The sequence below is a fragment of the Streptosporangium sp. NPDC050855 genome, from assembly GCF_044456585.1.
GTDB lineage: Bacteria > Actinomycetota > Actinomycetes > Streptosporangiales > Streptosporangiaceae > Streptosporangium > Streptosporangium longisporum.
Genome location: NZ_JBITFY010000001.1, coordinates 227,916 through 283,945 on the forward strand (window position 1 = coordinate 227,916; position 56,030 = coordinate 283,945).

53 protein-coding genes and 1 pseudogene (1 of these 54 only partly in view) are annotated in these 56,030 nt (G+C 71.8%); 34 read left to right on the forward strand and 20 right to left on the reverse strand.

All coding sequences use genetic code 11. From position 1 onward, the window contains the following. Positions 1-165 precede the first annotated feature (165 nt). From ACIBCT_RS01010 to ACIBCT_RS01050, 9 genes and pseudogenes are all read right to left on the reverse strand, one after another. Complete coding sequence (locus tag ACIBCT_RS01010; RefSeq protein ID WP_399185331.1) at positions 166-2,331, reverse strand: hypothetical protein; 2,166 nt, start codon at positions 2,329-2,331, stop codon at positions 166-168. A gap of 392 nt (positions 2,332-2,723) precedes the next feature. Next, positions 2,724-5,306 (reverse strand): ATP-dependent chaperone ClpB, encoded by a 2,583-nt coding sequence (gene clpB / locus ACIBCT_RS01015; RefSeq protein ID WP_399185332.1) that lies wholly within the window; start codon positions 5,304-5,306, stop codon positions 2,724-2,726. A 216-nt stretch (positions 5,307-5,522) separates the two neighbouring features. Beyond that, positions 5,523-5,775 (reverse strand): annotated as a pseudogene (locus ACIBCT_RS01020) (heat shock protein transcriptional repressor HspR); the annotation flags it as partial. A 2-nt stretch (positions 5,776-5,777) separates the two neighbouring features. Next, on the reverse strand, positions 5,778-6,980 hold the full coding sequence (gene dnaJ, locus ACIBCT_RS01025; RefSeq protein ID WP_399185333.1) for a molecular chaperone DnaJ: 1,203 nt from the start codon (positions 6,978-6,980) through the stop codon (positions 5,778-5,780). A gap of 34 nt (positions 6,981-7,014) precedes the next feature. Continuing rightward, entirely contained in the window at positions 7,015-7,626 is a 612-nt protein-coding gene (gene grpE / locus ACIBCT_RS01030) for a nucleotide exchange factor GrpE (RefSeq protein WP_399185334.1), read from the reverse strand. Between the two features lie 28 nt (positions 7,627-7,654). Then, positions 7,655-9,532 (reverse strand): molecular chaperone DnaK, encoded by a 1,878-nt coding sequence (gene dnaK / locus ACIBCT_RS01035; protein WP_399185335.1) that lies wholly within the window; start codon positions 9,530-9,532, stop codon positions 7,655-7,657. 462 nt (positions 9,533-9,994) lie between these two features. Further along, on the reverse strand, positions 9,995-10,483 hold the full coding sequence (locus ACIBCT_RS01040; RefSeq protein WP_399185336.1) for a hypothetical protein: 489 nt from the start codon (positions 10,481-10,483) through the stop codon (positions 9,995-9,997). A 37-nt stretch (positions 10,484-10,520) separates the two neighbouring features. Continuing rightward, positions 10,521-10,931, reverse strand: coding sequence for a PIN domain nuclease (locus tag ACIBCT_RS01045; protein WP_399185337.1), 411 nt, complete (start codon positions 10,929-10,931; stop codon positions 10,521-10,523). Continuing rightward, the gene (locus tag ACIBCT_RS01050; protein ID WP_399185338.1) at positions 10,928-11,161 is read right to left on the reverse strand and encodes a type II toxin-antitoxin system VapB family antitoxin; all 234 of its coding nucleotides are present in this window, start codon (positions 11,159-11,161) and stop codon (positions 10,928-10,930) included. Before ACIBCT_RS01050 ends, ACIBCT_RS01045 begins: the two co-directional genes overlap by 4 nt. Before the next feature lie 127 nt (positions 11,162-11,288). On the opposite strand from ACIBCT_RS01050, the gene proC reads away from it, so the two are divergent. The 8 genes from proC (at position 11,289) to ACIBCT_RS01090 (ending at position 18,600) form a co-directional block, all read left to right on the forward strand. Continuing rightward, positions 11,289-12,083, forward strand: a complete 795-nt coding sequence (gene proC, locus ACIBCT_RS01055; protein ID WP_399185339.1) for a pyrroline-5-carboxylate reductase — start codon at positions 11,289-11,291, stop codon at positions 12,081-12,083. Between the two features lie 227 nt (positions 12,084-12,310). Beyond that, positions 12,311-13,474: an acetoin utilization protein AcuC gene (locus ACIBCT_RS01060; RefSeq protein WP_399185340.1), complete on the forward strand. Its 1,164-nt coding sequence runs from the start codon at positions 12,311-12,313 to the stop codon at positions 13,472-13,474. 85 nt (positions 13,475-13,559) lie between these two features. Beyond that, positions 13,560-14,339, forward strand: coding sequence for a phosphatase (locus tag ACIBCT_RS01065; RefSeq protein WP_399185341.1), 780 nt, complete (start codon positions 13,560-13,562; stop codon positions 14,337-14,339). 322 nt (positions 14,340-14,661) lie between these two features. Continuing rightward, positions 14,662-14,865 carry a helix-turn-helix domain-containing protein gene (locus tag ACIBCT_RS01070; RefSeq protein ID WP_012887307.1) on the forward strand — a complete coding sequence of 68 codons (204 nt, stop codon included), beginning with the start codon at positions 14,662-14,664 and terminating at the stop codon, positions 14,863-14,865. A 302-nt stretch (positions 14,866-15,167) separates the two neighbouring features. Then, a complete protein-coding gene (locus ACIBCT_RS01075) occupies positions 15,168-15,266 on the forward strand; it encodes a 30S ribosomal protein bS22 (RefSeq protein ID WP_018654693.1) in 99 nt (32 codons plus the stop codon). 18 nt (positions 15,267-15,284) lie between these two features. Continuing rightward, complete coding sequence (locus tag ACIBCT_RS01080) at positions 15,285-16,400, forward strand: NAD-dependent epimerase/dehydratase family protein (protein ID WP_399185342.1); 1,116 nt, start codon at positions 15,285-15,287, stop codon at positions 16,398-16,400. Further along, complete coding sequence (locus tag ACIBCT_RS01085; protein WP_399185343.1) at positions 16,397-17,284, forward strand: lysophospholipid acyltransferase family protein; 888 nt, start codon at positions 16,397-16,399, stop codon at positions 17,282-17,284. Before ACIBCT_RS01080 ends, ACIBCT_RS01085 begins: the two co-directional genes overlap by 4 nt. Positions 17,285-17,412: 128 nt before the next feature. Then, entirely contained in the window at positions 17,413-18,600 is a 1,188-nt protein-coding gene (locus ACIBCT_RS01090; protein WP_399185344.1) for an alpha/beta fold hydrolase, read from the forward strand. 51 nt (positions 18,601-18,651) lie between these two features. Here ACIBCT_RS01090 and ACIBCT_RS01095 read toward each other — a convergent pair whose 3' ends face one another. The 3 genes from ACIBCT_RS01095 to ACIBCT_RS01105 all read right to left on the reverse strand — a co-directional run bounded on the left by ACIBCT_RS01095 (position 18,652) and on the right by ACIBCT_RS01105 (position 21,491). Further along, positions 18,652-19,554 carry an HAD family hydrolase gene (locus tag ACIBCT_RS01095; RefSeq protein ID WP_399185345.1) on the reverse strand — a complete coding sequence of 301 codons (903 nt, stop codon included), beginning with the start codon at positions 19,552-19,554 and terminating at the stop codon, positions 18,652-18,654. Positions 19,555-19,778: 224 nt separating this feature from the next. Continuing rightward, positions 19,779-20,459, reverse strand: coding sequence for a DUF5667 domain-containing protein (locus ACIBCT_RS01100; protein WP_399185346.1), 681 nt, complete (start codon positions 20,457-20,459; stop codon positions 19,779-19,781). 387 nt (positions 20,460-20,846) lie between these two features. Then, complete coding sequence (locus tag ACIBCT_RS01105) at positions 20,847-21,491, reverse strand: sigma-70 family RNA polymerase sigma factor (protein ID WP_399185347.1); 645 nt, start codon at positions 21,489-21,491, stop codon at positions 20,847-20,849. 204 nt (positions 21,492-21,695) lie between these two features. On the opposite strand from ACIBCT_RS01105, the gene ACIBCT_RS01110 reads away from it, so the two are divergent. Next, entirely contained in the window at positions 21,696-23,654 is a 1,959-nt protein-coding gene (locus tag ACIBCT_RS01110) for an antibiotic biosynthesis monooxygenase (protein ID WP_399185348.1), read from the forward strand. Between the two features lie 130 nt (positions 23,655-23,784). On the opposite strand, the gene ACIBCT_RS01115 is transcribed toward ACIBCT_RS01110, so the two are convergent. After that, positions 23,785-24,033: a glutaredoxin family protein gene (locus ACIBCT_RS01115; RefSeq protein ID WP_344891144.1), complete on the reverse strand. Its 249-nt coding sequence runs from the start codon at positions 24,031-24,033 to the stop codon at positions 23,785-23,787. A 271-nt stretch (positions 24,034-24,304) separates the two neighbouring features. Here ACIBCT_RS01115 and ACIBCT_RS01120 point away from each other — a divergent pair, with 271 nt between their 5' ends. From ACIBCT_RS01120 to ACIBCT_RS01145, 6 genes are all read left to right on the forward strand, one after another. Further along, positions 24,305-25,012 carry a redox-sensing transcriptional repressor Rex gene (locus ACIBCT_RS01120; RefSeq protein ID WP_399185349.1) on the forward strand — a complete coding sequence of 236 codons (708 nt, stop codon included), beginning with the start codon at positions 24,305-24,307 and terminating at the stop codon, positions 25,010-25,012. Positions 25,013-25,139: 127 nt separating this feature from the next. Beyond that, a complete protein-coding gene (locus tag ACIBCT_RS01125) occupies positions 25,140-26,474 on the forward strand; it encodes a glutamyl-tRNA reductase (RefSeq protein WP_399185350.1) in 1,335 nt (444 codons plus the stop codon). 44 nt (positions 26,475-26,518) lie between these two features. Further along, positions 26,519-27,391, forward strand: coding sequence for a hydroxymethylbilane synthase (hemC, locus tag ACIBCT_RS01130; RefSeq protein WP_399185351.1), 873 nt, complete (start codon positions 26,519-26,521; stop codon positions 27,389-27,391). Next, positions 27,388-28,971 (forward strand): uroporphyrinogen-III synthase, encoded by a 1,584-nt coding sequence (locus ACIBCT_RS01135; protein WP_399185352.1) that lies wholly within the window; start codon positions 27,388-27,390, stop codon positions 28,969-28,971. The genes hemC and ACIBCT_RS01135 overlap by 4 nt, the downstream gene beginning before the upstream one ends. A gap of 359 nt (positions 28,972-29,330) precedes the next feature. Continuing rightward, the gene (gene hemB, locus ACIBCT_RS01140) at positions 29,331-30,317 is read left to right on the forward strand and encodes a porphobilinogen synthase (protein ID WP_399185353.1); all 987 of its coding nucleotides are present in this window, start codon (positions 29,331-29,333) and stop codon (positions 30,315-30,317) included. 271 nt (positions 30,318-30,588) lie between these two features. Next, a complete protein-coding gene (locus ACIBCT_RS01145; RefSeq protein ID WP_399185354.1) occupies positions 30,589-31,230 on the forward strand; it encodes a bifunctional DNA primase/polymerase in 642 nt (213 codons plus the stop codon). Positions 31,231-31,263: 33 nt separating this feature from the next. Here ACIBCT_RS01145 and ACIBCT_RS01150 read toward each other — a convergent pair whose 3' ends face one another. The 3 genes from ACIBCT_RS01150 to ACIBCT_RS01160 form a co-directional block, all read right to left on the reverse strand. Further along, positions 31,264-31,905 (reverse strand): response regulator, encoded by a 642-nt coding sequence (locus ACIBCT_RS01150; protein WP_399185356.1) that lies wholly within the window; start codon positions 31,903-31,905, stop codon positions 31,264-31,266. Next, on the reverse strand, positions 31,902-33,944 hold the full coding sequence (locus tag ACIBCT_RS01155) for a sensor histidine kinase (RefSeq protein WP_399185357.1): 2,043 nt from the start codon (positions 33,942-33,944) through the stop codon (positions 31,902-31,904). The genes ACIBCT_RS01150 and ACIBCT_RS01155 overlap by 4 nt, the downstream gene beginning before the upstream one ends. Before the next feature lie 149 nt (positions 33,945-34,093). Then, positions 34,094-35,431, reverse strand: a complete 1,338-nt coding sequence (locus ACIBCT_RS01160) for a sensor histidine kinase (RefSeq protein WP_399185359.1) — start codon at positions 35,429-35,431, stop codon at positions 34,094-34,096. Between the two features lie 174 nt (positions 35,432-35,605). Between ACIBCT_RS01160 and hemL the strand changes: the two genes are divergently transcribed. Continuing rightward, entirely contained in the window at positions 35,606-36,901 is a 1,296-nt protein-coding gene (gene hemL, locus ACIBCT_RS01165) for a glutamate-1-semialdehyde 2,1-aminomutase (RefSeq protein WP_344891116.1), read from the forward strand. A 330-nt stretch (positions 36,902-37,231) separates the two neighbouring features. On the opposite strand, the gene ACIBCT_RS01170 is transcribed toward hemL, so the two are convergent. Continuing rightward, positions 37,232-38,164: an EamA family transporter gene (locus ACIBCT_RS01170; protein WP_399185361.1), complete on the reverse strand. Its 933-nt coding sequence runs from the start codon at positions 38,162-38,164 to the stop codon at positions 37,232-37,234. A gap of 74 nt (positions 38,165-38,238) precedes the next feature. Here ACIBCT_RS01170 and ACIBCT_RS01175 point away from each other — a divergent pair, with 74 nt between their 5' ends. From ACIBCT_RS01175 to ccsB, 6 genes are all read left to right on the forward strand, one after another. After that, a complete protein-coding gene (locus ACIBCT_RS01175) occupies positions 38,239-39,234 on the forward strand; it encodes a LysR substrate-binding domain-containing protein (protein WP_399185362.1) in 996 nt (331 codons plus the stop codon). Positions 39,235-39,392: 158 nt separating this feature from the next. Further along, a complete protein-coding gene (locus ACIBCT_RS01180; protein ID WP_399185363.1) occupies positions 39,393-40,031 on the forward strand; it encodes a histidine phosphatase family protein in 639 nt (212 codons plus the stop codon). A gap of 56 nt (positions 40,032-40,087) precedes the next feature. Continuing rightward, positions 40,088-40,657 (forward strand): TlpA family protein disulfide reductase, encoded by a 570-nt coding sequence (locus tag ACIBCT_RS01185; RefSeq protein ID WP_399185364.1) that lies wholly within the window; start codon positions 40,088-40,090, stop codon positions 40,655-40,657. A gap of 128 nt (positions 40,658-40,785) precedes the next feature. Then, positions 40,786-41,520 (forward strand): cytochrome c biogenesis protein CcdA, encoded by a 735-nt coding sequence (locus ACIBCT_RS01190; RefSeq protein WP_344891092.1) that lies wholly within the window; start codon positions 40,786-40,788, stop codon positions 41,518-41,520. Continuing rightward, positions 41,520-43,214, forward strand: a complete 1,695-nt coding sequence (locus ACIBCT_RS01195) for a cytochrome c biogenesis protein ResB (protein ID WP_399185366.1) — start codon at positions 41,520-41,522, stop codon at positions 43,212-43,214. Before ACIBCT_RS01190 ends, ACIBCT_RS01195 begins: the two co-directional genes overlap by 1 nt. Beyond that, positions 43,204-44,223, forward strand: coding sequence for a c-type cytochrome biogenesis protein CcsB (gene ccsB / locus ACIBCT_RS01200; RefSeq protein WP_399185368.1), 1,020 nt, complete (start codon positions 43,204-43,206; stop codon positions 44,221-44,223). Before ACIBCT_RS01195 ends, ccsB begins: the two co-directional genes overlap by 11 nt. Positions 44,224-44,282: 59 nt before the next feature. Here ccsB and ACIBCT_RS01205 read toward each other — a convergent pair whose 3' ends face one another. Further along, positions 44,283-44,582, reverse strand: coding sequence for a PLD nuclease N-terminal domain-containing protein (locus ACIBCT_RS01205; RefSeq protein ID WP_399185369.1), 300 nt, complete (start codon positions 44,580-44,582; stop codon positions 44,283-44,285). Between the two features lie 244 nt (positions 44,583-44,826). Here ACIBCT_RS01205 and ACIBCT_RS01210 point away from each other — a divergent pair, with 244 nt between their 5' ends. Further along, positions 44,827-45,531, forward strand: a complete 705-nt coding sequence (locus ACIBCT_RS01210; RefSeq protein WP_399185370.1) for a hypothetical protein — start codon at positions 44,827-44,829, stop codon at positions 45,529-45,531. 10 nt (positions 45,532-45,541) lie between these two features. After that, a complete protein-coding gene (locus tag ACIBCT_RS01215; protein WP_344891079.1) occupies positions 45,542-45,847 on the forward strand; it encodes a hypothetical protein in 306 nt (101 codons plus the stop codon). A gap of 180 nt (positions 45,848-46,027) precedes the next feature. Here the strand turns inward: ACIBCT_RS01215 and ACIBCT_RS01220 are convergent, their stop codons facing one another. Continuing rightward, positions 46,028-46,267: a BldC family transcriptional regulator gene (locus ACIBCT_RS01220; protein ID WP_012887349.1), complete on the reverse strand. Its 240-nt coding sequence runs from the start codon at positions 46,265-46,267 to the stop codon at positions 46,028-46,030. A gap of 264 nt (positions 46,268-46,531) precedes the next feature. Between ACIBCT_RS01220 and ACIBCT_RS01225 the strand changes: the two genes are divergently transcribed. Next, positions 46,532-46,729, forward strand: coding sequence for a DUF4229 domain-containing protein (locus tag ACIBCT_RS01225; protein WP_344891076.1), 198 nt, complete (start codon positions 46,532-46,534; stop codon positions 46,727-46,729). Here ACIBCT_RS01225 and ACIBCT_RS01230 read toward each other — a convergent pair. Then, positions 46,713-48,047: a hypothetical protein gene (locus tag ACIBCT_RS01230; protein ID WP_399185371.1), complete on the reverse strand. Its 1,335-nt coding sequence runs from the start codon at positions 48,045-48,047 to the stop codon at positions 46,713-46,715. The two genes, ACIBCT_RS01225 and ACIBCT_RS01230, sit on opposite strands and share 17 nt — an antisense overlap. A gap of 77 nt (positions 48,048-48,124) precedes the next feature. On the opposite strand from ACIBCT_RS01230, the gene ACIBCT_RS01235 reads away from it, so the two are divergent. From ACIBCT_RS01235 to ACIBCT_RS01275, 9 genes are all read left to right on the forward strand, one after another. Then, positions 48,125-48,862, forward strand: a complete 738-nt coding sequence (locus ACIBCT_RS01235; RefSeq protein ID WP_399185372.1) for a demethylmenaquinone methyltransferase — start codon at positions 48,125-48,127, stop codon at positions 48,860-48,862. A gap of 149 nt (positions 48,863-49,011) precedes the next feature. Next, positions 49,012-50,289, forward strand: coding sequence for a geranylgeranyl reductase family protein (locus tag ACIBCT_RS01240; RefSeq protein ID WP_399185373.1), 1,278 nt, complete (start codon positions 49,012-49,014; stop codon positions 50,287-50,289). A 127-nt stretch (positions 50,290-50,416) separates the two neighbouring features. Further along, positions 50,417-50,776 carry an NADH-quinone oxidoreductase subunit A gene (locus ACIBCT_RS01245; RefSeq protein ID WP_344891066.1) on the forward strand — a complete coding sequence of 120 codons (360 nt, stop codon included), beginning with the start codon at positions 50,417-50,419 and terminating at the stop codon, positions 50,774-50,776. Positions 50,777-50,778: 2 nt separating this feature from the next. Next, positions 50,779-51,330: an NADH-quinone oxidoreductase subunit B family protein gene (locus ACIBCT_RS01250; RefSeq protein WP_344891063.1), complete on the forward strand. Its 552-nt coding sequence runs from the start codon at positions 50,779-50,781 to the stop codon at positions 51,328-51,330. Continuing rightward, the gene (locus tag ACIBCT_RS01255; RefSeq protein WP_399185376.1) at positions 51,327-52,022 is read left to right on the forward strand and encodes an NADH-quinone oxidoreductase subunit C; all 696 of its coding nucleotides are present in this window, start codon (positions 51,327-51,329) and stop codon (positions 52,020-52,022) included. Before ACIBCT_RS01250 ends, ACIBCT_RS01255 begins: the two co-directional genes overlap by 4 nt. After that, positions 52,019-53,353 carry an NADH-quinone oxidoreductase subunit D gene (locus ACIBCT_RS01260; RefSeq protein WP_399185378.1) on the forward strand — a complete coding sequence of 445 codons (1,335 nt, stop codon included), beginning with the start codon at positions 52,019-52,021 and terminating at the stop codon, positions 53,351-53,353. The genes ACIBCT_RS01255 and ACIBCT_RS01260 overlap by 4 nt, the downstream gene beginning before the upstream one ends. Positions 53,354-53,445: 92 nt before the next feature. Further along, entirely contained in the window at positions 53,446-54,186 is a 741-nt protein-coding gene (gene nuoE, locus ACIBCT_RS01265) for an NADH-quinone oxidoreductase subunit NuoE (RefSeq protein WP_399186081.1), read from the forward strand. A 76-nt stretch (positions 54,187-54,262) separates the two neighbouring features. After that, entirely contained in the window at positions 54,263-55,549 is a 1,287-nt protein-coding gene (gene nuoF, locus ACIBCT_RS01270) for an NADH-quinone oxidoreductase subunit NuoF (protein WP_399185379.1), read from the forward strand. A 67-nt stretch (positions 55,550-55,616) separates the two neighbouring features. Further along, positions 55,617-56,030, forward strand: the beginning of a protein-coding gene (locus tag ACIBCT_RS01275) for an NADH-quinone oxidoreductase subunit G (RefSeq protein ID WP_399185380.1). The gene runs 2,220 nt beyond the window's last position; only the first 414 of its 2,634 coding nucleotides appear in the window; it begins with the start codon at positions 55,617-55,619; its stop codon lies beyond the right edge, outside the window.

Sequence of the window (56,030 nt, forward strand, 5' to 3'; positions counted from 1 at the left end):
AGCGGGTGCGTCCGCCGCCGCGGGGTGTGGGGCGCGGCCGGGGGGTGTGTCCGCCGCCCCCCCCCCCCCCCGGGGGGCGGGGCCCCCCCCCCCCCCCCCCCCCCCCCTCCTCGAGGGTGGATCAGAACCCGGCCGTCACTCGCCGTCGGGTTCCTGGAGCGTTCCCTACGCGGTGGCGGCCGAAGGGGCGGGAGCCTCTACGGCCTGCGCCGGGGCGACGGTGCCGGCCGCGGGGGCCTCCGGTGCCGCAGGGGCCGCGGGGGCCTCGGCGGTGGCGGGGGCCTCCGGAGCCGCCGGGGTTCCCTGAGCCTCGGGGGCGCTGGGAGCCTCCGGTGCTTCGGGAGCCGCCGGTGCCTCGGGGGCAGTGGCGGCCTCGGGGGCCTCCGGTGCCTCGGGAGCCTCAGGGGCGGTGGGCGCCTCCGGTGCCACGGGGGCCTCGGGAGCGCTGGGCGCCTCGGGGGCCACGGGAGCCGCAGGGGTTTCCGGCGTCATGGCGGTCTCCGGGGCGGCGGGGGCCGCAGGGGCCTCCGGTGCCTCGGGGGCCGTGGGAGCCGCTGCCTCGGGAGCCGTGGCAGCCGGTGCCTCAGGGGCCTCGGGGGTCTCCGGGTTCTCCGGGGTCTCCGAGGTTCCCGGGAGGACGATGACCAGCGGCATCTCCGCGGGCCTGTCCGTCACGGTCATCTCCATGGTGCCGGCCGCCGGAGCCGGGTCGGTCTCCGTGCCGGCCGGGGCCGGTGCGGTCTCCGCCTCAGCCTCGGCGCCGGCCGGGGCCGGTGCGGTCTCCGTACCGGCCGGGGCCGGGTCGGTCGCCGGGGTCGCCGGGGTGGCCGGGGTCGGGTCGACGGTCGTCGCGTCATTCTCGGGCGTGACGGTCGTCTCGGCGAGCTGGTCGGTCACCGGAGCCGGGGGCACCGGTGCACGAAGCCAGCTGATGCCGTTGCCGGGCATTCCGGAGAGGTCCGGCGCTCCGGTCAGGCTCACCCACGAGGTCGTCCGCTCGTTCTCGGGGAGAACGGAGAGACCGACGGTGCGAAGACGGTCCGCGGTCGCGGGCATCTCGGCCTCCGTGGCCGCCGCACTCTGGGCCGCCTCGGCATCGGCCGGGGCCTGGGGTCCGACCTGGGCGGTCGGAGCCTCGGCGTCGGCGGGAGCCGGAGCCTCGGCCGGAGTCTGAGCCTGAGCGTCGGCCGGAGCCGGGGCGGGCGCCTGAGCGGGCGCCGGTGCCTCGGCGGGAGCCTGGGCGTCGGCGGGAGCCGGGGCGGGGGCCTGGGCCGGTGCCTCGGCGGGGGCCTGAGCCTCGGCGGCGGCCGGGGCCTGAGCCGGGGCCTCGGGGGTGGTGGGAGCCGGGGCCTCGACGGCCGGGGCAGGGGTGTCGGTGGTCGGGGCGGGAGCCTCGGCCGGGGTGTCGGTGGTGGCGGCGGCCTGGGCGGCCTCCGCGATCACCGGGGTCTGGGCCGCCTCGGCACCGACCGGGGTCACGATCGGGGCCTGGGGCTGAGCCTGCGGCTGGTCGGTGACGACCGGTGCCTCGGCGGGAGCCTGGGCGTCGGCGGGAGCCGGGGCGGGCGCCTCGGCCGGAGCCTGAGCGTCGGCGGGAGCCGGAGCATCGGCCGGTGCCTCGGCGGGAGCCTGAGCGTCGGCCGGAGCCTGAGCGTCGGCGGGGACCGGAGCGTCGGCGGGAGCCGGGGCGGGGGCCTGGGCCGGTGCCTCGGTGGGGGTCTCGGCGTTGGCCGGGGCCTGAGCGTCGGCGGGAGCCGGAGCCTCGGTGGCCGGGGCCTGAGCCGGGGCCTCGGGGGTGGTGGGAGCCGGGGCCTCGACGGCCGGGGCAGGGGTGTCGGTGGTCGGGGCGGGAGCCTCGGCCGGGGTGTCGGTGGTGGCAGCGGCCTGGGCGGCCTCCGCGATCACCGGGGTCTGGGCCGCCTCGGCACCGGCGGGAACCGGAGCCTCGGCGGGAACCTCGGCACCGGCAGGGGCCTCAGCGGCCGGAGCCTCGGCAACCGGAGCCTCAGCGGCCGGAGCCTCGGCGGCCGGAGCCTCGGCCGGGGTCTCAGCAGCCGGGGCCTGGGCGGCCGGGGCCTCGGCGTTCGCCGGGGTCCCGATCTCACCGCTCGCCGGCGTCTCGGGTTCGTCAGTGGGCGGCGGAACCGCGGCACCGTTGGTGGCCGTCTCGTCGACGACCGTGGCCTCGGTGCTCGCGGCCTCTTCACAGGCGATCGAAGTGGTTCCGGGCGTCTGGGACGTCCCCACCGCGTCCGGGTCAGGGCAGGGCGCCATTCCCGCCGCGGCCGGAGAGACCATGGTCCATCCTGCACCGGCCGTGAGCACCGCCACCGCGAGAAATCCTCGGATGTTCCGTGATGCGTTCGACATGCACATCCCCCTGTTGCGTTCGGTAATCCGACGAATGCCGAACGTAACAGGGGGGTCTCGCTGGGTGGCCCGCTTGGTTCAAAGCTGGTCAAGCCCTTACCGGGCCTCACTCACCCGTGGTCGCTCTCTTACCGAAACGATCATCCGTGCCCGTGGATCGCGATCACCCGACTGCGATCACCCGACCGCGATCCACGCTCGTGGACCCCGCTCGTGATCCACGGTCCGGGTGACCCGCGGCTCATGACCCACGACTCATGAGCCGTGACCGTGATCCACCGCTCGTGGACCATGAGCATGGTCCACGGCTTGCGGTCCACGCTCATGAGCCCACGCTCGTGGCCCACCCACTGTCAGCCCTTCACCGGGCCGATCGACAGGGAGTCGCTCGCACCGTCGAGATCGACCAGCACCTCGTCGCCGTCCTGGACCTCGCCGGAGAGCACCTTCTTGGCCAGTGTGTCCCCGATCGCGGACTGCACGAGGCGGCGGAGCGGACGGGCGCCGTACAGCGGGTCGAAGCCCGTCAGCGCCAGCCAGTCGCGTGCCGCCGGGGTCACGGTCAGCGTGAGCCGCCGGTCCGCCAGGCGCCTGGCCAGGTGGTTCACCTGCAGGTCCACGATCTTCGACAGCTCCTCCGTGCCGAGCGCGTCGAACTGGATCACGTCGTCGAGCCGGTTGAGGAACTCCGGCTTGAAGGCGTTCCTGACCGCGGCCATCACGGCGGTCCGCTGGGCCTCCTTGGTCATGCCCGGGTCCACCAGGAACTGCGAGCCGATGTTCGAGGTGAGGATCAGGATGACGTTGCGGAAGTCCACCGTCCGGCCCTGCCCGTCGGTGAGCCGCCCGTCGTCGAGGACCTGGAGCAGGATGTCGAAGACCTCGGGGTGGGCCTTCTCGACCTCGTCCAGCAGCACCACGGTGTACGGGCGGCGCCGCACGGCCTCGGTGAGCTGGCCGCCCTCCTCGTAGCCGATGTAGCCGGGAGGGGCGCCCACGAGCCGCGAGACGCTGTGCTTCTCGCCGTACTCGCTCATGTCGATGCGGACCATCGCGCGCTCGTCGTCGAACAGGAAGTCCGCCAGCGCCTTGGCCAGCTCGGTCTTGCCGACGCCCGTCGGGCCCAGGAACAGGAAGCTGCCGGTGGGCCTGTCCGGGTCGGAGATGCCCGCCCGCGCCCGCCGTACGGCGTCGGAGACGGCCTCGACCGCCTGCCGCTGGCCGATCAGGCGCCTGCCGAGCTCCTCCTCCATGCGGAGCAGCTTGCTGGTCTCGCCCTCCAGCAGGCGGCCCGCGGGGATGCCGGTCCACGAGGAGATGACCTGCGCGATGTCGTCGGAGCCGACCTCCTCCTTGACCATGGCGTCCTCGGGCTGGGCGGTCTTGCTGGCCTCGGCCAGCTCGGCCTCCAGCTTCGGCACCTCGGCGTACATCAGCCGGGAGGCGTTCTCGAAGTCGCCGTCGCGCTGGGCCCGCTCGGCGGCGCTGCGCACCTCGTCGATCTGCTTCTTCAGGTCACCGACCCGGTTGAGCCCGGCCTTCTCCTGCTCCCACCGGGCGACCAGGGCGTTGAGCTCCTCCTGGCGGTCGGCGAGCTCCTTGCGGAGCCGCTCCAGCCGCTGCAGGCTGCCCTCGTCGGTCTCCTTGGCGAGCGCCAGCTCCTCCATCCTCATCCGGTCGACGTTGCGCTGGAGCTGGTCGATCTCCACCGGACGGGAGTCGATCTCCATGCGGAGCCGGGAGGCGGCCTCGTCGACGAGGTCGATCGCCTTGTCCGGCAGGAACCGGGAGGTGATGTAGCGGTCGGAGAGCGCGGCCGCGGCCACCAGCGCGCCGTCGGAGATCTGCACCTGGTGGTGCGCCTCGTAGCGTCCCTTGAGGCCGCGCAGGATGGCGATGGTGTCCTCGACGGTGGGCTCGCCCACGTAGACCTGCTGGAAGCGCCGCTCCAGCGCCGGGTCCTTCTCGATGCGTTCGCGGTACTCGTCCAGCGTGGTCGCGCCGATCATCCGCAGCTCGCCGCGGGCCAGCATGGGCTTGAGCATGTTGCCCGCGTCCATCGCGCCCTCGGCCGCGCCCGCGCCGACCATGGTGTGCAGCTCGTCGATGAAGGTGACGACCTGGCCGTTGCTCTCCTTGATCTCGCCGAGCACGGCCTTGAGGCGCTCCTCGAACTCGCCGCGGTACTTGGCCCCGGCGACCATGGCGCCCAGGTCGAGGGCGATCAGGCGCTTGTCCCGCAGGCTGGAGGGCACGTCTCCGGCCACGATCCGCTGGGCGAGCCCTTCCACCACCGCGGTCTTGCCGACGCCGGGCTCGCCGATGAGCACCGGGTTGTTCTTGGTACGGCGGCTGAGCACCTGGACGACCCGCCGGATCTCCGAGTCGCGGCCGATCACCGGGTCGAGCTTGCCCGCCCTGGCCTGCTCGGTCAGGTCGATCCCGTACTTCTCCAGCGCCTGGTAGGTGTCCTCGGGTGTCGCGCTGGTCACCTTGGCGTGCCCGCGTACCTTCTCGAAGGCGTCGAGCAGGGCGGCCGGGCTCGCGCCTGCGGAGGTGAGCAGCCGGGCGATCGGGCCGCCGTCGGTGGCGAGACCGACCAGCAGGTGCTCGGTCGAGACGTACTCGTCCTCCAGGCTGCGGGCCCGCTGGGCCGCGGTGTTCAGCACGGTGAGAAGCTGCCGCGAGCTCGACGGCGCGCCGACCGTGGAGCCCTGCGCCTTGGGCAGGGCCGCCAGCTGGGTCTCGGCCTCGGTCCGGAGCCTCTTCCAGTCGGCGCCCACCGCCTCCAGCAGGGGCACGGCGGTGCCGCCGGTCTGGGCGAGCAGCGAGGTGAACAGGTGGGCCGGGGCGACCTCGGGGTTGCCTTCCGCGGCCGCCCGCCGGATGGCGGAGGAGACCGCCTCCTGGCTCTTCTGAGTGAGCTTGTAATCCATGCTTACCAGGCCTTAGTGCTTGACGGCGGCGCCGCGCGCCGCGGATGGGACGCTGCTGTCCGGCCTCCGGCACCGCGGCGCGCCGCGGTGGCTCGCCGTGCGACGGGACGGGACGGGACTCTCAGGCGGGGGGCAGCTGGTACTGGATCAGGGCGCGGATCATGTTCATCTCCGCGCGGAGACGATGGTTCTCGTCGCGCAGCCGCAGGGCCTCGGTCTCGAGGGCCAGGATGCGCTTGATGCCCGCGAGGTTGATGCCCTCCTCCTGGGAGAGCCGCTGGACCTCGCGGAGCATCACGATGTCGCGGGTGGAGTACAGGCGCCCGCGTCCCGCCGTACGGCCTGGACTGACCAGGCCGAGACGGTCGTACTGGCGCAGGGTCTGCGGGTGCAGACCGGACAGCTGGGCGGCCACTGAGATCACGTAGACGGGTGTGTCGTCCGACAGATCGAAGTAGTTGGCTTCCATGGCTACTCGCTTCTGGCCTGTGCGATCAGGTCAGCCCGCGGGTCACCTCCCGAGGTGGCGTCGCGGAACTCCTCCAGAGCGCCTCTCGCCTTGTCCTCGAGCTTGCTGGGCACGAGGACCTCGACCGTGGCGAGCAGGTCGCCCTTGGTGCCGTCCTTGCGGGTCACGCCCCGGCCGCGCACCCGGAAGGTGCGGCCGTTCGGGGTGCCCTCGGGGATGCGCAGGGTGACCGGCATCCCCTTGAGGACCGGCACCTTGATCTCGGCGCCCAGTGCCGCCTCGGTGAAGGTGACCGGGACGGTGACCGTCAGGTTCTCACCCGTCCTGCCGAACACGGAGTGCGGCTTGACGTGGATCTGGACGTAGAGGTCGCCGGCCGGGCCGCCGTTCTCGCCGGGTGCGCCCTTGGCCTTGATCTTGATGCGCTGTCCGTCGGCGACACCGGCCGGGATGCGCGCCTGGATCGTGCGGGTGCTCTTGTCCCGCCCGCTGCCGTCGCACACCGGGCACGGGTCGTCCACGAGCAGGCCGCGGCCCTTACAGTCGCGGCACGGCTCGGAGAAGGCGAAGTTGCCCAGGTTGCGGCTGGCCGCCCCGGTGCCCTCACAGGTCGGGCAGACCCGCGGCGTGGTGCCGGCCTTGGCGCCGGTGCCCCCGCACGCGGTGCACGCCGAGGAACTGGTCAGGCGGAGCGAGACCGTGGTGCCCTCGACCGCCTCGGAGAAGTTGAGGGTCACCTCGGACTCGATGTCCTGGCCCCGGCGCGCCCTGGTCGTCGTCCCGCCGGGGCGGCCCGCGCCGCCCCGGTTGAACAGGCCGCCGAAGATGTCGCCGATGCGCTCCCCGGCGCCGCTCTGCTGCTGGTTGGCCCCCCCGAACAGGTCCCCCAGGTCGAACGGGAAACCTCCTCCGCCCGGACGGGGTGCCCCCGCGCCCGGCGGGTAGCCGCCGATCCCCGATCCGAACAGCGTCCGCGCCTCGTCGTACTCCTTGCGGCGCTTGGTGTCGGACAGGACGTCGTAGGCCTCGGAGACCTCCTTGAACTTCGCGGTGCTCGCGGAGGTCGCCGAGCTTCCGGGGTTGGCATCCGGGTGGTACTGCCTGGCCAGCTTCCGGTACGCCTTCTTGATCTCATCTGCCGTGGCGGACTTGGGCACACCAAGGACGGCGTAGTAGTCCTTCTCCAGGTAGTCCTTGGTGCTCATCCATCTTCCTTCTCAGAGATCAGACGTGGGGGTGTCAGTTGTCGTCCGCGGCGGGCGTCTCGGGCTCGGCCACCGCGACGCGCGCGGGGCGGAGCACTCGCTCGCCGATCCGGTAACCGGGCTGCAGGATCTCCACGCAGGTCGCTTCCGTGACCTCGGAGGAGTAGCTGTGCATCAGGGCCTCGTGCACCATCGGGTCGAACGCCTCGCCCTTGGTGCCGTAGGTGCTGAGCCCCAGCTTCCCGGTGGCCGCCTCCAGTGACTCGCTCACCTTGGCGAAACCGCCGGTCAGCTCCCCGTGGTCGCGGGCCCGGCCGATGTCGTCGAGGACCGGCAGCAGCTCCGACAGGACGCCGGCCACCGCCTGCTCCTTGACCGCGACCCGGTCCCGCTCGACCCGCTTGCGATAGTTGGAGTACTCGGCCTGAAGGCGCTGCAGGTCCGCGGTGCGCTCGGCGAGCTGGGTGGCCAGCTCGATCGAGGCCAGGTCGGACGCCAGGGAGGACGGCCCCTCGGCCTGCTCCCCGTCGCCCTGTCCGGTGGCCTCTGCCGGGTCCGCCTCGCGTGGCTGCCCCGTCTCCGGGTCGATCTTCCGGTTGTCGCGGATCACCGGCTCCTCTCCGGAACCGTTCTCGCGCGTGCTCACGCTGGTGCTCCCCTCGGCTTTCCGGCCGTCACTTGGTGCCGTCGTCGCGCTTCGGCTCGTCGTCCACGATCTCGGCCTCGACCACGTCGTCGTCGGCCTTCTGCTCGTTCGTGGTGCCCGCGTCCGCGTCCGGCGTGCCGGTCGGGTTCTCGGACCCCTGGGACTGAGCGTAGATCGCGGAGCCCATCTTCTGACTGACCGTGGCGAGCTTCTCGGCGGAGGCGCGGATCTCGGACGAGTCGGTGCCCTCCAGAGCCTTCTTCAGCTCCGCGACGGCCTCGTTGACCTCGGTCTTGATGTCGTCCGGGACCTTCTCGGCGTTCTCGCCGAGGAACTTCTCGGTCTGGTAGACGAGCGAGTCGGCGTTGTTGCGCGTCTCGGCCTCTTCGCGGCGCTTCTTGTCCTCCTCGGCGTAGGACTCGGCCTCGCGCATCATGCGCTCGATGTCGTCCTTCGGCAGCGCGGAGCCGCCGGTGATCGTCATCGTCTGCTCCTTGCCGGTGCCGAGGTCCTTGGCGGAGACGTTGACGATGCCGTTGGCGTCGATGTCGAAGGTGACCTCGATCTGCGGGATCCCGCGCGGCGCCGGGGCGATGCCGGTCAGCTCGAAGGTGGCCAGCTTCTTGTTGTACGCCGCGATCTCGCGCTCGCCCTGGTAGACCTGGATCTGCACCGACGGCTGGTTGTCCTCGGCCGTGGTGAAGACCTCGGAGCGCTTGGTCGGGATCGTGGTGTTGCGCTCGATGATCTTCGTGAAGATCCCGCCCTTGGTCTCGATGCCCAGGCTCAGCGGGGTCACGTCGAGCAGCAGGACGTCCTTGACCTCGCCCTTGAGCACACCGGCCTGCAGGGCGGCGCCGATGGCCACGACCTCGTCCGGGTTGACGCCCTTGTTGGGCTCCTTGCCGCCGGTCAGCTCCTTGACGAGCTCGGCCACGGCGGGCATACGGGTCGATCCGCCGACGAGCACCACGTGGGCGATGTCGGAGACCTTGATCCCGGCGTCCTTGACGACCTGGTTGAACGGGCCCTTGCACCGCTCGAGCAGGTCGGCGGTGATCCGCTGGAACTCGGCGCGGGTGAGCTTCTCCTCCAGGTGGAGGGGACCCTCGGCCGAGGCCGTGATGTACGGCAGGTTGATGGAGGTCTCCGACTGGCTGGAGAGCTCGATCTTGGCCTTCTCCGCGGCCTCGCGCAGACGCTGCAGGGCCATCTTGTCCTTGGTCAGGTCCACGCCGTGCGCGTTCTTGAACCGGTTGGCCAGCTCGTCCACGACGCGCTGGTCCCAGTCGTCACCACCGAGGTGGTTGTCGCCGCTGGTGGCCTTGACCTCGACGAAGCCGTGGCCGTCCTCCTGGCCGACGTCGAGCAGGGACACGTCGAAGGTGCCGCCGCCGAGGTCGAAGACGAGGATGGTCTCGTCCTTCTCCTTGTCGAGGCCGTACGCCAGCGCGGCGGCGGTGGGCTCGTTGATGATGCGCAGCACGTTCAGGCCGGCGATGGTGCCCGCTTCCTGGGTCGCCTGGCGCTGGGCGTCGTTGAAGTAGGCGGGAACGGTGATCACCGCGTCGGTGATCTTCTCGCCCAGGTAGGCCTCGGCGTCCTGCTTGAGCTTCTGCAGGACGAACGCGCTGATCTGCTGCGGGGAGAACTTCTTGCCGTCGATCTCGACGGACCAGGTGGTGCCCATCTCGCGCTTGACCGAGCGGATCGTCCGGTCGACGTTGGTGACGGCCTGCCGCTTGGCGACCTCGCCGACGAGGACCTCGCCGTTCTTCGCGAACGCGACCACGGACGGGGTGGTCCGCGAACCCTGAGCGTTGGCGATGACGGTGGGCTCACCGCCCTCAAGAATCGAGACGACGGAGTTGGTCGTCCCCAGGTCGATACCTACCGCACGTGCCATGAGTACGTCCTTGTAGTCAAAGTTGAGTCGATGAGACTCATGGTGGAACCTCGAACGAGGTTTGTCAAACGACTTGAGTCTACTGGGCTCAACCCTGGATCGCGCGAAAGCATTCCCGATCTTCAGGAAGCGGGCGAAGGGCGTCCTACCCCCTCTGACGTGGAAGCATCCTCGTTCGTTCCCGGAGAGGGCGACCGGGGAGCGTCAGGCCGCCGCGTCCGGGACGGGATGCGCTCACGGGTGCGCGCACGGGCGCGCACGGGCCCGGGAAGGACTCGCCCGCACCCGCGCGCCCCGGCACGCGGCGCCGGCGATCAGGACGCGGGCGGGGCGTGCGCGGGGCGGGCGACGACGACGTGCGGGGTTACCGTCTCGGCGGGTGCCGATCTCGGCGCCGGTCTCGACGGGCTTCGGGTCCGACGGGTTCCGGGTTCGGCGGACGCCGCCTCGGTGAGCGCCGTCTCAGCGGGCGCCGTCGACCACCTTGCGGTCGCCGAGGGGCTTCTTGAGCTTGACGGTCGTCACCTTCTGGATGGCGATCTCGATGCAGGCGACGTTCTGGACCTTGCTGCTCGGGCCCTCCCAGAGGGTGACGGTCACCCGCTTGGAGGTCTGGCGCACGGTGATCCGGTCGAGGACGTTGCACGGCTCGACGCCGGACCACCAGACGATCCGCAGGCTGCGGCCGTTCTTGGAGGGTGTGGCCTTCAGCCACCTGACCTTGCGGGGGTTGTCGGTGTGCCCTTCGGGCTTCGTGGGCTTCGGGGAGCCGTCCGTGGGCTCGGTCCGGGGGGCCACGGTGCCGGCCGCCGGCTCCGAGGGGACGACGGGGGCGGTCGTGTCGTGGCTCGCGGGCCGGGACGGGACGCCGTTGGAGACCGTGGCGCTGGGTTCGGTGCCGCAGCCAAGAGCCAGCAGCAGGCTTCCGGCCAGGATGGGGGTCGCGATCATACGCATACCCCCAAGACGGATGGGAGCCCCGGACGGTTCAGGGCACCCTGATGTCGCGCTGCCGTACCTCGTTCATGACCGCCGAGACGGTGACGAAGTCCTGGTCGACGTGTAGCACGGTCATTCCATGGTGGACGGCGGTCGCGCACAGGAGCAAATCGATCGGTCCGGCGGAACGATGCCGGCCCTTCTGGGTGAGTCTGTACTGCGCGTTCTCGACCCAGCGCCACGCCGACTTGGGGACGGTGACCGATCGGCAGAGGTTGCCGAGTTCGGCTTCGAGTTCGTCGCGATGTGCCGGGCCCGTCGCGGAGTACAGGAATTCCGTTCTCGTGGGCTCGCAGACGCTCAACACCCCCGACGCGATTCGGTCGGCCCATGCCTCCTGTGTTCCGGGGGCGCGCAGCAGGTGCCACAGGGCGGAGGTGTCCACCAGATAGGAGATCACGAGAAGGCGTCGTCCCGAGCCTGCTTGGCCGCCCGGCGAGCCTCCATCGCGTCGTCGAACTCTCCCCGGGCGGCCCGGGCCGAGAGGGCCTCCAGTGCCTCTATACGCCTGACGCGTGCCACGTACTCCCGCAGAGCGGCGTTCACGGTCTCCTTCTTCGTGGTGGTGCCCAGCATTCGCATCGCCTCGGCGAGCGCCTCATCGTCCAGGTCTATCTGGGTGACACTCATCGACCCCTCCAATGTTGGTGCTGTATGTAAATAGCATACATCAGCATCAACCACTTTGCGGGACGTTCCACGGAAGGCCGGGCCGATAGGGTTCGGGAGGTTCGATCCCCGACTTCGAGGTGCTCACATGATCGCGATTCTTGGAACCGGCAAGATGGGGGAGGCGCTGCTCTCCGGGCTGCTCAGGGCCGGGTTCAAGCCGGGTGACGTGCTGGCGACGGCCCGGCGCGCCGAGCGCCGCGAGGCCCTCGCGGAGCGGTACGGGGTCCGGGTGGTCTCCAACGACGAGGCCGCCAAGAGCGCCGACACGATCATCCTCGCGGTCAAGCCGCAGGACATGGGGGCCCTGCTCGCCGAGATAGCGCCCCACCTGCCGGCCGACCGCCTGATCATCTCGGCCGCGGCGGGCATCACCACCTCGTTCGTCGAGTCCCGGCTGGGCGCCGAGATCCCGGTGGTCCGGGTCATGTCCAACACGCCGGTGCTGGTGGACGAGGCGATGAGCGTGATCTCGGCCGGGGCGCACGCCTCCGAGGAGCACCTGCGGCGCGCCGAGGACCTGTTCAGCCCGGTCGGCAAGGTGCTGCGCATCCCCGAGTCGCAGCAGGACGCGGCCACCGCCCTGTCCGGCAGCGGGCCCGCGTACTTCTTCTACCTGGTCGAGGCCATGGTCGACGCCGGGATCCTGCTCGGCATGCCCCGGGCCGCCGCCCTGGACATGGTCACCCAGTCGATCGTCGGTGCGGCGATCATGCTCCGCGACTCGGGCGAGCACCCGGTGATCCTCCGCGAGGCGGTCACCTCGCCGGGCGGCACCACCATCGCGGCCATCGCCGAACTGGAGAGGCACAGCGTCCGCGCCGCCTTCCTGGCCGCCATCGAGGCCGCCCGGGACCGGGGACGCCAGCTCGCCGAGGGGTGACCCCGTCCCTCGCCCGCAGATCCCGGCGCCCGGCGTCCCCGGAACGCCGTCCGGTGGAAAGCGAAGGGATTAACAGCAATAAATCCTGATGTTTCGGTTAGATGAAAGAGGTCCCCTTGTGTGGGACGTCTGAGTAAACGTCCTTGCGTACACGTGCGGTAACGTCGAGCGGGGAGCAGGCAGATCGGGCCGTGACGCGCGGCGTCGCGAGCCAGACGGGAGTGCGCATGAGCCGGTCCGTGCGGGTCGTCTGGGACGATGCGCTCATCGCGTACGACTTCGGCCCCGGCCACCCGCTCGCGCCCGTGAGGGTCGAGCTGACCATGGCCCTGGCCAGGGAGCTCGGCGTGCTGGACCTGGTGGAGATGAGCGGCTGCGCCCCCGCCACCGACGACGAGCTGGCGCTCGTGCACAAGCGCGACTACATCGAGGCCGTCAAACGGGTCTCCGCCACCGGGCGCCCGGACGTGGCCCACGGCCTGGGCACCGACGACAACCCGGCCTTCGCCGGGGTCCACGAGGCGTCCGCGCTGATCACCGGTGCCAGCCTGGCGGCGGCCCGTGCGGTGTGGACCGGGCAGGCCGAGCACGCGGTCAACGTCGCGGGCGGCCTGCACCACGCGATGACGTCGTGCGCGAGCGGCTTCTGCGTCTACAACGACCCGGCCGTGGCCATCGCGTGGCTGCTGTCGCAGGGCGCCTCCAAGGTCGCCTACGTGGACGTGGACGTGCACCACGGCGACGGCGTCCAGGCGATGTTCTACGACGACCCCCGGGTGCTCACCATCAGCCTGCACGAGAGCCCGCGCACGCTCTTCCCCGGCACCGGTTTCCCCGAGGAGCGCGGCGCGGAGGGCACCGCGGTCAACGTGGCGCTGCCCGCCGGGTGCGGTGACAGCGACTGGCTGCGGGCCTTCCACGCGGTGGTCCCGCCGCTGCTGCGGGAGTTCGCCCCCGACGTCCTGGTCACCCAGCACGGCTGTGACAGCCACGCCCTCGACCCGCTGGCCAACCTGATGCTCAGCCTGGACGGCCAGCGCACCGCGTACGCGGCGCTGCACGAGCTGGCCCACGAGACCGCCGGCGGCCGGTGGATCGTGACCGGCGGCGGGGGGTACGAGCTGGTGCAGGTCGTCCCCAGGGCGTGGACCCACCTGATCGCAGAGGTGGCGGGCCATCCGCTCGACCCGGCCACCGCCACCCCCGGGGCCTGGCGCACGTTCGTCAAGGAGCGGACCGGCCAGTCGGCCCCCCTGACGCTGACCGACGGTCGTGTCCCGGAATTTCGTGATTTCTCCGCTGGTTATGATCCAGCAGACCCGATCGACCGAGCCATCATGGCCACGAGGAACGCCGTCTTTCCTCTTCATGGCCTTGACCCCCTTCCGTGACGCGGGGACTCACCGGTCCCTCCCCGACGACGAAACGGCCCGGCCGGTATCCCGGTGAACCGGACCGAGGAACAAAGGTGCGCCGATGACACACGCCGAGCTTCGCGAGCACCTGGTCCGGACCAGGATCGCCGGGGACGTGGCGACCAGCCGGGAGAACAACCTGGATCACTACCGGTCGCTGGCCAACCGTGATCCGCACTACATGTTCGGGCTGACACTGGACGGCCCCTGGGCCTACCGCGACATCCTGGAGCTGATGGCCAAGTCCGCGGGGGTCGTGGCCGACCCGGGTCACCGCGAGGGCCAGGACACCATCGACCCCGACCGTACGATCGAGGCGGTCGAGAGGATGGGCGACACGATCGCGGGCGTGCTCCGCCAGGAGAGCCCCAGGATCCTGATCGCCACCGGTCACCCCACCGGCCTGCTCACCATCCACATGGCCCTGGCGCGGATGCTCAGGGCGCGCGGAGTGACCCTGATGGGCCCGGCCGAGGGCTGGTCGTACTGGGGCAGCGGGTTCGGCCGCAGGCGCAAGATCCGTTACATGGACGACGTCGCGATGCTCGACGACAAGGGCTCCTTCGTGCACACCCACGATCCCGCCCCGATGCGGGCGATGCTCTCGGAGCTGGGGACCGACCGGCCCGACCTGGTGATCGCCGATCACGGCTGGGCCGGGGCCGCGGGGGAGGCGGGCGTCCTCACGGTCGGGTTCGCCGACAGCAACGACCCCGCGCTCTTCGTCGGGGAGGCCGAGGGCAAGATCGCGGTGACCGTGCCGCTCGATGACAACGTGCTACCCCGCTATTACGAGCCGCTGACGCACCATCTGGTCGAAAGGGTCCTGCGTGCCGTCTGAGACGGGAGATGCGCAAATCGGACCGTCCCTATACGGGCATTTCGCGCCTGCATTCCACGGAGCTCGCCGACCGTTTGCCAACTTTTTGAGGATTGTGGGCGACTCTAATGGGAGACAGTTGGTCCGTTCCAAGATCGACAGGACAGGCACGGTCCGGCTGCTGGCCAGCGACTTTGTCGGTTTTCCTGACGTGGGAGACCACGGGCTGAGAAAATAGGGGGTTTGCGTGCCCGGGGTCCCGACTTACGCTGACAGCAGTACACGTGCGTGAGCAATGGCACCAGTGGGGATAACCCGGATACACGTGCGGAAGAGGCGTCCGATGGGTGCAGGCGAAAGACCTCTCAGTGAGGTGAAGTTCCTGACGGTGGCAGAAGTGGCCACCGTCATGAGGGTGTCCAAGATGACGGTGTACCGACTCGTGCATTCGGGCGAGCTGCCGGCCATCAGGGTCGGTCGATCCTTCCGAGTGCCGGAGCAGGCGGTACACGATTATCTCAGGGATGCCTACATCGAGGCAGGTTGAGGCAGGGGCGGTTCGGTGCGCCGAGCCGAGCGTCCGGGGGAGCGATCCGGCCGCGCGGCGAGCCAGGCGCATCGGACGGTTCATGACCTGATCCTTCCGGTCTGACCGGTGTGTGCTTTCCGGTATGACCGGTATGTGATGGTCCCTGTCTCGTCGGGGTAGCGGCGCGGTCACCGCGTCGTGAGTTCGCGCGCCCGGGGTCCCCCAGGGGCGATCCACCGCGGATCGCCGGTAGTCTGTTGTGCCGGTGTGCTCTCGCGCACCGGTTCGACATTCTCGGCTACCAGCTACCTGGGGGTCCCGTGGGCTCTGTGATCAAGAAGCGCCGTAAGCGCATGGCGAAGAAGAAGCACCGCAAGCTTCTGAAGAAGACCCGCATCCAGCGGCGTAACAAGAAGTAGCGGATCTGCGAGGCGCCGATGCCCCATGTCGTGCTCGTCACCGGGGTCTCGCGCCACATCGGCGCCCGAGTGGCGAGCGTTCTCGCGGATGACCCGGACATCGACCGGGTCGTCGGAGTGGATACGGTGCCGCCGCCCTCGCTCACAGGTGATGGCGGCGTACCTCTCGGGCGGACGGAGTTCGTCCGCGTCGATCCGCGCGGTCCCGACATCGCCCGGGTGATCGCGGACGCCGACATCGACACCGTCGTTCACATGAGCCTGGTGAGCGCTCCTCCCCGGAGCGGTGGCCGGACGCTCATGAAGGAGCACAACGTCATCGGCACCATGCAACTGCTCGGTGCCTGTCAGCGATCCGCGACGATCCGCCGTGTCGTGGTGCGCTCCACCACCGCCGTCTACGGTTCCTCCCCGCGCGATCCGGCCGTCTTCACCGAGGACGCCGAGCCGGGGGAGCCGCCCGGCCGCGGCTACGCCAAGGACGCCTCTGAGGTGGAGGGGTACGTCCGGGGCTTCGCCAGGCGGCGGGGAGACGTGGCCGTGTCGACCCTGAGGTTCGCGAACTTCATGGGACCCGGCGTCGACTCCCCGCTGACGCGCTACTTCACCCAGCCCCTGCTGCCGACCGTGTTCGGCTTCGACCCGAGGCTGCAGTTCGTCCACGAGGACGACGCGGTCGAGGTGCTGCGCCGGATGGCGACGGAGGACCATCCCGGCACGTTCAACGTGGCCGGGGACGGCGTGCTGCTGCTGTCGCAGTGCGCGCGCAGGGCGGGCCTGCTCCCGCTGCCGGTCCCCTCCCCGGTCTTCCGTCTCATGGGCGAGCTCGCCCGGGGGGCGAGGCTGGTCGACTTCTCCTCCGAGCAGCTCCGCCTGATGCGCCACGGGCGTGTGGTCGACACCGCCCCGCTGGCCGCGGCCCTGGGCTGGAGGCCGAAGTTCTCCACCGCCGCCGCCTTCGAGGACTTCCTGCGCGCCCGCGACCTGGCCGGCGGCATTCCCGCCGCCCTGCTGGAGGTCTTCTCCCAGGCGGCCGGATCCCGGGCAGCCGGGTCTCGGACGGCCGGGTCTCGGACGGCCGGGTCTCGGACCGCCGGATCTCGGGCGGCCGGATCTCGGGCGGCCGGACGATGAGCGAGAGCGCGCGCGAGCCCGGGAACGCCGGGAACGCCCAGGGCGAGGACCGCCTGGCCGAGCTACTGGCCTTTCTGCGGCGCCGCCTGGCCGGGGAGTACGAGGTCGACGAGTTCGGCTTCGACCCGGAGTTCACCGACAGGGTCCTGCTGGAGCTGCTCCGCCCGCTCTACCACCACTGGTTCCGCACCGAGACCGTCGGCATGCACAACGTGCCCGGCGACTCGGGCGCCCTGATCGTGGCCAACCATTCGGGGACGCTTCCGCTCGACGGGCTCATGCTCCAGGTGGCCCTCCACGACGACCACCCCGAGCGCCGCGCGCTCCGCCTGCTGGGCGCGGACCTGGTGTACCGCTTCCCGGTGCTCGCCCACCTGTCCCGCAAGACCGGTCACACCCTCGCGTGCCCCGAGGACGCCGACCGGCTGCTGCGCAAGGGGGAGATCGTGGGCGTCTTCCCCGAGGGGTTCAAGGGGGTGGGCAAGCCGTTCTCCGAGCGCTACCGGTTGCAGCGCTTCGGGCGCGGAGGTTTCGTCGCCTCCGCCATCCGGGCGGGTGTGCCCGTGATCCCCTGCGCCGTCGTGGGCGCCGAGGAGATCTATCCCAAGCTGGGCGACCTGCCCTTCCTGGCGAAGGTGCTCGGGCTCCCGTACGTGCCGGTCACGCCGCTCTTCCCCTGGTTCGGGCTTCTAGGGCTGGTCCCGCTCCCGTCCAAGTGGGTGATCGGCTTCGGGGAGCCGATCCGCACCGACCGGTTCGACCCCGCCGACGCCGACGACCCGATGCTGGTCTTCGGCCTCACCGACCAGATCCGGGAGGCCGTCGGGCAGCTGCTGGACGAGCTCCGGCTGCGGCGCGGCCCCGCCTTCCCGCCCTTCCTCTGACCCGTCCCCGGCCTTCGGGCACCGCTCGCGCCGCGCGGACGGGCACGGTTCTCGTCGTTCCCCGCGTCCGATGATCACGGAACGCGGTGGATAGGGTGTGCGTCGGGTTCGCGGATCCGGAGGTGGTCATGGACGTGGGACGTGCGGTGACGCGGGCGGCCCTCGCCGGGCTGGCGGCCGGGACGGTGCTCGGGGTGGCCGCGCGCCGGCGACGGTCGGCCACGAGGACCGAACCGGACGTACACCGCGACCGATCGCCCACGAGGACCGAACCGGACGCGCGCCGCGACCACGTGCACGCGAGGACGGAACCGGACGCGCGCCGCGACCGGTCGCGTGCGAGGACGGGCCCGCGGTATCGCGACCGGCCGTCCGCGGGCGCGGGCCTGAGCGGCCGTCGCGGCCGGCCGGTCACGGTCACGACCGACGACGGCGTGCGGCTCGCGGCCGACGTCGAGGAGGCCGCCTCCCCCGGACCTGTCGTGATCTTCATCCACGGCTGGGTGATGAACCGGCACTGCTGGCACTTCCAGCGCGAGGCGCTCGCCGGGCGGGCCACCCTGGTCTTCTACGACCAGCGGGGGCACGGCGACTCCTCGGCCGGGACACTCGACGCCTGCACGGTCGACCGGCTCGGCGACGACCTCGCCGCGGTGATCGAGGCCACCGTGCCCGAGGGAACGCCGGTGGTCCTCGTCGGCCACTCCATGGGCGGTATGACGGTCATGGCGTTCGCCGCGCGCCATCCCGGGACGCTGGCCGCCCGGGTGGCCGGGGTGGCGTTGCTGAGCACCTCCCCGGGCGGGTTGCGCGACAGCACGTTCGGGCTTCCGTGGCCGCTCGGGCGGCTCGCGCCCCGCTTCACGCCCGTGGTGTTCGAGCGCATGCTGGCCCGCGGCGCGCTCATCGACCGCAGGCCCGCCCTCCGGTCGCGCACCAACCTTCCGGTCACCCGGTACGTCGCCTTCGGGCCGCGCGCACCGCGCGAGCACGTGCGTTTCGTCAGCGCCATGGCCGTGGCCACCCCCACGGAGGTGATGGCCGGCTTCTTCCGCGCCTTCCTCGTCCACGACAAGCTGGCCGCGCTGGCCGCGCTCGAACCGGTGGAGACGCTCGTCATGGTCGGCGACCGGGACCGCCTCACCCCGGCGGAGCACAGCCGTCGCATCGCCGCGGCCCTGCCCGGTGCCAGGCTGGTCGTCCTCCCCGGGGCCGGTCACATGATCGGCCTGGAACGTCCCGCGGACGTCGGCCGGGAGCTGACCGCCCTGCTCGACCGGATCGCGGCCGGCCGCGCGGGACGGTCCGGCCGGTGAGGGCCGCGCCGTCCGGCGAGGGCGGTGGAACGCGGTCGCAGCGGAGGGTCGTCAGCGGTCGGCGCGGTAGTGGCGGCGGCGCAGGGCGATGGCGGCGGCGATGCCGCCCGCGACCGCTCCGGCGCCCACCGCGATGGGAACGCCGATCATGGTCGCCTTACGGCCGGTGCGGAAGTCCTTGACGTCCCACCCGTTCTCCCGGGCGAAGTCGCGCAGCTCGCCGTCGGGGTTGACCGCGGTGGCGTTGCCGACGACCGAGAGCAGGGGCAGGTCGTTGGCCGAGTCGCTGTAGGCGTGGCAGCGGGCCAGGTCCAGGCCCTCCCGCCGGGCCAGGGCCCTGACGGCCTCGGCCTTGGCCGGGCCGTGGAGCAGGTCGCCCACCAGCCGGCCGGTGTAGACGCCGTTCTCGGTCTCCGCGACGGTGCCGAGGGCACCGGTCAGGCCGAGCCGCTGCGCGATCACGCGGGCCAGCTCCACCGGGGTGGCGGTGACCAGCCAGACCCGCTGGCCGGCGTCGAGGTGCGCCTGGGCGATGGCGCGGGTGCCGGCCCAGATGCGGTCGGCCATGACCTCGTCGTAGATCTCCTCGCCGAGACGGACGATCTCCTCGACCGTGTTGCCGGCCACGAAGGCCAGCGCGGTCTCCCTGGCCTCGGCGATGTGGGCGGGGTTCTCGTCACCGCGGATGCGGAAGGCCACCTGGCCCATGGCGAACCGCAGCAGGTCCTTGCTGGTGAACAGGCCGCGGGAGGCGAGACCGCGGGCGAAGTGGTAGATGGAGGCGCCGCGCATCATGGTGTTGTCGACGTCGAAGAACGCGGCGGCCACCGGGTCGGGCTCGGCCATCGGCATCGCCACGGCCGCCGCGGCGGCGACCTCCCCGGCCATGACCTCTCCGGCCGTCGCCTGCCCGGCCATGGTCGCCCCGCTCCGCCGTCGTAGTAGCCGCCTCATAGCACCTCAGCTTAACCGGGACACAGGGGTGAGATCGGTAGCCGTGGTGGCAACCGGATGTGACGATCCGGCGTCGTCCTCGGTGCGGTGCGCCTACCGCAACGGCCTTTACGAGCGGCCCGGAAAGCCGTGCCCACGGACCTGCCGGCACGGTCCCGCCGCGGACCACGCGCTCCGGCCGGGAGACCGGGGCGGTGGAGACCCGGGCAGGGGCCGGCCGGGGGTCAGTCGGGCGGGGCCAGCCCGTCGATGTAGTCGAGGTACCCGTTCGCCCTGCGCTGGTCCTCGGCGTCCATCTTGGGGATCATCCCTCTGATCTGGGTGCGCTGCTTCTGCACGAAGCGCCTGAACTCCTTGACCTCCATCAGCTCACCGGCCCCGGCGTCCTCGCGGCGCCGTACCTGCTGCAGGGAGGTCACCGCGGAGCGGGTGGTGTCCTCCATCGCCTGGAGGGTCTCCCCGATCATGTCGCGCTCCCCGGAGCCCAGGAGCTCCTCGACCTCGTGGGCGCGGGTCTCCGCGTACCCGAAGGAGCGGTCCGCCCGTTCGGCGTCGTCGGTGCTGAGGTGGAACAGGGTGCTCTCGGCCGCGCGCTTGAGCGGGTAGAAGGTGTCACCGGGCATCGAGCGGTACGTCCACACGCCGGAGACGACCATCGAGACCACCAGCAGGGTGCTCAGCACCTGGGGGAACAGCGTCCTGCGCGGTCTTCGCCGGGAGTGACGGGGACCGGTCGGCCGCGGCTCGGGACGCTCCTGCTCGGGCAGGGGCCGGCTGAGCTGCTCACGGAGCCTGGCCTGGAACTCGGGACGGGGGCTCGCCGTCATCCGGGCGCCGAGCCGTGACACGCGGTCCTGGATACGAGCCTGCGATCTCCGCGAGATTCCGGGCAGCCACTTCCCCATGAACGCTCCCTGCCGCCCCCAGCTCATGATCCATCGCTGTCACTTGCCTAACGACGACTCCGCACGCCAGGTTACGCGCTCGACCGGCATCGGCGCGGTGGACATGACCGCGGGCACGGAGCCGGGTGGGACGCCGGGCGAGGGGCCCGGGTACGGTCCCGGGAGGAGCGCCGGGCCCGGAGCGGCCGCGTGACCTGGGGCGGAGCCGGGTGATCCGCGACGCGGGCGCGCGTCCGCGGGAGGGTCGCCGGACGGGCCTGGGACGTTCCAGGGGAGGGTGGGACAGGCCGGGACGCGGTGGGACGGGCGGGACACGGCAGGACGAGGCCCGGGGAGACCGGGATTCGGGCGTTGAAAAACCGATCTGAATGTGACCGAAAATCGGGGTCAGCTCAGGTCCGGGGGGAGCGCGCGGCCCAGGGCGCGGATCGCGCGGAACTGCAGCGCCTTGATCGCGCCGCTCTTCTTGCCCATGATGAGCGCGGTCTCGGCCAGGGACATGCCGTGCAGGAAGCGCAGCACCACGCACTCCTGCTGCTCGGGGTTGAGGTCGCGGACGGCGCCGAGCACCCGATCGCTGATCATCGCGGTGACGACGGCGTTCTCCGGGATGTGCGGGCCGTCGAGGGGGGTGTCGATGACCTCGGCGGTCGTGACCTCAAGGCGGTACCTGCCGGACTTGAAGTGATCGGTGATCAGGTTCCTCGCGATGGTCACGAGCCAGGCCCCGAAATCACGGCCTTGCCATGTGAAGTCCGTGATCCGGCGGAGCGCGCGGAGGAAGGTCTCGCTCGTGAGATCCTCGGCCAGCGGGTGTGAGCCGACCCGGAAGTAGACGTAGCGGTACACGAGCGTGAGGTAGCGGTCGTAGAGCGTGCCAAAGGCGTCCGTGTCCCCGGTCTTGGCACGCAAGACCAGGCTCCGGAGTTCTTCGGAGGCGTCCTCACGCAGAGTGAGGTCGGTACTGCGGACGGGCTGGGCCACCCCGGCGGTCGTGGGGAGGTGCCCGGCGAGCGGCCACGTTTCAGGCATCCGGTATCCCTGAGGGGAAGGGGGTACGGCGTGCTCGATCACTCTAGAAATCAACTAGTAATTCCACAATCTACTTTGAAGCGTCGTGACTGGGGGTAATCGCCGGATACGGTGTGGGGCCGGTCCTCTTCGGACCGGCATCGGGAGCGGACCAGATGTTCGGCTACCGGTTGGGGGGTAATGTCCGGCAGCATTGGAGACACCATGGAAGTCCTCGTCGCTGTCATCGCTTTCGCCGGCGCATTGCTCGCAGCCATTGCCACCGGTGCCCTCATCAGTCGTCTGCGCGGTGAGCCCAAGGGCTGGCTGATCGCCTGGAGCATCACGACGGCGTCCCTGTCCATCTCACTCGCTGTAATCGCCACCGGTCACGTGATCGGTTTTGGGGCTGGAACATTCCGTATTTACCAGCTGACCGGATCCATGCTGGCCCCCCTCTGGCTGGCCGTGGGGGTCATCCAGCTGCTGGCCCGCACGGGCAGGGCCCGGTTCTCCTCCTGGCTGATGGGGATCGCCCTCACCGTCATCGCCGCGGTGATCCTGGCGGTCGACCCGGTCCTGCAGGAGTCCGGATTCTCCAAGGTCCTCCCGCCGGGCGGCCGGCACTGGGACCTGCCGTCGAAGTACCTGCTCCTGGCGATACACGTGATCGTCGCGGTCGTGCTGCTGGCCGGGATGGTGCTCGCGGCCCTCCGCCGGCGGGGCGGCGACGACTACGACGCCGACAACCTGCACGCGCTCCTGGTGCTGGGCCCCACCGGTCTCGCCCTCGTCGGCGCCGTCAGCTTCTCGGTGCCCGGGATGATCACCGTGCTCCTGCTGCTCGTCACCGCGGCGGCGGTCTGGTACGCCCTCCTGCGGCCGCTCGCGCCCTACGAGGACGACGACGAGGACGAGGCGCGCGACGACTGGGAGAACCGCCCGCCGACGATCCGGCCCGCGGAGCGCGAACCCCGTGACGTGCAGGTCGCCGGCCGCCGGATCTCCCCGGAGGACGCCCCCCGCCCGGTGGCGGCCGAGGAGCCTCCCCGCCGCTCCGGGCTCGGGGACCTGGTCGCCGAGTACCGCGCCGGCGAGCAGGACGTGGACTACGCGGCCCGCATGGTCCAGCGGCCTTCCCCGCCCGACGATCCGTTCGGCGGACCCGCCACCGGCATGTTCATGGCGGGCGAGTACGGCATGCCGCTCCCCGACCGGCCGCCGGCCGGGGATCCTGGCAGGCGCGGCGGCGATCACGGCCCGCAGCCGCCCGTGACCGGCCAGTTCGGCATGCCGCCCGTCGGGCCCGCGACCGGCGCCGCCGGACCCTCGACCGGGGAGTACGACATCCCGGCCAACGAGTTCGGCAGGCACGGCGCCCCCGGCTCCAGGTCCTCCGGCCCCGGCCGGCCCCCGGGCCCAGGCACCGGCGAGTTCGGCCGTCCGCCCGGCACGGGGGAGTTCGGCATGCCGCCCGCGCCAGGCGCGGGCGGTCCCGCCACCGGTGAGTTCGGGCGCCCGCCCGGCACCGGCGAGTTCGGCCGGCTCCCGAGTCCGGGCACCGGCGAGTTGGGCCGGCTCCCGAGTCCGGGCACCGGCGAGTTGGGCCGGCCCCCGGGTCCGGGCACCGGCGAGTTGGGCGGGGCGGGCAGCCTCAGGCCCATGCCCGCGGAACAGGCGTTCGGCGGCGCGCCCTCCCCGGGGACGGGACGCGGAGGTTCCCACGGCTACGACCAGCCGGGTCCCCTCGGCCACACGTCCCGGATCGGGCCTCCCCCCGCCACCGGTGCCCTGTATCCCGGATCGGGGCCGGGCGTCAGCGGCGACCTGCCGGGCGGCTCCGGCCGTCCCTCGCCGAGCATCTTCGGGATGCTGACCGTCTTCACCCTGCTCGACGGCACCGGCGAGAGGTTCGACCGGCTCGCCGAGGAGACCGTCGAGGCGGTCCGCGGCTCCGAGCCGGACACGCTCGTCTACTCCTGCCACTCGGTGAAGTCGGCCCCGCTCCAGCGCATCGTCTACGAGCTCTACCGGGACGAGGTCGCCTACAGCGAGCACCAGCGCCGCCCGCACACCGAGCGCTTCGTCACCGAGCGGCAGTCCATGGTGCTCGCCACCAACGTGATCGAGCTCACCCTGAACGCCGCGAAGGTGATGCCGCTCCCGACGGCCTTCAGGCCGTGACCCGGGTGCGCGGGCGGGCGCCCGCGCACTCGCCGGGCGGGGACGGGCCCGGGCGGACCCGGACGGACCCGGGCGGACGGAGGGCCCGCCCGGGCGCCGGGCGTACCCCGGGACGGCCGGTGGGCCCCGGTCAGGCGCCGAGGGCGGCGCGCAGGCGGTTCTCGTCGACGCGCCAGAAGTCGTGCTGGACGCCGTCGACGAGGGTGACCGGGATCATCTCCCAGTAGCGGGCCTGGTCCTCCTCGGAGGCGGTGATGTCGCGTTCCTCCCAGGGGACGCCGAGTTCCGTGGCGACCCTCTCGATCACCGCCCGCGCGTCGTCGCACAGGTGGCAGCCGGGTTTGCCGAGCAGGGTGATGCGGTGGTCTCGCGGTGACATGACCGCCACGGTAACCGAGCGCGGCCGGGCGCGCCGTGCCGGAAAGGCGCGGAGAAGCGCCGGGAAGTGCGGGAAGGCGCCGGGGAAGGGGGCGGGAGAGCGGGCCTGGCGAGGGGCCGGTCGGAGGACCGGCGGCAGGCATGACCAAGATTGTGAACACTCACTTTGTGCACCGGTTCACAAAAGGACTAACCTGAATGACAGTGGCCTCACCTCGTCATCCGTCGCGTCCGGGCCGCGCCGGCCGCCTGTCCCCCTGGAGCTCCGGCACGTGATCCGCCGTCTGTCCCAAGCCCGCGAACGCGGCATACCCGAGGCGACCGTCGCCCGGCTGCCGCTCTATCTGCGCGCGCTGAACGGCATGGCCGAGCGTGGTCTGGCGACCGTGAGCTCGGAGGACCTGGCCGTCGCGGCGGGCGTGAACTCCGCCAAGCTCCGCAAGGACCTCTCCCATCTGGGCTCGTACGGCACCCGCGGGGTCGGCTACGACGTCGAGTACCTGATCTACCAGATCTCCCGCGAGCTGGGCCTGACCCAGGACTGGGCCATCGCCATCGTCGGGGTGGGAAACCTCGGCCGCGCGCTGGCCAACTACGGCGGGTTCGTCTCCCGCGGGTTCAGGATCGCGGCGCTCCTCGACGCCGACCCCGAAGTGGTGGGCGACCACATCGCGGGGTTGAATGTGGAGCACATCGACGAGCTGGAGGCCGTGATACGACGGCGGGGAGTGTCGATCGTGGTGCTCGCGACACCGGCCGTGGCGGCCCAGCAGGTGGCCGACCGGGTCGTCGCCGCGGGGGTCACCAGCATCCTGAACTTCGCCCCCGTCGTGCTTTCCGTGCCGGATGGCGTCGATATCCGTAAAGTCGACCTATCTATCGAACTGCAGATCCTGGCGTTCCACGAGCAACGCAAGACGGATCGGATGACTGGGGGACCCGCGATGGCCGAGGAGTGGCCCGAGGCGGTGGACCTGTGAGGGGACACCTGAACGGGCACCGTGCACGAACCGGCGACGGCAGGGCCCCGCGGTCCTCCGGAGCGGTGGATCACGCCTTCCCCGGCCGGCTCTCCGCCCGGTCCCGCCTCCGCGCCGGGGAGGGCCGATGAGCGTCCTCGTCGTCGGCCTGAGCCACCGGACTGCCCCGGTGGCCCTGCTGGAGCGGGTCTCGGTCTCCGGCGACTCGCTGGTGAAGCTGCTGCGGGACGTCCAGCAGGACGCCCACGTGGCCGAGGTCATGGTCATCTCGTCCTGCAACAGGGTCGAGGTCTACGCCGAGGTCGACCGGTTCCACGCCGCGGTGACCTCGATCTCCCGGCTGCTCGGCGCCCACTCCGGCGTCCCGGTGGAGCAGCTGGCCTCCCACCTGTACGTGCACTACGAGGACCGCGCGGTCGAGCACCTGTTCTCGGTGGGGGCCGGGCTGGACTCGATGGTCGTGGGCGAGGGGCAGATCCTCGGCCAGGTGCGCGCCGCCCTGAAGCTGGCCCAGCAGGAGGGCACGCTGGGTCCGACGCTCAACGAGCTCGTCCAGCAGTCGCTGCGGGTGGGCAAGCGCTCCCACACCGAGACCGGCATCGACCGGGTGGGCGCCTCCCTGGTCGGTGTGGGCCTCACCCTGGCCGAGCGCGTCCTGGGCCCCCTGCCGGGACGGCGGGCCCTGGTGGTCGGCGCCGGCTCGATGAGCGCCCTGTCGGCCGCGACCCTGCAGCGGGCCGGTGTGACCGACATCGTGGTGGTCAACCGCACCCACGAGCGCGCCGTACGGCTGGCCCAGACGGTCGGCGGCCGGGCGGCCCCGTTCGGCGACCTGCCTGCGGAGCTGGCCGAGGCCGACCTGGTCATCTCCTGCACCGGCGCCACCGACGTGGTCCTCACCGCCGACATGGTCACCCCCCGGGAGATGTTCCTGCTGGACCTGGCCCTGCCGCACGACGTCGACCCCGCGGTCCGGCGGCTGCCCGGCGTGACCCTGGTCGGCCTGGAGACCATGCAGGAGAGCGAGGCCGGGACCGGGGACGAGGGCCACGCCGAGGCGATCGCCGCGGTGCGCGCCATCGTCGCCCAGGAGGTCGACGCCTACCTGTCGGCCGAGCGGGCCGCGCGCGTCACGCCCACCGTGGTCGCGCTGCGGAGTAAGGCGGCCCAGGTGGTCGAGGCCGAGCTCGGGCGGCTCGTCTCGCGGGTCCCCGAGCTCGACGGGCGTGCCAGGGACGAGGTCGCCCAGACCGTCAGGCGGGTGGTCGACAAGCTCCTCCACGAGCCCACCGTGCGTGTCAAGCAGCTGGCGGAGTCCCCGGCGGGTGATCATTATGCGGAGGCGCTGCGAGAGCTGTTCAATCTTGACCCGAAGGTGCCCGAAGCGGTGCGGCGCATCGAGACGATCGACGCGGAGCCGGGTAGGAACATCGAGCCGAGCAAGAAGGAGGCAGGCCTGTGAGCAGCGTTTCTCCTCCGCTCCGGCTGGGAACGAGGCGGAGCGTCATGGCGACCACGCAGTCGGGGATGGTCGCCGCCCGTCTCACCGAGCTGACCGGCCGCACCGTCGAGCTCGTCGGCGTGACCACCTTCGGTGACGTGACTAAGGCCGACCTCACCCAGCTCGGCGGCACGGGCGTCTTCGTCAGCGCGCTGCGCGACAAGCTCATCGAGGGCGCCATCGACTTCGCGGTGCACTCCCTCAAGGATCTGCCCACCACCCCCGACCCGCGCGTGGTCATCGCGGCGATCCCGCCGCGCGACGACCCCCGGGACGCCCTGGTGAGCGTCGCCAAGCTGGCCGACCTGCCGCCCGGGGCGAGGATCGGCACGGGTTCCCCGCGCCGGGTCGCCCAGCTGCGGATGCTCCGTCCCGACCTCGACTACGTCCCCATCCGAGGCAACGCCGACACCCGGATCGGCAAGGTCACCTCGGGCGAGCTGCACGGCGTCGTGCTCGCCGCCGCGGGGCTCGGCCGGCTGGGCCGCGAGGCCGAGATCTCGCAGATCTTCGAGGTCACCGAGATGCTGCCGGCCCCGGGGCAGGGAGCGCTGGCCGTGGAGTGCCGCTCCGACCGCGCCGACCTCGTCGAGCTGCTGAGCGTGCTCGACGACGCCCCCACCCGCGCCGCGGTCACCGCCGAGCGCGCCGTGCTCAACGCCCTGGAGGCGGGGTGCGCCGCCCCGGTGGGCGCGTACTCGGCCGGGCGCGGGGACGATCTGATCCTGACCGCCGCCGTCGTCGCCGTCGACGGCGGGCGAGCGGTACGCAAGTCCGCCACCGGCGGCTCTTCCGCGCCCACTGATCTCGGCCGCGACCTCGCGGCCGAGATGATCGCGGAAGGGGCCGACACGCTGATAGGGGAGCAGGCACATTGAGCTCCGGAAGTACCACCTTCGAGCACCCGCCGTCCGGGTTCGTCGCCTTCGTCGGGGCGGGTCCCGGTGACGAGGGCCTGCTCACGCTCCGCGGCGCCGACCTGCTCTCCCGGGCCGACGTCGTCATCCTCGACCAGGAGACGTACGGGCCGCTGCTGCGCCACTGCCGCGAGGACGTCGAGATCGTCGGCACGGCCGACGACGGCGCCGTCTCGCTGAAGGTCGTCAAGACGGCCAAGGGCGGCAGCGTCGTCGTGCGGCTCTGCGCCGGCGACCCGATGTTCTTCTCCTCGATCACCGAGGAGGTCGCGGCCTGCGTCAAGGCGGAGGTGGACTTCGAGATCGTGCCCGGGGTGCCTCCCGCGACGGCGGTGCTCACCTACGCCGGGATCCCCGCGGCCGTGTCGGTGCCCGAGTTCCGGGTGGTCGACGCGGCCCAGATCGACGACTGGTCGGCGTACGCGGGCGGTGCGGGCACGCTGGTGATCTACAACGGCGTCGCCGAGGCCGTGGCTATCGGCAAGGCGCTGATCGCGGCGGGCCGCCGTGACTCGACGCCGGTGGCGATCAGCGCCGCGGGCACCACGACCGAGCAGCACACCGTGGTCACCACGCTGGGCCGGATCGCGCCCGACCTCAAGCACGCCGGGATGACCGAGCCCGCGCTGATCGTGGTCGGCGAGGCCGTCGGCATGCGCGACCGCCTGTCGTGGTTCGAGACCAAGCCGCTGTTCGGCTGGCGGGTGCTCGTGCCCAGGACCAAGGAGCAGTCGGCCGACCTGGTCGAGCAGCTGCGCTCGTACGGCGCGGTGCCCGAGGAGGTCCCCACGATCTCCGTCGAGCCGCCCCGCACCCCGCAGCAGATGGACCGCGCGATCAAGGGCCTGGTCACCGGACGCTACGAGTGGGTGGCCTTCACCAGCGCGAACGCGGTCAAGGCGGTGCGCGAGAAGTTCGAGGAGTACGGTCTGGACGCCCGCGCGTTCGCCGGTCTCAAGGTCGCGGCCGTGGGCGAGAGCACGGCCCGCGCGCTGGTGAGCTTCGGCGTCAAACCCGACCTGATGCCGTCCGGCGAGCAGTCGTCGGAGGGCCTGCTGGCCGAGTGGCCGCCCTACGACTCGATGCTCGACCCGATCAACCGGGTGCTGCTGCCGAGGGCCGACATCGCGACCGAGACGCTGGTGGCCGGGCTGACCGAGCTCGGCTGGGAGTGCGACGACGTGACCGCGTACCGGACCGTGCGGGCCGCGCCGCCGCCCGCCCCGACCCGTGAGGCGATCAAGGGCGGCGGGTTCGACGCGGTGCTGTTCACCTCGTCCAGCACCGTGCGGAACCTGGTGGGCATCGCGGGCAAGCCGCACAACGTCACGGTCATCGCCGTGATCGGCCCGCAGACCGCCAAGACGGCCGAGGAGTTCGGGCTCCGGGTGGACGTCATGGCCGAGAAGCCCTCGGCCTCCGCGCTGGCGGCGGCGCTGGCGGCGTACGGAGCCGGGCAGCGGCAGGCCGCGGTCCTGGCGGGCGACACCCCCCGCAGGCCCTCGCAGACCCGGCGGGGAGCCCGGCGCCGCGCGAAGTAACCTTGAACGCGACGGCCACGACGTAGCCTGGAACGTGGCGGCCACGGTACGGCGGGTCCCGGTGACCGCGATGACCACGGTGATCGCGATGACCACGGTGACCACGGTGACCACCGTGCCGCGGGGCCGCCTCCGGGCCGCGCACCGTGGCGGACGGCGCCCACCGGCGTGAACCGGCGTCCGTAGGCGCCGGTGTCCGGCCTCCCGCCGGCCTCCCGCCGGCATCGGGTGGTACGCGCCGGCGCACGTCGGCACGGGCACGGAAAAGCGGCACCCGGACGGCGGGTGCCGAGCCAGACCACACAGACGAGCTCCTCCGGCCGCGGTTCCCTCACCGGCCGGAAAGAGGGGGAGAACACATGACGGCCCAGTTCCCTGTCGCGCGTCCGCGCAGGCTCCGCCGTACCGCACCCATGCGCCGGATGGTCGCCGGAACCCGCCTGCACCCGGCGGAGCTGGTACTGCCCATGTTCGTCAAGGAGGGCATCGCCGAGCCGAGCCCGGTCGGCTCGATGCCCGGGGTGTTCCAGCACACCCGCGACTCGCTGCGCAAGGCCGCGAACGAGGCGGCCGAGGCCGGGGTGGGCGGCCTGATCCTGTTCGGCATCCCCGCGGTGAAGGACGCGCGCGGGTCCGCGGCCGACGACCCGCAGGGCATCGTCCAGCTCGCCCTGGCCGACGTGGTCTCCGAGGTCGGCGACGCGCTCGTCGTGATCGCCGACACCTGCCTGGACGAGTTCACCGACCACGGGCACTGCGGCATCCTGACCCCCGCCGGGGAGGTCGACAACGACGCCACCCTGGAGCGCTACGCCGCCTCGGCCGTGGCCCAGGTGCGGGCCGGGGCACAGGTCGTCGCACCGAGCGGCATGATGGACGGCCAGGTCGCCGCCATCCGGTCCGCGCTGGACGGCGAGGGCTTCGAGCAGATCCCGATCCTGGCCTACTCGGCCAAGTACGCCTCGGCGTTCTACGGCCCGTTCCGCGAGGCGGCCGAGTGCGCCCCGCGGTCCGGTGACCGCAACGCCTACCAGCAGGACCCGGCGGGGCCCGCCGGGGAGGCGCTGCGCGAGGTGCGCCTGGACCTGTCGGAGGGCGCCGACGCCGTCATGATCAAGCCCGCGCTGGCCTACCTCGACATCCTGCGCCAGGTGCGCGACGCGGTGGACGTGCCGCTGGCGGCCTACCAGGTCAGCGGCGAGTACGCGATGGTCGAGGCCGCCGCGGCGAACGGCTGGGTCGACCGGGACCGGGCGATCATGGAGTCGCTGGTGGCGATCCGCAGGGCCGGGGCCGACCTGATCCTCACCTACTGGGCGACCGAGGTGGCCGCCAAGCTGCGGTGAGACCGGTGACGCGTACCCGGGGACGACGGGACCGGTGACGCGCGCCCGGGAGAGGGAAGACGCAGGTGGGGCCGGGGCGCGCGTGATCGAGGGTGGAGAACCGGAGGTTCGCCACCTGAGGGGGAAGCGTGTGCGTTAGAGTGCGATGACCGGTGCGGATGTGTCCCAGGTGGCGTAGACCCTGGGCGGTTTGACGCTCCCCACTGACCAGAGTGTGGACAGGTCCTCGCATCCGGGCGACACGCGGGATGCGCGGACGACGGAGGACGCAATGGTCGGGGTACCGCTGGTTCGTCGAAGAAGGCGGCACGGCCGTCCGAGGCAGGTGCTCGATGCCGTGCTGGAGTACGCCGCCCTGGGCTGGGCGAGCTGTCTGGGCGCCCGGCCGCTGACCGGCGGGTCGCGCTCGTGCTCGTGTGACCGCGTCGGCTGTCCCGATCCCGGCGCTCACCCGCTCTCGCAGACCTGGCAGATGGAGGCCAGCACCGACCCGGCGCTGCTGTCCGGCTGGTGGCGGCACGACCCCGAGGCGAACGTGGTCCTGCCGACCGGACGGGTGTTCGACGTCTTCGACGTACCGCTCGCCGCGGGGCGCACCACCCTCGCGACCATGGACTCCGTCGGGGTCGTCCCGGGCCCGGTCGCCGTCAACGGCGACCGGGCCCTTTTCTATGTGGCCACCCGCAACGCCTCCGAGGACGAGGACGAGTGGTGGTCCTGTGCCCTGGACGTCGGCCCGTCGGTCATCGACGAGATGCCCGGCCTGCGCTGGCACTGCCGCGACAGCTACGTGCTGGCCCCGCCCTCGCTGCTGCCGACCGGCCTGACCGGCTCCTGGCTGCGCCCGCCGGACAACCGGCCGCTGCCCGACCCGCTCCGGGTCCTGGAACTGCTCGCCGACGTCTGCGACTGAACCGGCACCCGGAAGCGGGCGTCGGCGGGACGGTCACGGGGATCCGCCCAGACCGGCCTCGCGGGCGCGGACGATCGCCTGGGCGCGGTCGGCGACCTGGAGCTTCATGAAGATGTTGGACACGTGGTTGCGCACGGTCTTGCCGGACAGCGAGAGGATCCCGGCGATCTCCCCGTTCCCCCTGCCCTGGGCCACGAGGCCGAGCACCTCCCGCTCCCGTCCGGTGAGCTCGGGGAAGGCGGTGCGCGACGCGTCGGGCATGCCGCTGAAGTAGGCCAGGACGCGGCGGGCGATCTCGGGACCGTAGATGGCCTCGCCCGCGGCCACGGCGTGCACGGCGCGGCCGATCTCCTCCGCCCCGGCCTCCTTGAGCAGGTAGCCGCGCGCCCCGGCGCGCATGGCGGCGAACACCGAGTCGTCGTCGCGGAACATCGTCAGCACCAGCACCCCGATCCGCGGGCTGGTCCTGATGATCGTCCTGGTCGCCTCGACACCGTTGCCGTCGGGCATCTGCAGGTCCATCACGACCACGTCGGGCTGGAGCTCGGCGGCCATGGCCACGGCCTCCCGCCCTCCGGAGGCCTCCCCGATGACCTCGATGTCCAGGGCCGCGAGCAGGCCGCGCAGGCCCCGCCGGAAGACCGGGTGGTCGTCCACGATCAGTACGGTGATCACGCGGTCTCCTCCACCGGCAACCTGACGGTCACCTCCGTGCCGCCGCCCGGCCTCCGGCGGATCACGCACGAGCCTCCCACCTCGGCCGCCCGCTCGCGCATCGAGGTCAGCCCGACGCCCGCGACCGGGTTCTCGGGCAGGCCGACCCCGTCGTCGGCGACCTCCACGCGCAGTTCGGACGGCAGGCGGCGCAACCGGACGACCACCGTGGCCGCACGGGCGTGGCGGCGGGCGTTGGTGAACGCCTCCTGGGCGATGCGGTAGGCGGCGACCTCGACGGCGGCGGGCAGCCCGTCCATCGAGCCGTCCGCGGTCACCGCGGTCTCCCCGGCGAAGGCGCGCAGCGCCCCCTCCAGGCCCAGGTCGTCCAGCGCGGGCGGGCGCAGGCCGTACACCAGCTCGCGGACCGACGCGATCGTCGCGATCATCTCCCCGCGTATCCGGACGAGCAGCTCCTCCACGGCCCCCGGGTCGGTGTCGAGCCGCCTGCGCGCCTCGTCGAGGGCGAAGGTGACGCTGGTCAGCGCCGGGCCGAGCCCGTCGTGCAGCTCCCTGCCCAGCCGGCGGCGCTCCTCGTCGCGGGTGGACCTGATGCGTTCCCGGGAGCGGCGCAGGTCGGCGGTGAGGCGTACGGCGTGCGCCAGCTCGGCGAGGTGCCGGGCGAGCACCGCCATGGGCTCGCGGCCGGGCCGTGCGCCCGACACCCGCAGGGTCCCGACCCGCTCCGCGTGCCAGAGCAGCGGCACCTGCCGCGCCCCGGGCTCCGGCCTCCCGCAGGCGAACACGCGCGTCGTCCCGGCCCGTCCGGTGTGGACCTCGACGTCGACCCCGGTGGCTCCCAGCACCTCGCGGAGCACGGTCACGGCCTCGTCGAGGGCCGCCGCCGGGTCGTGGGCCCCCTGCCCGATGCGGCCCAGCTGGTCGACCACCCGGTAGGGGTCGCGCTCGACGGCGAACGCCCGGTCCACCACCCCCTGCAGCCGCAGCCGCAACGGGTGGAAGACCGTGCCCACGGCCAGCGCCGCGACCGGTCCCGCGCCCCGCCCCAGATCGCTGGCCAGGACTCCGGCCAGCCAGATCAGGACGAAGTACACCGCGCCGGTGAGCGCGACGAGGGAGCCGTATACCAGCGTCCGGTTGAGCACGACGTCGATGCCGTAGAGGCGGTGACGCAGCACCGCCGCGATGATCGACAGCGGCAGCCCGGCGATGAAGACGGTCTCCATGGCCTTCAGCAGCCAGGAGCCGGTCATCTCCCGCAGGATCCAGGAGCCCAGCAGCACCGCCAGCGCGCCGACGTACCAGGCGATCTGACGCCGGAGTTCGGTGTCGCCCGCCCGGTAGCGGAAGACCAGCGACGCGATGCCGAGCGCGATGAGCACCATCATCGGAAGGCCGATGTGCTCCTCCACGGCCGGCGAGATCTCCCGCAGCGCCTCGACGCCGAAGGGGTTGGCGAGCGGGAGCTGGCTCTCGAACTCGGGATCCGGGGCCAGCCCCAGGAACAGCGAGTGGCCGACCATCAGGGCCAGGTTCGCGTACAGGACCGGACGCCAGCGCCGTGAGGGCAGCCGACCGTCCGGGAACAGCAGCGACAGCAGCGAGGTGAGCACCGGGACGTGCCACAGCCACAGCCACATTCCCGCCCACGCGAGGTAGGGCGTGACCGCGGCCCCGGGGGAGGTGAGGTGGAGCCAGTGGGCGGCACCGAAGGTCAGGTAGAACAGGCTTCCGGCGATCCCGCCGCCCCACAGCAGCCAGGGGACCAGCAGCCTGGGCCGCCGGGTGATGAGGAACGCGCCCGCGGCCGGGAACAGCATGACGGTCGGGTCCAGGGTGATGAAGGGGTCGGTCCAGGTCGAGGCGCTCAGGTCGGTCAGCCTGACCGCCAGGACGTTGCCCGCGGGCGCCAGCACCGCACCGGTCCAGACGAGCACGGCCAGTGCCGTCCGCCGCCGGTCCGGTGAGTCCCGCACGCCCGGCACGTTCGGCACGCCCGGCACGTTCGGCACGCCCGGCACGTTCGGCACGTCCGGCATGCCCGGGGAGTCGCGCCGGCTTCGCGAGCCAGCGGAGCCCATGGAGTTCGCGGAGCCCGCGCAGCCCACGGAGCCCACGGAGCCCACGGAGCCCGCGGAGCCCACGGAGCCCGCGGAGCTCGGCGGGGCGCCCTCGCGCGGGGGAGAGGTCACGTCGCGTCCCTCGTCAGGGGCAGCCGGGCGACGACCTCGGTGCCGCCCCCGGGACGCGGCCCGACGGTGCACGAACCGCCCGCCTCGGCCGCCCGCTCGCGCATGGAGGCCAGGCCCACGCCGCCGCGGATCGGGTCCGGCAGGCCGATCCCGTCGTCGGCGACCGAGAGCCGCAGCTCGCCGTCCCCCTCCCGCGGGCCGGTCCCGCTCCCGTCGCCCGCCGATCCCGCGGCCTGCCCGCCGGCCCGCAGGACCTCGACCCGTACCAGGGCCGTGGTGGCCTGGGCGTGGCGGCGGACGTTGGTGAGCGCCTCCTGGGCGATCCGGTAGGCCACCACCTCCAGCGCAGCGGGGACACCGTCCAGCGGGTCGTCCGGTGGTCCGTCCGGCGGGCCGGTCACCACGATGTCCACCCGCGGTCCGGGCGCGTCGGCCAGCGCGCGCAGCGAACCGGCCAGCCCGAGGTGGCTCAGCGCGGGCGGGCGCAGGCCGTAGACCAGGTCCCTGACGTCGACGATCGCGGTGCCCATCTGGTCGCGTACGCGGACCAGGAGCTCCTCCACGGCCTCGGGGTCGCGGTCCAGGCGGATCCTGGCCTCGTCCACGGTCATGGCCAGGCTGGCGAGCGTCGGCCCCAGCCCGTCGTGCAGGTCGCGGCGGAGCCTGCGCCGCTCCTCCTCCCTGCTGGTGAGGATGTGCTCCCTGGAGCGTCGCAGGTCGGCGGTGAGCCGTACGGCGTGCGCCAGCTCGGCCAGGTGCCGGGCCAGCGCGTTCAGCAGGTCCGGTGAGGCCGGTGAGCCCTCGCGGCCGCTGCTGAGCAGCCACCCGACCGGTTCCCCGTGCCAGACCAGCGGGGTCTCGACCGGCCGCTCCCCCAGCACGCCGTCCAGGACGGTCACGCCGTCCACCTCGACGGCCACGCCGTCGGCGCGGAGCGCCTGACGGACCAGCACCGCGGCGGTGGCGAGCCCCTCGGCCGGGTCGACGGCCTCCTGCAGGGTACGGCTCAGCCGGTCGGCCACCCGGTACGGGTCGCGCTCGACCCGCAGCAACCGGTCCGCCACCCGCTGCAGCCGCAGCCGCAGCGGGTGGAAGACCGCGCCCGCGGCCAGCGCCGCGACGAGCCCGGCCATCGGGTCCCCGCCACCGGAGGGGACGCCGGACGGCGTGCCGGACGCCGCGCCGGAGAGCGTGTCGAGCAGCCAGGCCAGCCCGGAGTAGATCCCGCCGACGGCCACCGCCAGGGCACCGTGGACCAGGACGGCGTCGGCCACGGCGCGCACGCCGGGCGACCGGGTCCCCGGCCGCCGCGCGGGGGGTGTCGTCACTGCCATCCTCGAAGGATCCCGTACCCGATGTCCCGTCGTCCCGGGGCCGATGTCCCGTTTCCGGGGGCCCGAAGCCGGGACTTCCGGCGTTCCGGGCCGCGTCTTCCGGGGGCCCGAGGCCGTGACGGACGGCTCGCCCCGTGGGACGGACCGGACGTCTCCCTGGCTACCCTTGGGGACGTGAGCCGTACCGAGAACTCCGAGGACCTGTTCGCCCGCGCCCGCGAGATCGTCCCGGGAGGCGTCAACTCCCCGGTCCGCGCCTTCGGCGCCGTGGGCGGCACGCCGCGCTTCATGACCTCGGGCCAGGGCCCCTACATCACCGACGTGGACGGCAACCGCTACGTCGACCTGGTCTGCTCCTGGGGGCCGATGATCCTCGGGCACCGGCACCCCGCGGTGATCGAGGCGCTGCAGGAGGCGCTGCGCGACGGCACCTCGTTCGGCACGGCCACCCCCGGCGAGGTCGAGCTCGCCGAGGAGATCGTCGCCCGGGTCGAGCCGGTGGAGAAGGTCCGCCTGGTCAGCTCCGGCACCGAGGCCACCATGTCGGCCGTACGGCTGGCCCGCGGCTTCACCGGCCGCTCCAAGATCGTGAAGTTCGCCGGCTGCTACCACGGCCACGTCGACGCGCTGCTCGCCTCGGCGGGCTCCGGAGTGGTGACCTTCGGCCTTCCCGACACCCCCGGCGTGACCGGCGCGTCGGCGGCCGACACCGTGGTGCTGCCGTACAACTCGGTCGAGGCGGTCACCGAGGCGTTCCGTGCCTTCGGCGCCGACATCGCCTGCGTGATCACCGAGGCATGCCCGGCCAACATGGGCGTGGTGCCGCCGCTGGAGGGGTTCAACGCCACGCTGCGCGAGCTGTGCACCGAGCACGGTGCCCTGCTGATCATCGACGAGGTGCTCACCGGCTTCCGGGTGTCGGAGTCCGGCTGGTACGGGCTGGACCCGGTCGAGGCCGACCTGATGACCTTCGGCAAGGTGATGGGCGGCGGCCTGCCCGCCGCCGCGTTCGGCGGGCGCGCCGACGTGATGGCCCACCTCGCCCCGGAGGGCCCGGTCTACCAGGCGGGCACCCTGTCGGGGAACCCGCTGGCCTGCGCCGCCGGTCTTGCCACCCTGCGCGCCTGCGACGAGGGGGTCTACGACCAGGTCGACGCCGCCGCCCTGGTCATCGGCCGCGCCGCCGCCGACGCCCTGGCCGCGGCCGGGGTGCCGCACCGGCTGCAGCGCGCCGGGAGCCTGTTCTCGGTCTTCTTCACCGAGGACCGGGTCGTCGACTTCACCGCCGCCCAGACCCAGAACACCGCCGCCTACCGGGCGTTCTTCCACTCCATGCTGGACCAGGGCGTCTACCTGCCGCCGTCGGCGTACGAGGCGTGGTTCCTGTCGTCGGCCCACGACGACGAGGCCCTCTCCCGCATCGCCGAGGCGCTGCCCGCCGCCGCCAAGGCCGCCGCCCAGGTCCTGTGACGCCTCCGGGTCACGGGCGGGCGCCCCTGGCCCGCCCGTACCGCCCGATCGGCGCGCCCAGGTGGGTGGGGAGCTCAGGGGAGTCCGCGACGTCGAAGTCCACGTCGAGCATGCCCGGGTAGAGCATGAACGTCTGAGAGTCGTCGGCCCCCGCCTCGATCCCTGTCGATGAGTTCGACGTGCCCGAAGAAGCCGGGCTCGCCGTTCGGTCCCTCCGACGGAAGACGATCGAGGTCGTCGGTGACCCACTCCCCACGGGGAAGGGGCGGGCCAGTACTCGAGCGCGGCGCTTACGTCGGCCGCCGTGTCGTCGTCACGGTGTGTGTTCGCTCACGCCCTCTCCGCCGTTCTCGCCTCATCCTCCTCCGATTCCTCCCGGGGAGAGGCGGGAAGCGGGGAAGGCGAGGGTGACGGGAAGGGGGTCCGGCGGGAGCGGGTGCCGGCGTACAGGACCCCGCAGATGATCAGGACGCCGGCGACGAGCCTGAGGGGGGTGATCTGCTCGCCGGTGAATAGGGCCGCCGAGGACATGCCGAAGACCGGCACCATCAGGGCGGTCGGGGCGACCACCGAGGCGTCGTAGCGCTTGAGCAGGAAACCCCAGACGGCGAAGCCCGCGAGGGTGGAGATGAACGCCACGTACACCAGCGAGAGGGTGCCCTCCAGCGAGAACTCCAGCCGGGGCACCCCCTCCACCACCAGGCTCAGTACCACCATCGGGGGGGCGGTGACCGCGCTCAGCCAGACCATGAAGCGCAGCGAGTCGGGCGGCGAAGCCTGCCTGATCACGACGTTGCCCATGCTCCAGAAGAACGCCGAGCCGACGACCAGCAGGAACGCGCCGATCGGGCCACCGGCGCCCAGGTCGGTGGCGATCAGCGCCAGGCCGGCGAAGGCGACCGCCATGCCGATGACCCGTCTGCGGGTGAGCCGCTCTCCCAGCAGCGTGACGGCCAGCACGGCGGTGAAGACCGCCTGTATCTGGACGACGAGCGAGGTCAGGCCCGCGGGCATGCCGGCCCGCATCCCCGTCAGCAGCAGGGCGTACTGGCCCGCGCCGAGCGTGGCACCGGCCAGGAGCACCTTCCGCCAGGGCACCCCGGGGCCGCCGACGAACAGCAGCGCGGGGAAGGCGGCCAGGACGAAGCGCGCCGCCACGTAGAACAGCGGGGGGAAGTGCCGGAGGCCGACCTCCATCACCACGAAATTGAGGCCCCAGATGATGGTGAGGCCGATGGCCAGGAGGAAGTGCCGGATGCGCATTCGCCCATAGTGGTTCATACCGACATTTCAGAACAAGTTAGTATTTCTTCCTGTCCTCGTTTAGACTTCCTTACATGTTGGATCTCAACCGGCTCAAGGCCCTGCACGCCGTCTCCGTCTACGGATCGGTGGGCGCCGCGGCCGAGGCGCTCATGGTGACCCCGTCCGCGGTCTCCCAGCAGCTCGCCAAGCTGGAGCGGGAGACCGGCGCGACCCTGGTGGAACGCAACGGCCGCGGGGTGCGGCTGACCGACGCGGCCGGGCTGCTGGCCGACCACGCCGAGCGCATCCTCGCGCTGGTCGAGACGGCCGAGGCCGACTTCGAGGCGCTGCGCGGGCAGGTCGTGGGGCGGCTGGGCATCGGCGCCTTCCCCACCGCGGCCCGGGGGCTGATGCCCGCCGCGCTGTCGCTCCTGCACCGGCGCCACCCCGACCTGGTCATGCAGCTCACCGAACGCGAGCCCGAGCGGCAGATCCGCGAGGTGAGCCGGGGCGAGCTGGACCTCGCGGTGATCCAGGACTGGATGAACCGTCCGATGGCCATCCCCGAGGGGCTCTCCCGGGCGACGCTCTTCGACGACATCGCCGACGCGATCCTGCCCGCGTCCCACCCGCTGGCGGACCGGGCCGAGATCGAGCTGGCCGAGCTCTACGGGGAGCGGTGGATCAGCTCGGCACCCGGCACCATCTGCCACGACTGGCTGGTCCACACGCTGCGCTCGGCCGAGCTGGAGCCGGACATCGCCTGCATGGCGGACGAGTGCCCGACCCAGATGGCCCTCGTCGCGGGCGGTCTCGGCTGCGCCATCGTCCCCCGCCTGGGCCGTGACTTCGTCCCGCCGGGCGCGCGGGTGGTGCCGATCAGGTCCCGCCCCACCCGCAGGATCTACGCGCTCTGGCGGACCGACGCCGCGCGCCGCCCGGCGATCCGCGCGGCGGTCGAGGCGCTGAAGGCCGTCTCCGTCGACTTCCAGTACTCCGCGTCCACCGCGTCCACCGCGTCGGCGGCCTCGGCGCCCGAGTCCCCGGCGGCGGCACCGATGTCACCGGCCTCCCCGGTGGTGCCCTGACGGATCCCCGCGGACCCTCGCGGACCCGCCGGGTCCGCGAGGCGGCACGGGGGTGGGCGCGAACGGGCCCGTGGGGCGGCTCGGGCATGTCCCCTTCCGCCCGGATGGGACCACCTGCCCTGTCACCGGCCCGTACCTGTCGCTAGGCTGGCGGGACCATGGCTGAGACCACCGTCGTCCACCTCCTGCGCCACGGTGAGGTGCACAACCCCGACAACGTCCTGTACGGCAGGCTCCCCGACTATCACCTGTCCGACAACGGCCGGCAGATGGCCGAGACGGTCGCCAAGACGGTCGCCGGACGTGACGTCACCGCGCTGTTCTCCTCCCCCCTGGAGCGCGCGCAGGAGACCGCGGTCCCGCTCGCCGAGACCTTCCGGCTGGACGTCACGATCGACGAGCGGCTCATCGAGGCCGAGAACATCTTCGAGGGCCTCGCCCTGGGCCGGGGAGACGGCCTCTTCCGCAACCCGCGCTTCTACCGCTACCTGTGGAACCCGCTCCGGCCCTCCTGGGGGGAGCGCTACACCCACCTGGTCCGGCGGATGAGCGCCGCGATCGTCGCCGCCCGCAAGGCCGCCCGCGGCCATGAGGCGATCATGGTCAGCCACCAGCTCCCGATCTGGACGATCCGGCTCGCGGCCGAGGGCAGGCGGCTGCCGCACGATCCGCGCCGCAGGCAGTGCGGGCTCGCCAGCCTGACCACCTTCTCCTTCGAGGGGGACCGGCTGATCAGCGTCGGATACAGCGAGCCTGCGGCGGCCCTCGTCAAACGCCCCACTGTGCCGGGCGCCTGACCCCGCCGGTAGAGTTGTCGCTCTACCGGTTGTAGTACAGGGAGCCTCCGTCACCCATGCGCGCCATATCCTTCGCCGCCGCCGCGCTGCTCGTCGCCGTGGCCGGATGCGCCGGAAACCAGGGATCGCAACCCCAGACCGGTGACACCCGCTTCGTGGCGGGCGACGGCAAGATCACCATGTTCGAGGCCGCCGACCGCAAGGCCGCCCCACGGGTCGAGGGGGAGACCCTCGACGGGGGCACCGCCTCGCTGGCCGCGCACCGGGGCAAGGTCGTGGTCATCAACTTCTGGGCCTCCTGGTGCGCGCCCTGCCGGGCCGAGGCGCCGGTGCTCAAGGAGGTCTCCGCCGCCAAGAAGGCGGACGGCGTGACGTTCCTCGGCATCGACTTCAAGGACCGCAAGGCCGACGCCCTCGCCTTCGAACGCGGCCACAAGCCCGGCTACCCGAGCATCTTCGACCAGCCCGGCAAGGTGGCGCTCTCCTTCCAGGGCACGGTCCCGCCCGCGGCCATCCCGTCCACGCTGATCATCGACCGTCAGGGCCGGATCGCCGCCCGCGCCCTCGGCGCGGTCACCTACACCGACCTCCTGGAGGCCGTCACCAAGGTCGGCGATGAACGATAACCGCTCGCGCCTCCCCGTGACGGCGGACGGGCCCGCCGTTACCACCCGGCCCGCCGTCGGCGTCCGGACCGCCGGGACCACCCCGTCGGCGGGACACGGTCTCGCAGGTCTCACACCGGGAGCCCGCCATGGGCGTTGACCTCGCCGGTACGGTCGCCGGCGGCTCGCTGGCGCTGGCGCTGCCGATAGCGGTCGCGGCCGGGCTGGTCTCGTTCCTGTCGCCGTGCGTGCTGCCGCTGGTCCCGGGCTACCTGTCGTACGTGACCGGCATGAGCGCCGACCCCAGGCGGGGGCGCATGGTGGCCGGGATCGTGCTGTTCGTGCTGGGGTTCGCCACGGTGTTCGTGGCCGGGGGCGCCCTGTTCGGCGGGCTGGGCGCGGCGCTGTTCGGCAACGCCGGGATCATCACCCGGGTGCTCGGCGGGCTCACGATCGTGCTCGGCCTGGCCTTCATGGGGGCGATCCCCGGACTGCAGCGCGACGTCCGCATCCACCGGCTCCCGGCCGCGGGGCTGGCCGGGGCTCCCCTGCTCGGCCTGGTCTTCGGCCTCGGCTGGACCCCCTGCATCGGCCCCACCCTCGCCGTCGTGCTCACCCTCGGCCTGAACGAGGGCAGCGCCGGCCGCGGCGCCGTGCTCGCCTTCGCGTACGCGCTCGGTCTCGGCCTGCCGTTCGTGGCGGCGGGACTGGCGTACAGCAGGGCCCTGCGCACGTTCAAGGCGGTGCGGCGGCACTCGCAGCTGATCACGCGTGTGGGCGGCGTCATGCTGGTCGTCGTCGGGGTGCTGCTCGTCACCGGGATCTGGGAGCAGCTCGTCGCGGCCATGCAGGGCTGGGTCGGCGGATTCGAGCCGGTGATCTGATGGAACACACGGGTCCGGTGATGGAGGAGGAGCAGACGACGGCGGAGGCCGCGGTGGATCGGGGGCGTCCTGCCGGGCTCGGGGTCGTGGGCTGGGCGCGCTGGTTCTGGCGGACGCTCACCTCCATGCGGACAGCGCTGATCCTGCTCTTCCTGTTCGCCCTGGCCTCCGTGCCCGGCTCGATCTGGCCGCAGCGCGGCGTCTCCGACGCCAAGGTCGCCCAGTACTTCGCCGACGACCCCGCGCTGGCCCGATGGCTGGACCGGTTCTGGCTGTTCGACGTGTTCCAGGCGCCCTGGTTCGCCGCGATCTACCTGCTGCTGTTCGTCTCCCTGATCGGCTGCGTGCTCCCGCGTACCGCGACCCACCTGCGGGAACTGCGCAGGAAGCCGCCCGCGGCGCCGCGCAACCTGAGCAGGCTGCCGCACCACGCCTCCTTCTCCTGTGGCCTGACCGTCGACGAGGCGGCCGCGCGGCTGCGCGCGAAGCGGTTCCGGGTGACCACCGGCCCCGGCTGGGTCGCCGCGGAGAAGGGCTACCTGCGCGAGAGCGGCAACCTGCTGTTCCACGTGGCCCTGCTCGGCCTGCTGCTCGCGGTCGGGGCCGGAGCGCTGTACGGCTACCGCGGGAACGTGCTGGTCGTGGAGGGCGAGGGGTTCGCCAACACGGTCGCGGCCTACGACCGGTACATGCCCGGCCGGCAGGTGAGCGCCGAGTCGCTGGAGCCGTTCTCCTTCACCGTCGAGGACTTCCAGGCGACCTACATCGCCAAGGGAGACAAGGCAGGCCAGGCCCTCGACTACGCGGCCAGGCTCAAGGTCGAGGACGCCCCCGGGGCGGCCGCCCGCGAGCACCTTCTCAAGGTCAACGAGCCGCTGGACGTCAACGGCACGCTGAGCTACCTCATCGACCACGGCTACGCGCCGACCTTCAGGATCACCGACGGCAAGGGGCAGGTCGCCTTCGACGGTCCGGTGGCCTGCCTGGTGGTCCAGCCCGCCACCTTCACCTCCGAATGCGTGATCAAGGTTCCGGACGCGCAGCCCGAGCAACTCGGCGTACTGGTCGCCTTCCTGCCCACGGCCGTGCCGATGGGCTCGGAGTGGGTCTCGGTCTTCCCCGGGGCCGCCAACCCCACCGCCCAGGTGTACGGTGCCTTCGCCGGTGACCTCGGCCTGGAGAGCGGCCGCCCGCAGTCGGTCTACGAGCTCGACCCGGCGAGCCTGAAGAAGATGAAGCCGCTCGTGATGAAGGCCGACCCGTTGCAGGTCGGCGGGAGGCTCGCGCTGCCGGGCGGAGCCGGCTCGATCGAGTTCACCGGGGTCAGGGAGTGGATCGCCCTGCAGGTCGCCCACGACCCGGGCAGGATGCCCGCCCTGGTCTCCGCGGTCCTCGCCGTGGCCGGGCTCGTGCTGACCCTGACCGTCCGCCGCCGCAGGGTGTGGGTACGCGTCCACGAGGCGTCCGGTGGGGCGGGCGGTGACGGGCACCGCGTCGAGGTGGGCGGCCTCACCCGCACCGAGGGCGGTGACTTCGGCGAGGAGTTCGACGAGATCGTCTCCGCCCTGAACACGGAACCCCGGGACGAGGGGTCCCCGGAACCGGCGAACACGGAGCCTGCGACCCCGGAACCCTCCACCCCGGAACCTTCGACCCCAGGACCTTCGAACCCAGGAGTGCAGGATGCCCGCTGAGGTCGATACCGGCCTCGCCACGTTGAGCGACCAGCTCATCCTGGCGACGGTGCTGCTCTACGTCTTCGCAATGATCGCTTACGCCCTGGACCTGGCCTTCGGCCGGCCCGCGGAGGCACCGGCCCGCGCCGCGCGTCCGAGGCTCGCTCCCGTCGCCGCCGGTGTCGGTGCCGCCGGTGCCGCTTCCGGCAGCACCGGCGGCACCGCCGGCACCGATGCCGACCGGGACCCGGCCGCGACGGGGACCGCGCGGGGCGACGGACCGTCCGGCGGGCCCCCCGCCTGGACGAGGTGGGCGGGGCCCGCGGGCGTCGCGCTGAGCTGGCTCGGCTGGGCCGCCAACCTCGCCTCCCTGCTCACCCGGGGCCTGGCCGTGGGCCGCTGGCCCTGGGGCAACATGTACGAGTTCGTGGTCGCCATGTGCTTCGCGGCGATGAGCGCGTTCCTGTTCATGCAGCTCCGCTACCGCGTCCGGTTCCTGGGCGCGTTCGTGGCGGTCGCCGCCGCCCTGGGGCTGGGCTTCGCCGTCCGCTACCTGCACGTGCAGGCCGGTCCGGTGGTGCCCGCGCTGAACTCCTACTGGATCGCGATCCACGTGTCGGCGGCGATCATCGCCAGCGGGCTGTTCATCCTGGCGGGCGTCTCCGGCATCCTCTACCTGGTCAGGAAGGACGGCTCGGTCCGCCTGCCGTCCCGGCCGGACCTGGAGCGGGTCGCACACCGGGCCATCGTGATCGGCTTCCCGATCTGGACCTTCGCCGTCATCGCCGGGGCGCTCTGGGCCGACAAGGCCTGGGGCCGCTACTGGGGCTGGGACCCCAAGGAGATCTGGGCCTTCATCACCTGGATCGCCTACGCGGCCTACCTGCACGCCCGTGCCACCGCGGGCTGGAAGGGGAAGGCGGCCATGATCGTTCAGCTCATCGCCTTCGCGTGCCTGCTGTTCAACCTGGTCGGGGTGAACATCTTCCTGGGGGGCCTGCACTCCTACGCCGAGGTTCCCGGCTGAGTCGTGGCCGTCGAAGGTCCCGGCCACCGGATCCCCGGCCGCCGGGACGTGGTCGCGGGTCAGTCCTCGTCGCGGAGCCTGCGGTCGAGGTCCTTGAGGAAGTCGGGGTCGTCGTCGGGTCCCTTGGGGGCCGCGGGGCGCGGGGGCCTGTTCTGCGACGGCAGCGATCGGGGTGCCCGGGGGCCGGTGGGGCGGCCGAGCAGCAGCCAGAAGACCCCTCCGGCGACCGGCATCAGCACCACGATGACCGCCCAGAGCAGCTTGGGCAGGTTCCTTGACTCCTCGTCCGGCGTGGTGATGACGTCGAACAGGCAGTAGAGCCAGAAGGCGAGTATCGCCAGACCGACAAGCATGGGCATGCCCGAACTGTAAGCCATTGCGAGAACCACTGCGGTCGGCCCGCGGTTACGGGTGACCGGCGGGGGGACCACCCCGTACCGTAGGAGCGTTGCCACTTCCCCAGGGGGTGTGATGGCACATTCGGGCGACAAGGGCCGCCATCGACGGCGGTGGTGGCAGCGGAGTCCGGCTCCGCGTGCGGAGGGCTCCCTCCGCGGGGCTCCGCGTGAGGTCCCCCGCGAGGCCGAGCGCGGGGTCGGTACGGTGACCGCCCCGGTGGTCGACCGCCCGCAGTACACCTGGAAGGACTTCGAGCTCGACGACGAGCGTCCCCGGGCCCAGCCCAACTCCCCCGACACCCCGGACCTGGGGGACGGCCTGCGCCACTGCGGGCGGCTGGAGCGCATCCTGCACCGCCAGTGGGACTCCCGCCACGAGGTGCCCACGCCGGAGGTCGTGCGGGCGGTGGAGAGCCTGGCCAGGCTGCCCGACGCGCTCAAGGACAAGCTGGCCGACGGCCTGGACGGGATCTACGTCGGCGCGGGCGGCGTACCGGACCTGGACGACATGGGCTACCTGCGCGGGGCCCCGCTCCCGTCGGGCCGGGCGACCTGGGACGTCTGCGCCGGGGCGTACGGCGACCGGAAGATCGTGGTGGGGGACCGGCCCTCGCCCACCCCCGACGTGATGATGCACGAGGTCGGGCACGCCCTGGACGACGTGGACGCCCCGCACGGCGACTGGGTCTCCGACTCCCCGGAGTTCGCCGTCCTCTACGACAGGTGCGTCCCCAAGCTGGCCTCGGGGTTCCACCTGCAGTCCGGCGATCTGGGACGCAAGGAGTTCTTCGCGGACGCCTTCGCCGCGATCGTCTCCCGGCAGCGTCCCGCGCTGGTCGACATGCTCGGCGGTGACACGCGGATGGCGCTCGACGTCATGTTGTTCTTCAACCGGCGCTACGGAATCTAGGTGATCTGGGATGTACGTCGTCAGGCTCGCTGACGGGACCCTGCGCGTGCCGCAGACCCTGGCCAGCGAAGACGGGCGTCTGATCGGCAACGCCTACGTGGAGGTGTCCCCGGGCGATCCCGACTACGAGCGCTGGCTGGCCGAGTCGCTCACCGAGGAGGAATGGGCCGATCGCCGCAGGCGCTGGCTGAAGGAGAACGACGAGCTCGAACGGGAGTTCCTGGCCTTCAAGGCCGAGCAGGAGACCTGGACGGGCCGTGACCCGCAGGAGCCGGGCCGGATCACTCCGGGCGGCTCCGGGGGCGGGACGCGGTGATGGGGGAGGTCACCGTCGAGGTCGATCGATGCCGTCGGGGGTCGTCGTTCAGCGTTGTTCGTCGTCCAGCGTTGTCGGGGGTCCCGGTCGTGTCGCGTGACGTCTAGGACGACTCCACGGTGACCCTGCGGCTTCCGGGTAAGGCGCGCAGGATCACCGATGGTGTGACGTCCTAAGTCGTCAAACGCGCGGGGACTCGCCTGCCGGCCGTTCGGCCGTCAAGACGTCCTCTCCACGCAGAAGGGCGTGCACTTCCGACTCGCGGAAACGCCGGTGCCCTCCGGGGGTACGGATGCTGCTGATGCGGCCTGCCGCGGCCCAGCGTGTAACCGTCTTTGGGTCGACCCGAAAGAGGGCGGCAACCTCTCCGGGCGTCAGCAGACGCTCGCTGCTACTCTCCACAATCTCTCCCCCTCGCATCCCGCTTCCTGCCAGCGGGCGGACAGGTAACCAGTGTGCCGAGCGAAGCCTGATTTATCCGTGGTTTTCAACAAAGATCACGGGTTGTTATCGACTGCCTGCCCGATTGTTATATGATAGAGCCTTTTTGAGACGCTCGTGGGTGTTTCTTTACGAAACTGATCTCTTGTGAAGACTAGCAGCGCTCGCAGTCGATGCGAAGAGCGTCCGCATGGTCACCCCGCGATCGTGCCTGGAGGAACGGCGTGACGTAACCTCGATGCCGTGCATCCCGTCATCGTTTACACCGCGTCCCGGGCCGGCCTGCTGATCGTGAGCCTGGGAGTGCTCTATATCCTCGGCCTGCGCCAGCCCCTGGTCCTGCTGATCGCCGCATTCCTGGTCAGTGGGGTGGCCAGTTACGTCCTGCTCTCGAAGCAGAGGGACGCGGTGAGCGAGCGAATCGCTAAGAATCGGGAGTGATCGGCAACGGGAACATGCCGACTCGGGCATGGTACTCGTGACCAAGCCGGGTTGTGTCACTACCAACGAGTAATCCGTCCCGATGGGCCAGGAATGCCTTGACTCCGATTCCTGGATCGCGGGTGGGGTTCCATGTCAGGGCCCTGCCGGTACGCGGATGGATCGCCCCGATCCCCGGCCGCGCCACCGCGCCGGGGCCCGCCGAGTCGCGTCCGCGGGGATTGTTCAGCCAGCGCTGGTGCCCGCCGACGTAGACGGCGGCCCCGGTCGCGGCCACCGCGTAGAGCGAGTCCCCGCCGGTGTGGTTCACCCAGGCCGGCTCCACCCGGCCGGTCGCGTCCGTCCGGAAGCTCGCCGCGGTGTCGCACATCCGGTCCGGGCCCATCGGCCCGCCGGTGGTCACGACGGCGAGGTGGCCGCCACCGGGGGCGAAGTCCAGGCCCCGCAGGTAGCCGGGGAAGTCCGACCGGCACCTGCCCCGGTAGGCGTCGGTCCGCCAGGGCGCGACCGCCGCCGGTGAGGCGGTCACGTCTACCAGGCCGAGCTGGGAGCGCGGCAGAGCGCCCAGGGTGCCGAAGTCACCGGCCACCGCCAGCCGGGTACGGCTCAGGGCCAGCGCGTGGACCCGGACGCGCCCGCCCCTGGGCGCGGCCGGTTCGACGGTGAACGCCGGGTCGGCCGCACCGGTCACCGCGTCCAGCCTGGCCAGCGCGGTGCGCGGGACGTCGCCGACCGCGGTGAAGTCGCCGCCGGCGTACAGGGCGCGGCCGGACCTGACCAGGGCGGTGACCGTGCCGCCCCGCACCCGGGCGCCGAAGCGGGCCACGGCCGAGCCGTCGGAGAGCCGCAGCAGGGCCAGGCCCCGCGTCCATCTCCCTCCGGCCGAGGTGAAACGGCCGCCCGCGTAGACGGTGCCGTGCACGCCCGGGGCCAGCGCCCGTACCGGGTGGTCGGGCTGCGGCGCGAAGCCGGGCAGCACCCGGCCGGTGGCCAGGTCGTAGGCGAACAGGTTGCGGCGCCGCAGCACCCGGGAGCCGCCCGCCTCGCGCACCGCGCCGAACGCGCCGCCGACCACCACGGTGCCGTCCACCAGTGCGAGGGCGTTGACGATCCCGTCGAGCACGTGCGGGGTGGTGTCCACCGGATCGGCCGAGACGACCCGGGGGTGCCCGACGCCGCCGGCGTACCGGCCGGGGATCGCCGACGCGGCCGGGACGGAGGCCGTCGGGACGGCCGAGGCGGCCGGGACGGTCGGGACGGTCGGGATCAGGGTGGTGACCAGGGTGGCGACCGGGATGAGGACACTGCTGGCAAACATTTGACAATTTTTAGCACGCGAAGGGTGACCGGACCGCTACTTTCCGTGGATCGTCCGCGCGGGCCTAGTCTTGGTCCATGACGCGCGCTTCTCTGGACAAGCAGCCGCACGAGGTCGCCGCGATGTTCGATCGCACGGCCCGGCGGTACGACCTGGTCAACGACGTGATCTCCCTGGGCCAGGTCCGGCTCTGGCGCAAGGCGACCGCCGCGGCCGTCGACGCGGGCCCCGGTGAGCTCGTCCTCGACCTGGGAGCGGGCACCGGCACCTCCACCGACGCCTTCACCGCCCTGGGCGCCCGCGCGATCGCCTCCGACTTCTCGCTCGGCATGCTGAGCACCGGGGTCCGGCGCCGGGGCGGCTCGGGGATCTCCGGCGGCGGCGTCCGGGGGGTCAGCTTCATCGCCGGGGACGCGCTCCGGCTGCCCTTCGCCGACGAGGTCTTCGACGCGGTGACGATCTCCACGGCCCTGCGCAACGTGCACGACACCGCCGGGGCGCTCCGCGAGATGTACCGGGTTGCCAGGCCGGGCGCGCGCCTGGTCATCCTGGAGTTCTCGCACCCGACGCCCAGGTCGTTCGACCTCGTATACTCGCGGTACCTGATGAAACTGATGCCGCAGGTCGCGAAGGTCCTGGGTTCCAACGACGACTCCTACGAGTATCTGGCGGAGTCGATCCGGGCCTGGCCGGACCAGGCGGGGCTGGCGAGGATCATCCAGGGAGCGGGCTGGGAGCGGGTGGCCTGGCGCAACCTGAGCCTCGGCATCGTGGCTCTTCACCGGGCGTACAAGCCCGGGCCCGAGACCGCGTAGAAGGTTGCCGATCCGTAGCCGCACCCGCCTGACACTTTGCTCCGCAAAGGCGTTAGACTTCGGCGCGACAAGTTTGTGAAGACCTTCACAAAGGAACGAAAGGCCCCTCACCCCGAGGCCCCCACAGCGTGTAGGACAGGACAGGTCCCGTGACCGTGCCAGCCGTCGTACAGCGAAAGATCGCTGAGGCTGACGCCGACGTCATCGTCGTCGGCGCCGGGCCTGCCGGTTCGACGACCGCTTTCCATCTCGCCCAGGCCGGACTCGACGTCCTGCTGCTGGAGAAGACCACCTTCCCCCGCGAGAAGGTCTGCGGCGACGGCCTGACCCCCCGGGCCGTCAAGCAGCTCATCGCCATGGGGATCGACATCGACGCCCCCGGCTGGGTCCGCAACAAGGGCCTGCGCGTGGTCGGCGGCGGCATGCGCTTCGAGCTGGACTGGCCCGAGCTGGCCAGCTACCCCGACTTCGGCCTGGTCCGCACCCGCCAGGACTTCGACGAGATCCTGGCCGGCAACGCGGTCAAGGCGGGCGTCCGGCTGGTCCAGGGGGTCAACGTCACCGCCCCGATCCTGGACGAGCGCAGCGGGCACGTCGTCGGCGTGGTGGCCAAGCGGGAGGGCGAGGAGGTCTCCTACCGCTCCCGGCTGGTGGTCGCCGCCGACGGCAACTCCACCCGGATCTCCCTGGCGATGGGGCTGCACAAGCGCGAGGACCGCCCGATGGGCGTCGCGGTGCGCACCTACTTCGAGAGCCCCCGCCACGACGACGACTACCTGGAGACCTGGCTGGAGCTCTGGGACGGCGACACCCTGCTGCCGGGCTACGGCTGGATCTTCGGCGTCGGTGACGGCACCTCCAACGTCGGCCTGGGCCTGCTGAACACCAGCGAGTCCTTCAAGGGCATGGACTACCGCGACCTGCTCAAGCGCTGGGTGAAGGGCATGCCCCCCGAGTGGGGCTACGTCGAGGAGAACATGACGTCCCCGATCAGGGGCGCCGCGCTGCCGATGGCCTTCAACCGCCAGCCGCACTACACGCGGGGCCTGGTGCTGGTGGGCGACGCGGGCGGGATGATCAACCCGTTCAACGGCGAGGGCATCGCGTACGCGATGGAGAGCGGGCACATCGCCGCGGAGTCGATCGTCCAGGCGCTCGGCAGGGTGACCCCCGCCCAGCGCGAGCGGGTGCTGCGGGCATATCCTCGGACGCTGAAGGACGCCTACGGCGGCTACTTCACCCTCGGCCGCGGGTTCGTGGAGCTCATCGGGCACCGCGGCGTGATGAACTTCGCCACCCGTCACGCGCTGCCGCACCCCCGCCTGATGCGCTTCGCGCTCAAACTCCTTGCTAATCTCACCGACCGGCGGGGTGACGCGTCCGACCGCATCATCAACGCCCTGTCCAAGGCGGCGCCACCGGCATGATCATCAATCGGCGTGCCCGACGGCACCTGCGACCCGGGGCGATGATCGCCCTGCCTAGACTTCCGGAACACACCGACATGCAGAGCTACGCGCCGGCGCGCGTGGAGATGGGAGAGGAGGCGTAGCGATGGAGTTGTACGCACCCATCCTGGTGCTCGCCGTGCTCGCGGCGGGATTCGCGATCTTCTCGGTGACGATCGCGCCCTTCACCGGTCCCAAGCGCTGGAACCGCGCGAAACTCGACGCCTACGAATGCGGCATCGAGCCGACGCCCCAGCCCGTGGGCGGAGGACGTTTCCCGCTCAAGTACATGATCACCGCGATGCTGTTCATCGTGTTCGACATCGAGATCATCTTCCTCTACCCGTGGGCGGTCGCCTTCGACCAGCTCGGCATCTTCGGGTTGGTCGAGATGCTCCTGTTCATCGTCACCGTGCTCGTGGCCTACGCGTACGTGTGGCGCCGCAAGGGTCTGGACTGGGACTAGATATGGGTCTTGAAGAGAAACTTCCGAGCGGATTCATGCTCAGCACGGTCGAGCAGGTGGCCGGCTGGGCGCGCAAGAACTCCGTCTGGCCGGCGACCTTCGGTCTCGCCTGCTGCGCCATCGAGCTGATGTCCACCGGCGGACCCAAGCACGACCTGGCGCGCTTCGGCATGGAGCGCGCCTCGGCGTCTCCGCGCCAGGCCGACCTGATGATCGTCGCGGGCCGGCTGTCGCAGAAGATGGCCCCGGTGCTGCGCCAGATCTACGACCAGATGGCCGAGCCCAAGTGGGTCATCGCCATGGGCGTCTGCGCCTCCAGCGGCGGCATGTTCAACAACTACGCGATCGTGCAGGGCGTCGACCACGTCGTGCCGGTGGACATCTACCTGCCCGGCTGCCCGCCGCGGCCCGAGATGCTGATCGACGCGATCGTCAAGCTGCACGACAAGATCCAGAACACCAAGTTCGGCGCGCACCGCGCCAAGCAGATCGACGATCTCGAACTGCAGGCCCTGCGGACGCTGCCGCTCATCGACCAGGGAACCGTCAAATGACGACCGAACCCACCGGCAACCTCCCCGAGGTCCCCGAGGTGCCCGAGCAGCCGGTGACCCGCCTGGGCATGTTCGGCGCCAAGGGCAGCGGTGACACCTCGGGCTACGGCCGTCTCGTCGTGCGGCGCAAGCCCGAGCTGTCCAGCGTCCGCCCGTACGGCGGCTACTACGACACGATCGCCGACGAGCTGGAGCGCGCCCTGGGCGCCTCCTTCGGCGAGGCCGTCGAGCGCGTCGTCGTCGACCGCGGCGAGCTGACCTTCCACGTCAGGCGCGAGCGCCTGCCGGAGGTCATGCGGGTGCTCCGCGACGACCCGGCGCTGCGCTTCGAGCTCTCGCTCGGCGTCTCCGGCGTGCACTATCCCGACCTCGAGGGTCAGGAGCTGCGCGCGGTCTACCACCTGTGCTCGATCACGCACAACCGCCGGATGCGCGTCGAGGTCTCCTGCTCCGACGCCGACCCGCACATTCCCTCCACGGTCTCGATCTACCCGACGAACGACTGGCACGAGCGGGAGACCTGGGACTTCTTCGGCATCATCTTCGACGGCCACCCGGCGCTGACCCGGATCATGATGCCCGACGACTGGGACGGCCACCCCCAGCGCAAGGACTACCCGCTCGGCGGCATCCCGGTCGAGTACCGCGGCGCCGAGATCCCCGCGCCGGACCAGAGGAGGTCTTACACATGAGCGCCCCCTACGAGGAGGCCACCGAGGCCACCGAGGGCAGGGTCTACACCGTCTCCGGCAACGACTGGACGGAACTGGTCGAGACCCTCAGCGGCCAGCAGGACCAGCAGCTCGTCATCAACATGGGCCCCCAGCACCCGTCCACGCACGGCGTGCTCCGGCTGGTGCTGAACCTGGACGGCGAGACGGTCACCGAGGCCCGCACGGTCATCGGCTACCTGCACACCGGCATCGAGAAGAACCTCGAGTACCGGACGTGGACCCAGGGACCGACGTTCGTCACCCGGATGGACTACCTCTCGCCGATCTTCAACGAGACGGCGTACTGCATGGCCGTGGAGAAGCTGCTCGGCATCACCGACCGCGTCCCCGAGCGGGCCCAGGCCATCCGCGTGATGATGATGGAGCTCACCCGCATCTCCTCGCACATGGTGGCCATCGGCACCTTCGGCATGGAGCTGGGCGCGACCACCCCGTTCCTGTTCGGGACCCGCGAGCGCGAGCTGGTGCTCGACGTGATGGAGTACATCACCGGCCTGCGGATGAACATGGCCTACGTCCGGCCGGGCGGCGTCTCCGTCGACCTGCCGGCCGGCTCCGTCGACAAGGTCGCCGAGCTGCTCAAGATCATGCCGCAGCGCATCAGGGACATGCGCAAGATGCTCGACGCCAACCCGGTCTACCTGGCCCGCACCCGGGACGTCGCCTACCTCGACCTCACCGGCTGCATGGCGCTGGGCATCACCGGGCCGATGCTGCGGGCCGCGGGCCTGCCCTGGGACCTGCGCAAGTCGCAGCCCTACTGCGGCTACGAGACCTACGAGTTCGACGTGCCGACCGAGAAGAGCGCCGACGTCTACGGCCGCTACCTGGTCCGGGTGGCCGAGATGGAGGAGTCGCTCAAGATCATCGAGCAGGCCCTCGACCGCATCTCCGGCCCGCTCAAGAACGGCCGGGTCATGATCGACGACAAGAAGATCGGCTGGCCCGCGCAGCTCGCGCTCGGCCCCGACGGCCTGGGCAACTCGCCCGACCACATCGCGCACATCATGAGCGGATCCATGGAGGCGCTCATCCACCACTTCAAGCTGGTGACCGAGGGCTTCAGGGTCCCGGCCGGACAGGTCTACTGCCCGGTCGAGTCGCCCCGCGGCGAGCTCGGCGCCCACGTGGTCAGCGACGGGGGCACCCGCCCCTACCGCGTCCACTTCCGCGATCCGTCCTTCACGAACCTGCAGGCCGTGCCCGCGACGTGCGAGGGCGGAATGATCGCCGACGTCATCTCGGCGGTGGCCTCGATCGACCCCGTGATGGGAGGTGTCGACCGATGAGCGCGACCACGCGCCCGGCCGACGAGCCGGACAACAGCTCGCCCGGGGACGCCGGCGCGTCCACCGGCACCGGCCTGACGGGCGAGACCGCCCTGAGCACGAGCACCGGCACGGGCGGCGAGCCCTCCAACGCGGGCGCCCCCGGCACGGGCCGCCAGGAGAGCGCGGCCCAGGCCGGGACGTACGGCCCCGAGGTCCGCGAGCGCCTGGAGCGCGACGCCAAGGAGATCATCGGCCGCTACCCCAGGCCGCGGTCGGCCCTGCTGCCCCTGCTGCACCTGGTGCAGTCCCAGGACGGCTACGTCTCCGACGCCGGCCACGAGTTCTGCGCCGAGATCCTCGGCCTGAGCAAGGCCGAGGTGGTCGGCGTGTCCACCTTCTACACCATGTACAAGCGCAAGCCGATGGGCCAGTACCACGTGGGCGTGTGCATCAACACGCTCTGCGCGGTCATGGGCGGCGACCAGATCTGGGACGAGCTGACCGAGCACACCGGCGTCGGCCACGACGAGACCACCCCCGACGGCAAGGTCTCGCTGGAGCGGCTGGAGTGCAACGCCGCCTGCGACTTCGCCCCGGTCATGATGGTCAACTGGGAGTTCTTCGACAACCAGACCCCCGCCTCGGCCAAGCAGCTCGTCGACGACCTGCGGGACGGCAAGGAGATCGCGCCGACCCGCGGCCCGAAGAGGCTCTGCACGTTCAAGGAGGCCTCGCGGGTGCTCGCGGGCCTGCCCGACGGCCTGGCCGGTGACGGCCCCTCGGCGGGAGACTCCTCGCTGGAGGGGCTCAGGATCGCCAAGGCCAACGGATGGAAGGCTCCCGAGGCGTGAACGGGCGCAACGAACGAGCCGGCATGCACGGCACGACCCCGTCGCCCGGCGACGGGCTGCCAGGCGAGGAGACGAAGTGACCACTCTCACCCCGGTTCTCACCGCGAACTGGGACCAGCCGAACTCCTTCACCCTGGAGGGCTACGGCGATTACTCGGCGGCCGAGAAGGCGCTGGGCATGGACCCGGACGCCGTGATCCAGGCGGTCAAGGACTCCGGCCTGCGCGGTCGCGGGGGCGCGGGCTTCCCCACCGGCATGAAGTGGGGCTTCATCCCCCAGGGGGACGGCAAGCCGCACTACCTGGTGGTCAACGCCGACGAGTCCGAGCCCGGCACGTGCAAGGACATCCCGCTGATGATGGCCAACCCGCACGCGCTGGTCGAGGGCGTCATCATCACCGCGTACGCGATCCGCGCCAACCACGCGTTCATCTACGTGCGCGGCGAGGTGGTGCACGTCGTGCGCCGCCTGCAGGCGGCCGTGGCCGAGGCGTACGCCAAGGGCTTCCTCGGCCGTGACCTGTTCGGCTCCGGGTTCGACCTGGAGCTCGTGGTGCACAGCGGGGCCGGCGCCTACATCTGCGGCGAGGAGACGGCGCTGCTCGACTCGCTGGAGGGCTACCGGGGCCAGCCCAGGCTCAAGCCGCCCTTCCCGGCCGTGGCGGGCCTGTACGCCTCGCCCACCGTGGTCAACAACGTCGAGTCGGTGGCCAGCGTCCCCTCGATCATCGCCAACGGCGCCGACTGGTTCGCCGGGATGGGCACGGAGAAGTCCAAGGGCTTCGGCATCTTCTCGCTGAGCGGCCACGTCACCCGCCCCGGCCAGTACGAGGCCCCGCTCGGCATCACGCTGCGCGAGCTGCTGGAGATGTCCGGCGGCATCCGCGAGGGCCACACGCTCAAGTTCTGGACCCCCGGAGGGTCGAGCACCCCGATCTTCACCGCCGAGCACCTGGACGTCCCGCTGGACTTCGAGTCCGTCGGCGCCAAGGGCTCGATGCTCGGCACCCGGGCGCTGCAGATCTTCGACGAGACCACCTGCGTGGTGCGCGCCGTACTGCGCTGGACCGAGTTCTACGCGCACGAGTCCTGCGGCAAGTGCACCCCCTGCCGGGAGGGCACCTTCTGGCTCAAGCAGGTGCTCAAGCGGCTGGAGAAGGGCCAGGGCACCGAGGAGGACCTGACCACGATCACCGACATCGCCGACAACATCCTGGGCCGGTCCTTCTGCGCCCTGGGCGACGGTGCCACCAGCCCCATCCACTCGTCGGTCAAGCACTTCCGCGACGAGTACCTCAGGCACTTCGAGATCGGCGGCTGCCCGTTCGATCACGCCCCCTCCACCGTGTGGGCGGCGAAGTGAACGCGCTCAGGCAGCCAACCGGCAAGCACAGCACCGTCTCGGTCGCCAGGCCGACGGAGGAGACGCCATGACCGTCGAAGCCACCACCCCGGCGCAGGCGCCGGTGGACCTGGTCACCGTCACCATCGACGGCTTCCAGGTGAGCGTCCCCAAGGGCACGCTGATCATCCGGGCGGCCGAGCTGCTCGGCATCCAGATCCCCCGGTTCTGCGACCACCCGCTGCTGGAGCCGGCCGCCAACTGCCGCCAGTGCCTGGTGGACATCCCCGACGCCGGCAACGGCCGCGGCTTCCCCAAGCCGCAGCCGTCCTGCGCGATCGAGGTCGCCCAGGGCATGGTCGTGCAGACCCAGCTCACCTCTCCCGTCGCGGAGAAGGCCCAGCGCGGCGTCATGGAGATGCTGCTGCTGAACCACCCGCTGGACTGCCCGGTCTGCGACAAGGGCGGCGAGTGCCCGCTGCAGAACCAGGCCATGTCCAAC

Excerpts from the sequence above, each read along its gene's own strand:
- clpB (WP_399185332.1), bottom strand. The coding sequence starts at position 5,306 with ATGGATTACAAGCTCACTCAGAAGAGCCAGGAGGCGGTCTCCTCCGCC.
- dnaJ (WP_399185333.1), bottom strand. The coding sequence starts at position 6,980 with ATGAGCACCAAGGACTACCTGGAGAAGGACTACTACGCCGTCCTTGGT.
- dnaK (WP_399185335.1), bottom strand. The coding sequence starts at position 9,532 with ATGGCACGTGCGGTAGGTATCGACCTGGGGACGACCAACTCCGTCGTC.
- ACIBCT_RS01040 (WP_399185336.1), bottom strand. The coding sequence starts at position 10,483 with ATGATCGCGACCCCCATCCTGGCCGGAAGCCTGCTGCTGGCTCTTGGC.
- ACIBCT_RS01050 (WP_399185338.1), bottom strand. The coding sequence starts at position 11,161 with ATGAGTGTCACCCAGATAGACCTGGACGATGAGGCGCTCGCCGAGGCG.
- proC (WP_399185339.1), top strand. The coding sequence starts at position 11,289 with ATGATCGCGATTCTTGGAACCGGCAAGATGGGGGAGGCGCTGCTCTCC.
- ACIBCT_RS01060 (WP_399185340.1), top strand. The coding sequence starts at position 12,311 with ATGAGCCGGTCCGTGCGGGTCGTCTGGGACGATGCGCTCATCGCGTAC.
- ACIBCT_RS01065 (WP_399185341.1), top strand. The coding sequence starts at position 13,560 with ATGACACACGCCGAGCTTCGCGAGCACCTGGTCCGGACCAGGATCGCC.
- ACIBCT_RS01070 (WP_012887307.1), top strand. The coding sequence starts at position 14,662 with ATGGGTGCAGGCGAAAGACCTCTCAGTGAGGTGAAGTTCCTGACGGTG.
- ACIBCT_RS01080 (WP_399185342.1), top strand. The coding sequence starts at position 15,285 with ATGCCCCATGTCGTGCTCGTCACCGGGGTCTCGCGCCACATCGGCGCC.
- ACIBCT_RS01085 (WP_399185343.1), top strand. The coding sequence starts at position 16,397 with ATGAGCGAGAGCGCGCGCGAGCCCGGGAACGCCGGGAACGCCCAGGGC.
- ACIBCT_RS01090 (WP_399185344.1), top strand. The coding sequence starts at position 17,413 with ATGGACGTGGGACGTGCGGTGACGCGGGCGGCCCTCGCCGGGCTGGCG.
- ACIBCT_RS01095 (WP_399185345.1), bottom strand. The coding sequence starts at position 19,554 with ATGAGGCGGCTACTACGACGGCGGAGCGGGGCGACCATGGCCGGGCAG.
- ACIBCT_RS01100 (WP_399185346.1), bottom strand. The coding sequence starts at position 20,459 with ATGGGGAAGTGGCTGCCCGGAATCTCGCGGAGATCGCAGGCTCGTATC.
- ACIBCT_RS01105 (WP_399185347.1), bottom strand. The coding sequence starts at position 21,491 with ATGCCTGAAACGTGGCCGCTCGCCGGGCACCTCCCCACGACCGCCGGG.
- ACIBCT_RS01110 (WP_399185348.1), top strand. The coding sequence starts at position 21,696 with ATGGAAGTCCTCGTCGCTGTCATCGCTTTCGCCGGCGCATTGCTCGCA.
- ACIBCT_RS01115 (WP_344891144.1), bottom strand. The coding sequence starts at position 24,033 with ATGTCACCGCGAGACCACCGCATCACCCTGCTCGGCAAACCCGGCTGC.
- ACIBCT_RS01125 (WP_399185350.1), top strand. The coding sequence starts at position 25,140 with ATGAGCGTCCTCGTCGTCGGCCTGAGCCACCGGACTGCCCCGGTGGCC.
- hemC (WP_399185351.1), top strand. The coding sequence starts at position 26,519 with ATGGCGACCACGCAGTCGGGGATGGTCGCCGCCCGTCTCACCGAGCTG.
- hemB (WP_399185353.1), top strand. The coding sequence starts at position 29,331 with ATGACGGCCCAGTTCCCTGTCGCGCGTCCGCGCAGGCTCCGCCGTACC.
- ACIBCT_RS01145 (WP_399185354.1), top strand. The coding sequence starts at position 30,589 with ATGGTCGGGGTACCGCTGGTTCGTCGAAGAAGGCGGCACGGCCGTCCG.
- ACIBCT_RS01155 (WP_399185357.1), bottom strand. The coding sequence starts at position 33,944 with ATGCCGGACGTGCCGAACGTGCCGGGCGTGCCGAACGTGCCGGGCGTG.
- ACIBCT_RS01160 (WP_399185359.1), bottom strand. The coding sequence starts at position 35,431 with ATGGCAGTGACGACACCCCCCGCGCGGCGGCCGGGGACCCGGTCGCCC.
- ACIBCT_RS01170 (WP_399185361.1), bottom strand. The coding sequence starts at position 38,164 with ATGCGCATCCGGCACTTCCTCCTGGCCATCGGCCTCACCATCATCTGG.
- ACIBCT_RS01175 (WP_399185362.1), top strand. The coding sequence starts at position 38,239 with ATGTTGGATCTCAACCGGCTCAAGGCCCTGCACGCCGTCTCCGTCTAC.
- ACIBCT_RS01180 (WP_399185363.1), top strand. The coding sequence starts at position 39,393 with ATGGCTGAGACCACCGTCGTCCACCTCCTGCGCCACGGTGAGGTGCAC.
- ACIBCT_RS01185 (WP_399185364.1), top strand. The coding sequence starts at position 40,088 with ATGCGCGCCATATCCTTCGCCGCCGCCGCGCTGCTCGTCGCCGTGGCC.
- ACIBCT_RS01190 (WP_344891092.1), top strand. The coding sequence starts at position 40,786 with ATGGGCGTTGACCTCGCCGGTACGGTCGCCGGCGGCTCGCTGGCGCTG.
- ACIBCT_RS01195 (WP_399185366.1), top strand. The coding sequence starts at position 41,520 with ATGGAACACACGGGTCCGGTGATGGAGGAGGAGCAGACGACGGCGGAG.
- ccsB (WP_399185368.1), top strand. The coding sequence starts at position 43,204 with ATGCCCGCTGAGGTCGATACCGGCCTCGCCACGTTGAGCGACCAGCTC.
- ACIBCT_RS01205 (WP_399185369.1), bottom strand. The coding sequence starts at position 44,582 with ATGCCCATGCTTGTCGGTCTGGCGATACTCGCCTTCTGGCTCTACTGC.
- ACIBCT_RS01215 (WP_344891079.1), top strand. The coding sequence starts at position 45,542 with ATGTACGTCGTCAGGCTCGCTGACGGGACCCTGCGCGTGCCGCAGACC.
- ACIBCT_RS01220 (WP_012887349.1), bottom strand. The coding sequence starts at position 46,267 with ATGCGAGGGGGAGAGATTGTGGAGAGTAGCAGCGAGCGTCTGCTGACG.
- ACIBCT_RS01230 (WP_399185371.1), bottom strand. The coding sequence starts at position 48,047 with ATGTTTGCCAGCAGTGTCCTCATCCCGGTCGCCACCCTGGTCACCACC.
- ACIBCT_RS01235 (WP_399185372.1), top strand. The coding sequence starts at position 48,125 with ATGACGCGCGCTTCTCTGGACAAGCAGCCGCACGAGGTCGCCGCGATG.
- ACIBCT_RS01245 (WP_344891066.1), top strand. The coding sequence starts at position 50,417 with ATGGAGTTGTACGCACCCATCCTGGTGCTCGCCGTGCTCGCGGCGGGA.
- ACIBCT_RS01250 (WP_344891063.1), top strand. The coding sequence starts at position 50,779 with ATGGGTCTTGAAGAGAAACTTCCGAGCGGATTCATGCTCAGCACGGTC.
- ACIBCT_RS01255 (WP_399185376.1), top strand. The coding sequence starts at position 51,327 with ATGACGACCGAACCCACCGGCAACCTCCCCGAGGTCCCCGAGGTGCCC.
- ACIBCT_RS01260 (WP_399185378.1), top strand. The coding sequence starts at position 52,019 with ATGAGCGCCCCCTACGAGGAGGCCACCGAGGCCACCGAGGGCAGGGTC.